This window comes from Pseudomonas sp. Gutcm_11s, from assembly GCF_028649395.1.
GTDB lineage: Bacteria > Pseudomonadota > Gammaproteobacteria > Pseudomonadales > Pseudomonadaceae > Aquipseudomonas.
On the sequence record NZ_JAQSUW010000009.1, the window covers coordinates 184,139 to 239,207 of the forward strand.

A 55,069-nucleotide genomic window follows, 5' to 3' on the forward strand; every position below is an offset into this window, starting at 1 on the left:
GCCCAGGCGCTGAGCAACGCCGCCAGCAGCGTGGCGGGCATGCCGCCGATCTTCAGCGGCACGCGTAGCAGGACGTTGAGCAGGAACGCCGCCGCCGTCGCACCGAGTACGTAGCGGTAGAGCGGGAAGCGGCGTGACATGGCGCTGCCTCAGAGCTGGGTATCGAGGCCGAAGCGCTTGCTCATCATGCGATCCATGAACTTGCGTGGCAGCAGGCGCACCATCAGCGGCAGCTTGCGGCTGCCGTTGCCGATGCGCAGCAGGGCGGGGCGTTCGGCCTGGCGTACGGCGGCCAGCAGCGTGGCGGCGAATTCGCTGGCCGGGGTCGGGTCTTCCTGGGAGGCATTGGCGCGGGCGCGGATGCCCTCGCGCACCGGCCACCAAGGCGACTGCTCGCTGACCAGGGCCTCGGCACTGTGGCTGGCGTTGGCGCCGAAGCTGGAGGCGATGGCGCCCGGTTGCACTTCCATGACCTGGATGCCGAAGGGCGCCAGCTCCATGCGCAGGCTGCCGGACAGCGCGTGCACCGCAGCCTTGGACGCGCAGTAGGCGCCGGCGAACGGGGTGATGAGGACACTGGAGATGCTGCCGATGTTGACCACCAGGCCGCGGCTGGCGCGCAGCAGCGGGAAGCAGGCACGGGTCAGTTCGACCAGGCTGAACACGTTGGTTTCGAACTGCTGGCGCATGCCCTGGGCGCCGCCGTCGAGCAGCGGGCCCATGGCGCCGTACCCGGCGTTGTTGATCAGTACGTCGAGGCGCCCGGCCTCGGCCTTGACCCGCTCGCTGGCGCGGGCGATGTCCCCGGCGTCGTTGACGTCCAGCTTTACGGCGGTGAAGCCGGCAGCTGTCAGCACCTCGAGGTCGGCGCCCTTGCGCGCGGCGGCGAACACCCGGTAGCCGTTGGCCTTGAAGGCATCGGCCAGGGCGCGGCCGATGCCGCTGGAACAACCGGTGATCAGGGCTACGGGCTGGGTCATGGGCACTCCTTGTCTCGCGGGCTTGAATTGGGCCCGATCATAACCACTCGCGCAGGTGCCGTACTGTCCCTGTCGGCCAGATCAGTCTTCTGAATGGTCGCGCAGGAACACCAGGCTGTCCGGCTTGGACTGCTCGGGGCTGTAGCGATAGCCCTGGTAGTCGAAGGCCTTGAGCTGCTCGGGGTCGCTGATGCGTTCCTTGATCACGTAGCGTGCCATCAGGCCGCGGGCCTTCTTGGCGTAGAAGCTGATGATCTTGTACTGGCCGTTCTTCAGGTCCTTGAACTCGGTATCGATGATCCGCGCGTTCAGGGCCTTGCGCTTGACCGCGCCGAAGTACTCGTTGGAGGCCAGGTTGAGCAGGATGTCGTCGCCCTGTTCGGCCAGGGCCTCGTTGAGCCAGCCGCTGATGCGCTCGCCCCAGAAGTCGTAGAGGTTGTTGCCGCGGGCGTTGGCCAGCTTGGTGCCCATCTCCAGGCGATAGGGCTGCATCAGGTCGAGCGGGCGCAGCACGCCGTACAGGCCGGAGAGCATGCGCAGGTGTTGCTGGGCGAAGTCGAAGTCGGCCTCGGCGAAGTCCTCGGCGGCCAGGCCGGTATAGACGTCACCCTTGAACGCCAGCAGCGCCTGCTTGGCGTTGGCGGGGGTGAAGTCCGGGTGCCAGCTGCCATAGCGCGCGACATTGAGCGCGGACAGTTTGTCCGACAGGTGCATCAGCTCGCCGATCTGCTGCGGGCTCATCTCGCGCAGCTGGCCGATCAGCTCCTGAGCGTGGTCGAGGAACTGCGGCTGGGTGAAGCGCGCGGTGGCCGGCGGGGTGTCGTAGTCCAGGGTCTTGGCGGGGGATATCACCAACAGCATCGAATCGTCTCCAGAAAGCGTGGCGCGATTCTAGGCTGATGGGCTCCTCGGCTCCAGCTATCGGCGCCGAGGGGTTTGCCTATCGATGGCTCAGCGGCGCTCGGGCAGCATGGCGCGCAGCACGCCGTCGCGGCGCACATGGTGGTGCCACAGGGCGGCGCCTGCGTGGCCGAGGATCAGCAGGAACAGCAGGTACTGGGCGGTGACGTGGAACAGCTTGGCGGCTTCGCGCACCGCGTCGGACAGCGGCAGCGGGCCGATTTCCACCAGCCAGAACAGGTTCACCGGGCGCTTGCCGAACAGCACGCCGCTCAGCGGCATCAGCACCAGCAGCAGATAGAGCAGGCTGTGCCCGGCCCTGGCGGCGAAACGCTGCAGTGGCGGCTCGCCAGCCATCAGGTCGGGAGCACCGGAGCGGGCGCGCAGTACCAGGCGCAGCACGGTCAGCACCAGCACCAGCAGGCCGAGCGACTTGTGCAGGGTGAACACGCCGGCGCCGCCACCGAGCAGCGGCTCGAACAGGTCACTGCCATAGGGCAGGGCGATGATCAGCAGGATCAGCACGGCACTGAGCCAGTGCAGGGCGATCTGCGGTGGGGTATAGCGTTGGATCATGTCGGGTTCCTCATCGGTTACATGGCGTGCACGGTGCAGGCTTGAGCGTGTTCTTGTGGTTATGCGGACACTTTACCGGCTCGCAGGCGGTGACCGGCGCAGGCGTTTTTGCAAGATGTGTGTCCGCCGCGTCCGCGCTACGGAGAAGAATAGGGCGACAAATGGCTGCGAGCCACGGCGGGCGGGCGCTGCGGGGGAGTGCGAGTGGGGCTTGGCGGGGCGGCGTACTGGGCGTAGCCGGGAGGCAGGACTTCCGACTTTAACGGCGCATATGGGTGTCGCCAAGCGTTATTCGTCGAGCCGATAAAAAAGCTTTGTGAGGCAGAAAAAGTTCTTTTTTCTGTCATCCAGATTGGGGTATTAAAAAAGCAGACCGCCGAACCCTGCAGCACAGGTGGCGGCCCTCGGCCATCACCTTTGCTCGCGTATCCCGCTCCGTTCGGGAGGTGGGCGGTCCTCCGCGGCGGAGCTGTAGAGGCTTCGTCGTCCAGGCCCCTCGATAAGGTGACCGAGTATGGATGATCACGGACGCACCCGCTCCACCCAGCCCACCCTCTACGTCCTCGACACCAACGTCCTGATCCACGATCCCAACGCGCTGCTGAATTTCCAGGAACACCACGTCGCCATCCCCATGACCGTGCTGGAGGAGCTGGACAAGCTCAAGACCGGCAAGCACACGGTCGCCGCCGAATGTCGCCAGGCGATTCGCCTGATCGACCAGACGCTAGGCGAAGCCACTCCCGAGGAGGTGGAACAGGGAGTACCGATTCGCCGCGGCAAGAACGAGCCCAAGGGCACTCTGTCGATCCTCATGAGCAAGCGCGCGGAGCCCATTACCTGGCTGCCCGAGCACCTCAACGACAACAAGATCATCAACCAGCTGGTGGAACTGCAGAGCCGGCGCAGCGGCTCGCCCGTGGTGCTGGTGACCAAGGACATCAACATGCGCCTGAAGGCGCGTGCCTGCGGGATCTCCGCCGAGGACTATCACACCGACCAACTGGTGGACGACGTCAACCTGCTGTCGCGTGGTTACCACAACCTCTCCGGCTCCTTCTGGGACCGCGTGAGCAAGGTCGAGACGCGCCAGGGCCATGGTCGCACCTGGCACCAGGTACAGCTCACCGACAACCTGCCAGCGGTGCACGTCAACGAGTTCATCGTCGACGAGCAGGGCTTCGTCGGCTGGGTCAAGGGCATCGAAGGCAGCACGCTGACCATCCTCGACCTGCATCAGGAACCGCTGATGCATCAGGAGGCCTGGGGGCTGCGGCCGCGTGACATATATCAGGCGCTGGCGCTGTATGCGCTGCTCGATCCGGACATCCACCTGGTCAACCTGTCCGGCGCCGCCGGCTCGGGCAAGACCATCCTGGCGCTCGCCGCGGCCATCGAGCAGACCATGGTCAGCAAGCGCTACCGACGCATCATCGCCACCCGCAGCGTGCAGGGGCTGGACGAGGACATCGGCTTCCTGCCCGGCACCGAGGCGGAGAAGATGGAGCCCTGGCTGGGCGCCATCACCGACAACCTGGAGGCACTGCATTCGGACGACGAGAGCACCCACGGCAGCGTCGACTACATCCTGCAAAAGGTCCCGCTGCAGTTCAAATCGCTCAACTACATCCGCGGTCGCAGTTTCCAGCACAGCCTGATCCTGATCGACGAGTGCCAGAACCTCACCCCGCACCAGATGAAGACCATCATCACCCGCGCCGGTACGGGCTCCAAGGTGATCTGCCTGGGCAACCTGGCGCAGATCGACACGCCTTACCTGTCCGCCACCAGTTCGGGTCTGACCTACCTCACCGAACGCTTCAAGGACTTTGAGCACGGCGTGCACGTTACCCTGCAAGGGGTACCGCGCTCGGTGCTGGCCGAGTACGCCGAAGCGCACATGTGATGCCACTCGGCGGGCGGCTGCGGCCGCCCGCTGACCAACCACCCGATAAGTTGTATACAATCCCTCGACCGGTGCCGCGCGTGCGGCACCACCGAGGAGATTTTGCTGTGCTGACTCATCTCGATTCCCAAGGCCGCGCCAACATGGTGGATGTGACCGACAAGGCGGTGACCTCCCGCGAGGCCGTGGCCGAAGCCCGTGTGCGCATGCTGCCCGCGACCCTGGCGATGATCGCCGACGGCAGCCACCCCAAGGGCGACGTGTTCGCCGTGGCGCGCATCGCCGGCATCCAGGCAGCGAAGAAGACCCACGAGCTGATCCCGCTGTGCCATCCGCTGCTGCTGACCAGCGTCAAGGTCGAGCTGGAGGCCGAGGGCGTCGACTGCGTGCGCATCCAGGCACGCTGCAAGCTGGCCGGGCAGACCGGGGTGGAGATGGAGGCGCTGACCGCCGCCAGCGTTGCCGCGCTGACCATCTACGACATGTGCAAGGCCGTGGACCGGGGCATCGTCATCGAGGCCGTGCGCCTGCTGGAGAAGTCCGGTGGCAAGAGTGGCGACTACCGCCTGGACTCCCACGAGGTAGGGCGTCTGACATGATCCGCGTACAGTATTTCGCCCGTTACCGCGAGGTGCTGGGCATCGACGGCGAGCAGTTGCAGCGCGCCGCGCTGGGCAATCTCGATCAGCTGCGCGAGCACCTGCTCAGCCGCGGCGGCGTGTGGCAGGTGCTGGCCGAGCAGAACCTGATGTGCGCGCGCAATCAGGAGCTGTGCAGCCTGGACACCGAACTGGCCGACGGTGACGAAGTGGCCTTCTTCCCTACAGTCACTGGTGGTTGAGATGAGCGTCCGGGTGCAGGTCGAAGCCTTCGATCCGGGTGTCGAGGTCAATGCGCTGCATGCCGCCAACCTGGGCATCGGCGCAGTGGCCAGCTTCGTCGGCTACGTGCGCGACTACAACGATGGCCAGGACGTGCGTGGCATGTTCCTCGAACACTATCCGGGCATGACCGAGAAGGCTCTGGAGAAGATTGTCGCCGAGGCTGAGCAGCGCTGGCCGCTGCTGCGGGTCGAGGTATTGCATCGGGTCGGCGCGCTACAGCCGGGTGAGCCGATCGTCTTCGTCGGCACCGCCAGTGCCCATCGCCAGGCGGCATTCGACGCCTGCAATTTCATCATGGACTACCTGAAGACCCGCGCGCCGTTCTGGAAAAAGGAAGACACGCCGGACGGCCCGCGCTGGGTCGAAGGGCGGGCCAGCGACCAGGCCGCCGTGGAGCGCTGGCGCAGCTGAGTGTCCTGAGGATTCAGGCCGGCAGCTGCAGCGCCTCGTAAACCCGCAGGACAATCGGCATCAGGGTGACCAGCACGCCGGCGCCCATCAGGCGTATGCCCCATTCGTGTTCGCGGTAGTTGAAGCCGAAGCCCAGCAGCAGGAAGCCGGCAATCAGCAGCACCAGCATGATGTGGAGTGTGTCCATCCAGGCGTTCTCCCCTTGTTTTCCTTCAGCGTAGACGCCTTAGCCGCAGCGCGGACTGATCCAGGGCAAGGCGGAATGCTGTCTGTTCGCCGCCGGCTGGGCGCGGAAATGTCGAGTGTTGCCCTTCGGCTGCAAGCTTCCAGGCGGTCCTGCATCGGCGGGTTCGAGGAGATTGACGATGTGTACATTAAAGTCCGGTATGGATTTATAAGTACAAATCAGTGTCGTCAACCTGCCAGGCGCGCCGAGATCCATCGTCGGTCCGCGCCGGTGCTTCTCGCTTCTGCCGATAACCAGCCCACCAGCATCCAGAGTGGGCGCACCTGGGAGTCACACCATGAAGAAAATCGCACTGCTGGGCGCGCTTGCCCTGAGCCTGATGGCATCCAGCCTGTTCGCCGCCGACAAGCCGCTGCGCCTGGGCATCGAGGCCGCCTATCCGCCGTTCGCCTTCAAGCAGGCCGATGGCTCCATCGCCGGCTTCGACGTGGATATCGGCAATGCCCTGTGCGCCGAGATGAAGGTGCAGTGCCAGTGGGTGGAGCAGGAGTTCGACGGCCTGATTCCCTCGCTCAAGGTGCGCAAGGTGGACGCCGTGCTGTCGTCGATGACCATCACCGACGAGCGCCGCAAGTCGGTGGATTTCACCGGCAAGTACTACTACAGCCCGGCGCGCCTGACGATGAAGGAAGGTGCGCAGGTCAGCGACGACTTCTCCAGCCTCAAGGGCAAGCGCATCGCCGTGCAGCGCGCCACCACCACCGACCGTTTCGCCACCGAGGTGCTGGCGCCCAAGGGTGTGGAAGTGGTGCGCTACAGCTCGCAGAACGAGATCTACCTGGACCTGGTTTCCGGCCGCCTCGACGGTACCCTGGCCGACGCCATCCCGGTCGATGAGGGCTTCCTCAAGACCGAGCAGGGTAAGGGCTTCGCCTTCGTCGGCCCGGCGTTCACCGACCCGGCCTACTTCGGCGAGGGCGCCGGCATCGCCGTGCGCAAGGGCGACCAGGCGCTGCTCGACAAGCTCAACGTCGCCATCCTGGCGCTGCGCGCCAGCGGCGAGTACCAGAAGATCCAGGGCAAGTATTTCAGCTTCGATATCTACGGCGAGTAACCGCTACGCCGTGAAAGAGCCGCGCACCGCGCGGCTTTTTTGTGCCTGACAGGCGGCCCCGAAGAACCTCTCCTAGTATGCAGATACGTTGCCTTGGGGGAGGGATGGGGTATGGCTGAGGCCGGCAAGAAAATGGGTTTGATGGGGCTGACCACCCTGGTGGCGGTGAACATGATGGGCTCGGGCATCATCATGCTGCCGTCGAGCATGGCGCAGCTGGGGGCTGTGTCACTGCTGTCCTGGGTGATCACGGCAGTGGGGTCGATGGCCATCGCCTACTGCTTCGCCCAGTGCGGCATCTACTGCACGCGTCCCGGCGGCATGTCGGCCTATACCGAGGAGGCCCACGGCAAGTCGGCCTTCTTCCTCTGCTCGTACCTGTACTTCCTGTCGCTGGCCATCGGCAACGTGGCCATCGCCATCTCCGCGGTGGGCTACCTGACGCCCTTCTTCCCCTGGCTGGGCAGTGGCGCGATTCCCCTGTTCGTCGGTGCGGTGGGGCTGATCTGGCTGACCTCGCTGGCCAACCTAGGTGGGCCGAAGGTCACCGGGCGCATTGGTGCGGTGACGGTCTGGGGCGTGATCATCCCGGTGGCCGGCCTGTCGCTGATCGGCTGGTTCTGGTTCGACGCCGAGGTCTTCGGCCAGGCCTGGAACCCGCATGAAATCTCGGTCAGCTCGGCCATCGCGCAGAGCATTCCGCTGACCCTCTGGGCTTTTCTCGGCATGGAGTCGGCGGCGCAGAACTCCGAGGCGGTGGAGAACCCGCAGCGCAACGTGCCGTTGGCCTGCCTGCTGGGCACGCTGGGGGCGGCGGTGATCTACGTCCTGTCCACCTCGGTGATCATGGGCATAGTGCCCAACGCCGAGCTGGCCAACTCCAGCGCACCCTTCGCCCTGGTGTACGCGCAGATGTTCAACGGCTGGGTCGGCAACATCATCATGGCTCTGGCGGTGATGGCCTGCGTCGGCTCGCTGCTGGGCTGGCAGTTCACGTTGGCGCAGACCGCCAAGGTGACCGCCGATCAGCATCTGTTCCCGCGCTTCTATGCCCGCGTGACGCTGCTCGGCGCACCCATCGCCGGGTTGATCGCCAACGCCGTGCTGCAGTCCGGCATGGCCCTGTCGACCATCTCGCCGAACGCCTCCGAGCAGTTCGGCAAGCTGGTAAACCTGGCCGCGGTGACCAACGTGATTCCCTACATCACCGCGCTCTCCGGCCTGCTGATCATCATGCAGAAGGCCGGCGTGGCGAAGTCGGTGGAGTACCGCAACATGCTGATCCTGGCGGTGGCCATGGCCTACAGCTTCTACGCCCTGTATGCGTCGGGCACCGAGGCGGTGTTCGGCGGCATGATCGTCACCGCCGTGGGCTACCTGCTGTTCGGCTACATCGCCGACCGGCTGCTGGAGCAGCGAAGCACGCTGAAGGAGGACGCATCATGAGGCGGCTTGCCTGGATGCTGGCGTGGCTGCTGGCCCAGCCGCTGGCGGCGCAGACCCTCGAGCAGATCCGCGCCAGCCAGCGCATCACCCTCGGCTATCTGCCGAACATGGCGCCGTTTTCGGTGAGCAACGGCGAGGAGCCGCAGGGCTACGCGATCGAGCTGTGCCAGCGGGTGACCGAGCGCCTGCGCCGCGAGCCTGGCCTGGCCCAACTGCAGGTGCGCTACCAGGCGCTGAAGGGGCAGGAGATCCTGCCGGCGCTGCAGCGTGGCGAGGTGGACCTGATGTGCAGCGCCCTGGTGGAGACGCTGGAGCGACGCAAGTGGGTGAACTTCTCGCTGCCGATCTACCCGGCCGGTCGCGGTGTGCTGGTGCGTGCCGATGCCTCGCCCAGCCTGCTGGCGGTGCTCAATGGCCAGGCGGTGCATACCGGGCCGCAATGGCGCGCCACCATCAATCGCGGGCTGAGCAAGCAGCGCTTCGCGGTGATCGGCGGCAGCACCGCCGAGGACTGGGTGCGCAACAAGCTGCGCCTGTTTGGCGTGCTGGCCACCGTGGTGCCGGTGCAGGGCATGGACGAGGGTGTGGAACTGGTGGCCAGCGGTGGCGCCGATGCCTTCTTCGCCGACCGGGTAGTGTTGCTCAACCGCGCGGCGCGCAACGCCCATGCACAGGAGCTGCAGGTACTGGACAAGTCGTTCGAGCTGGAGCCGGTGGGCCTGGTCATGCCGCGGGGTGACGATGCGCTGCGCCTGCTGGTGGACAGTGAACTGAGCCTGATCTATCGCAGCGGCGAGATCGAGTGGCTGTATCGCCGCTACTTCGGCGAGCCGAGTGCGCAGGTGCGCCAGCTGTTCCAGGCCTACACGCGCCCGGAAGGGCGGGTCACGCCTCGCCCTTGATCTCCTTGAGGTGCTTGTACACCGTGGCGCGGCCCATGTTCAGCACGTTGGCGATGTAGTTCGCCGCGCTCTTGCCCTTGAACGCGCCCTCGGCATGCAGGGCCTCGACCAGCTCGCGCTTGTGCTCGCGGGTCAGCAGGTTGAGGCCGAGCTGGCGCTGCTGCAGCCAGGCATGCAGGAAGGTGTTGATGCGCTCCTGCCAGTCATCGCGGAACAGCGCATCGGGCTGCGGGATCACCTTGCTCGCCGAGAGCAGCAGGTCGAGCGCCTGCTTGGCACTCTCCAGCATGGAGATGTTGAAGTTCAGGCACAGCACGGCGACGGGCGTGCCGCCGGCGTCGCGCAGTACGGTGCTGACCGAGCGGATCTTCTGTCCATCCCAGTTGAGCTTCTCGTAGGGGCCGATGTTGCGCTCGCCGTTGTCGCCATCGAGCATGTCCTCCAGCGCCGCGTCGTCGCCGACCGCACGCTTGGAGATGTTGTTGGCGATGTGGTCGATCTTCTGTGTGCGCAGGTCGTGCAGCACCACCTCGACGTGGGGGAAGAACAGGGTGGCGACGGCGTCGGCGATGGCGCGGAAGCTGTCGAGGTCGGCGGCGGGCATGCAGTAACTCCGGTTGAGCGCCCCGAGCGGGGCGCTGCGAGTGTGCCGCAAACTCAGGCCAGGCGGGAAGGCGCGAGCATGGCCTCGCTCAGGCCGAAGGCGCGGATGCGCTCCGGCAATGGCAGGCCGCGGATCAGCGCGGTGCAGGCCTCGCCCATCGCGGCGCTGGTCTGGATGCCATAGCCGCCCTGGGCGGCGACCCAGAAGAAGCCCTCGGCATCCACGGCGTAGCCGCCGACCAGGTCGCCGTCGGCGACGAAGCTGCGCAGGCCGGCCCAGGTGTGTTGCGGGCGGCGGATGCTCAGCGTGGTGTGCTCCTCGAGCTGGTAGATGCCCATGGCGATATCCAGCTCCTCCGGCTGCACGTCGTGCGGCGCCACCGGGTCGGCATTGGCTGGCGAGCCGAGCAGCTGGCCGGCATCCGGCTTGAAGTAGAACGCCTCGTGCAGGTCGACCACGCAGGGCCAGGCGTGGCTGTCCACACCCTCCGGCGGCAGGAAGGTGAAGGCGGCGCGGCGCTTGGGGATCAGGCCGATGGGGGCGACCCCGGCCAACTTGGCAATCTCGTCGCACCAGCCGCCGGCGGCGTTGACCAGCACCGGGGCCTGGTAGCTCTCGTCACCACAGTCGACCAGCCACAGGCCGTTCTCGCGGCGAATGGCGAGCGCCTCGCGGCCGCAGCGAATCTCGCCGCCCTGCTGGCGAATGCCGCGCAGGAAGCCCTGGTGCAGAGCGTCGGTGTCGATGTCGGCGGCGCTCGGGTCGAGCATCGCGCGGTGCACCTTGTCGCGGCGCAGCACCGGCACCAGGGCGCAGGCCTCGTCGGCGCTCAGCAGACGCATCTCCGGCACGCTGGCGCGGCCGCTTTCGTACTGGCGCAGCAGCTCGCTGGCGTCGTCGCTGAAGTCCACCACCATCTCGCCGCGCGGGCTGAGCAGGGCGTGGTCGCTGAAGCCGGGCGGCGGGTTGTCGAGGAAGGCGCGGCTGGCGGCCGTCAGCGCGCGCACCTGCGGCGTGCCATAGGCCACGGTGTAGAGCGCCGCCGAGCGGCCGGTGCTGTGGTAGCCGGGCTGCGGCTCGCGCTCCAGCAGGATGGTCTTGCCATGCGCGGCGAGGAAGTAGCCGGTGCTGGCGCCAGCGATGCCGGCACCGATGACGAGGTAGTCGCAGTGCATCAGGCGTCTTGCTCCAGCAGTTGGTGCAGGGCATGGGCCAGGGCCATGTCTTCCAGGCCGAGGCCGATGGAGCGGAAGAATACCGGGCGGCTGTAGTCCGGCTTGCTCGCACGGCCACTGACCAGCTCGGCCAGGTCGCCACGAATCTTCTCCGGGCTCCAGCCCTGTTCGGCGGCCAGGCGCATCTCGCCGGCCGAGCCCGGGGTGGTAGCGCGGTAGTCGCAGTAGACCTCCATGCCTGCCAGCGCTGCCGGCGGCACCTCGTGGGCACGCGGTGCGTTGGTGCTGATCGAGGTGACCAGCACGTTGCGGCTCAGGCTCAGCGGGTCCAGCACCGGACTGGCGGAAGAGGTGCACAGCAGGATCACCTCGGCCTCGCGCAGGGCTTCTTCCTGGCTGGCGCACAGCTGCAGGCGCGCGTCCTCGGCCTGCAGCGCGGCGCGTTCGGCCTCGCCCTTGGTGGCCAGGCTCGGCGAGTACAGGCGGATGCTCTGCCAGTCGCGCAGACCCTTGGCGTAATGCAGGTGGGCGAGGGCCACCGGGCCGCTGCCGATGATCGCCAGGTGGCGTGTGCCGGCCGGAGCCAGTTCCTCCACGGCCACCGCAGTGGTGGCGGCGGTGCGCGCGGTGGTCAGGCTCTTGGCGTCGCACAGCAGCAGCGGCTGGCCGCTGCGCATCGACATCAGCAGGGTCCAGGCGGTGACGGTGGCGCCTTGCGGGCCGGGAATGTACGGCGAGGTCTTGACCCCGTAGACGCCGGCATCGGCCAGCACGCCGAGATAGTTGATGAAGTCGCCGCCGCCGGGAAACTCCACCAGCTGCTGCGCCGGCTGCACCGCACGGCCCTCGGCCAGGCTGGCGAACATGTCGCGCATGGCCTGGTGCACGTCGATGCGGGCGAGCAGGCGTTCGGCTTGGGTCTGGTCGATCACGCGGGTCATGTAGGGCTCCGAATTAAACTATTTTGTCCATGTTGGACTTTAATGTTTATTTCGGCAACCGCGAGCCGGCCGAATGGCGCCTGGCTGAAAGCGCTTGTCGCTCAGGCCGTCTGAGGCTCACGTAATGAGCCGAGCAGCGTGTCCGGCAGCGCATTGGCAAAGCAGCGCATCTCAGATGGTGCCGCTGGCCTTCAGCGCGGCGATGCCTTCGGCGCTGTAGCCCAGCTCGCCCAGTACCTGGACGTTGTGCTCACCCAGTTGCGGGCCGGTCCATTCCACGCTGCCCGGCGTCTCGCTCAGTTTGGGCACGATGCCGGGCATCTTGAATGGCTTGCCATCCGGCAGCTTGGCCGAGAGGAACATCTCGCGGGCGAGGAATTGCGGGTCCTTGAACATGTCTTCGGCGGAATAGATGCGGCTGGCCGGCACTTCGGCGCGCACCAGGGTGGCTTCCACTTCGTTCAGCGGCAGGCTGGCGGTCCAGCGGTCGATCACCCCGTAGAGTTCGTCACGGCGGGTATCGCGTCCGGCGTTGTCGGCCAACGCTGGATCGCTCGCCAAGTCCTCTCTATCTATAGCGCGCATAAAGCGCTGGAAGATCGCATCGCCATTGGCGCCGATCTGGATATGTTTGCCGTCGGCGCAGGTGTGGATGGAGGAGGGCGTGATACCGGGCATGATGTTGCCGGTGCGCTCGCGGATGAAGCCGAACACGTCGAACTCCGGCACCATCGACTCCATCATGGCGAAGATCGCCTCGTACAGCGCCACGTCCACCACCTGACCCTGGCCGCCGTTGACCTCGCGATGACGCAGCGCCATCAGTGCGCCAATCACGCCCCACAGGGCGGCGATGGAGTCGCCGATGCTGATGCCGGTGCGCACCGGCGGGCGGTCTTCGAAGCCGGTGATGTAGCGCAACCCGCCCATCGATTCGCCCACCGCGCCAAAGCCCGGCTGGTCCTTCAACGGCCCGCTCTGGCCGAAGCCGGACAGGCGCACCATCACCAGCTTGGGATTCAGTGCGTGCAGCACGTCCCAGCCCAGGCCGAGCTTCTCCAGCACGCCGGGGCGGAAGTTCTCGATCAGGATGTCCGCCTCGGCCAGCAGCTTCTTCAGCACCTCACGGCCTTCCTCGTGCTTGAGGTTGAGGGTGATCGAGCGCTTGTTGCGTGCCTGCACGAACCACCACAGCGAAGTGCCCTCGTACAGCTTGCGCCACTTGCGCAGCGGATCACCGCCATCCGGCGACTCGACCTTGACCACCTCGGCACCGAACTCCGCGCAGATGCGCGAAGCGAAGGGGCCGGCGATCAGGGTGCCGAGTTCGACCACTTTCAGGCCGGCGAGGGGTTTGCTGGGGATCATCGTGACTCCTGTTGGGCTCGACCTGATTGGTGCGGTCCGTGGGCTTTCGTCGGGGGAGTATCTGCGGTTAAATCGCCGGGCGAAAGGATGCGCGCTCCCTCTCTGGCCTGGAAGGCTTTCCCCTCCTGTTGCCCATACCCGCAAACCCTTTCCCGTGGAGGTCATTCGACCTGCTCCCGGTGCGCCTGCGCGCCTGTCATACGTGCGTTTTAAAATATTACATGTGATTAGTTGATTCATTACATGTGAGTGCCTAATCTCTCGCTCATGGAAAGCAAATCATCAGCCCACTACCAGCGTCTCTTTCGTCAGCGTCTGCGCGAGCAGGGCTTGATCAAGAAAGAGGTGTGGATACTGCCCGAGCATGCGCAAGCGCTCGCGGCATTCGAGCGGAAACTGCGCCAACCCTTGTCGGGGTCGGCCTCTATGGAGAAGGAGGGAGGTGCCATGCCTCAGGTTTGGACTGCACAAGGTTTGTTCGATGCGCTGTCCGCAACGGAGCTGTTTAAGGAAGGCCGTGCGGCCATCGAGCTGATTCAGGGCGCCGACGCCAGCCTGCACGTGACCATGCACGAATACGGCGATCTGCCGCTGTTCGTTGCCGTGTTCGGCGAGCAGATCATCGTCGAGGCGCTGCTCTGGCCGGCTGCCGACGTAAGCGATGGCGTGGCCTTCAACGAAGAAGTATTGCGCAGCCGCAAGCTCTTCCCGCTGTCGTCCATCGGCCTGGAAACCCTGCCGGACGGGCAGGCCTGCTACACCATGTTCGGCGCGCTGAGTGCATCCTCGGTGCTCTCCAACGTGGTGCAGGAAATCGAGATGCTGGCGGACAACGTGATCAAGGCCACCGAAGCCTATGAAGGCTTCCTCAAAGCCTAAGGAGATTGCCATGAACGTGTGGAGCAAACTGCTGACCGCCCTGCGCGGCGGCGCCAACGAAGTGGGTGAGGCCATGGTGGACAGCCAGGCCCTGCGCATCCTCGACCAGGAAATCCGCGACGCCGACCTGGAGCTGCGCAAGTCCAAGGAAGCGCTGGCCGAGATCATGGCCAAGCAGAAGCTGGCCGCCGATCGCGCCGAGAAGAGCGCGGCCAAGGTCGCCGAGTACGAGCAGTACGCGTTGAAGGCCCTGGAGGCCGGCAACGAGTCGCTGGCCCAGGAAGTGGCGGTGAAGATCGCCAACCTGGAAGTCGAGCTGAGCAGCGAGCGCGAGCAGGCCGAGAGCTATGCCGCCAGCGTCGCTCAGCTGCGCAAGGCGGTGGCCCAGGCCGAGGCCAATATCAAACGCCTCAAGCAACAGGTGGATACCGTCAAGGCCACCGAGAGCGTGCAGAAGGCGCAGATGACCGTGGCTCAGCGCTACGGTGGCTCCCAGGCCAAATTGCACACCGCGGTTGAATCGCTGGAGCGGATCAAGCAGCAGCAGGCCGAGCGGGCGGCGAAGATGGAGGCAACGGCCGAGCTGGCCGAGGCGGCCAACGTCGACGATTCGCTGGAAGCCAAGCTGCGTGCGGCGGGCATCAAGGCCGACAACGCCAGTGCCGAAAGCGTGCTGGCGCGCCTGAAGGACAAGGCCAAGTCCTAACCGTTGTGCATTGCGGCGGAGCTCGCTCTGCCGCCTGATTCAGGGATAGGAACTCGATGGAAAATTTCCTGCACAGCACTTTTGCGTTTCCCACCGTCATCTTCAGCTTCCTGCTGTGCCTGGCGGTGCTCTACTGGTGCGTCGCCGCGCTGGGCATTCTCGAGGTCGACGTGCTCGATATCGAGGCCGACTCCACACTGGAGTCGGTGCAGCCCGAGGGGCTCGCCGGCCTGCTGCTCAAGCTGGGCCTCAACGGCGTGCCGGTAACGCTGGTGCTGACCCTGCTGTTCTTCTTCGCCTGGATCGCCAGCTACTTCGTCGAGCTGTTGCTGCTGCGCCACCTGCCGCTGGGCATCCTGCGCTATCCGCTGGGTTTGGTGCTGGTGTTCGGTGCGCTGCTGCTGGCCGTGCCGGTAACGGCAGCCTTGTGCCGCCCGCTGCGCCCGCTGTTTCGCAAGCTGGAAGCCACCAGCAGCAAGTCGGTGCTGGGGCAGACTGCCGTGGTGCGCAGTGGCCGGGTGACCCTGAGCCATGGCGAAGCGGTACTGGAAGACGGTGGCGCGGGCCTGATCCTGCGCGTGCGTGCCGACGAGGTGCGTGGTTTCAAACGTGGCGACCGTGTCGTGTTGCTGGAGTACCTGGAGGGCGAGCACGCCTACCGGGTCATTACCGAGGACGAATTCAACGGCCGTTGAGCCCGCGAATTCACCCCAGAATCAAAGGAGATTGATTGCAATGAGCCTCGAATTGGTGATGCCCTTCCTGATCGGCGTCGGTGTCGTATTCCTGCTGATCTTCGGCTTCTTCGTGCTGTTCAAGGCCTTCTATATCAAGGTCCCGCAGGGCACGGCGCTGATCGTCAACGACATGTCCTCCACGCCCAAGGTGCACTTCACCGGTGCCCTGGTGTACCCGGTGATTTACCTCAAGGAGTTCATGCGCATTTCGCTGATCACCCTGGAAGTGGATCGTCGCGGCAAGGACGGCCTGATCTGCAAGGACAACATGCGTGCCGACATCACCGTGGCCTTCTACCTGCGCGTCAACGAGACCCAGGAAGACGTGCTCAAGGTGGCCAAGGCCATCGGCGTGGATCGCGCCTCCGATCGCGCCGCAGTCAACGAGCTGTTCAACGCCAAGTTCTCCGAGGCGCTGAAGACCGTCGGCAAGCAGTTCGACTTCGTCCAGCTGTTCGAGAACCGCCAGGACTTCCGCGACCGTATTATCGAGACCATCGGCAACGACCTCAACGGCTATGTGCTGGAAGACGTCGCCATCGACTACCTGGAGCAGACCGCCAAGAGCTCGCTGGACCCGAGCAACATCCTCGACGCCGCCGGTATCCGCAAGATCACCGAGTTGACCGCTGCGCAGAACGTCATCACCAACGACCTCGAGCGTAACGAAGAGCTGGCGATCAAGAAGAAGAACGTCGAAACCCGCGAAGCGACCCTGGCCCTGGAACGCCAGCAGGCCGATGCCGAAGCACGCCAGAAGCGTGAGGTCGAGACCATCCGTGCCCGTGAGGAAGCCGAGACCATCAAGGTCAAGGAAGAGGAGCGTCTCAAGGCCGAGCAGGCGCGCATCCAGTCGCAGCAGGAAATCGACGTGCGCACCGAGAACCACCAGCGCGAAGTCGAGGTTGCCCAGCAGAATCGCCAGCGTGCCGTGGTCATCGAGGTGGAGAAAGTCACCCGCGCCAAGGACCTGGAAGTGGTGGCCCGCGAGCGCGAGGTCGAGCTGCAGCGCATCGAGGCCGAGAAGGCCCTGGAAGAGCAGCGCAAGAACATCGCCAATGTGATTCGCGAGCGCGTCGCGGTCGAGAAGACCGTGGCCCAGGAAGAAGAGCGCATCAAGGAAGTGCGTGAGGTGTCCGAGGCCGAGCGTGCCAAGCAGGTCATCGTGCTGCAGGCCCAGGCCCAGGCCGAACAGGAGCTGGTACGCCAGGTCAAGCAGGCCGAGGCCGACGAGACCCGTTCCAAACACAAGGCCGTGGAAATCAACAACCTGGCCCAGGCCGAGCTGGAAGCGGCGGCCAAGCAGGCCGAGGCCAAGAAGCGCATGGCCGAAGGTATCGAGGCCGAGCGCGCTGCGCCTGGCCTGGCTGATGCCCGTGTGTTGGAAGTCACTGCCGCGGCCAAGGAGAAGGACGGTCTGGCCGAGGCTCGCGTGCGTGCCGAGCAGCTGATCGCCGAAGCCAAGGGCGAGCAGGAAAAAGGCCTGGCCGAGGCCCGCGTACTGGAAGCCCAGGCCGCAGCCAAGGAGAAAGATGGTCTGGCCGAAGCCAAGGTGCTGGAAGAGAAACTGGGCGCCCAGGCCCGCGGCGAGCAGCAGCTCGGTGCGGCCAAGGCCCAGGCGACCAAGGACCTGGGTACGTCGGAAGCCGATGTGCTGCTGCAGCGCCTGAACGCCGAAGCGGAAGGTCTGGGCAAGAAGTTCGGTGCCCTCGACGCCCTCAGCGACAGCGCGCGCCAGCACGAAGAATTCCGCATGCAGCTGGAGAAGAGCTTCGAGGAGGCCATGGCCGCCATCGCCGCCAACAAGGAGATCGCCAAGGATCAGGCCGAGGTGCTCGCCACCGCGCTGGCCAAGGCGAAGATCGAGATTGTCGGCGGCGAGGGCGACTTCTTCAACTCCTTCGCCAAGTCGCTCTCGGTGGGCAAGGCCATCGAAGGTGTAGTGGGCAAGAGCCCGGTGGTACAGGACGTGCTGGCACGCCTGCTCAACGGTAAAGCGGCCGAGCGCAAGCCCGACCTGGAAGTCGTGACGCCGGCCGCCGAGGCCTGATCCGGTAGCTATCTATACGGGGGCGAGCAGGCTCGCTCCCGATATTTCCATGGGCATGAGCCCACCCCATGCAGAACAAGGAGAGATGTCATGTTGGAACCTCGGGATTATCTGGAAATGTCCTTCCGCTCGATCCAGTGCTTTGCCGATGACGGCCGCCTGGATGTCGAGGAACTGGGGCAGCTGCTCGCTATCGCCGAACGCGATGGCGCTATCGACGACAACGAAATCCGCGTGCTGAAGAAGATCATCGCGCAGATCAAGCCAGAAGAAATCGACCAGGCCATGCGCGACAAGCTGGCCGAAGTCGCCAAGAAAATCGGCGCCTGAGCAGCGCCAAATCCCGAGCACGGCGCATGTCGTGCCAGGGAAGGCGATAGCGAGCGGCTGATGTTCAGTCGCCCGCTCTTGCCGATTCGCTCAACAGATTTCCGCTTAGCCCGTTAGCTTCACTCTCCGCACCATTGCCCGCAGACAGCGCAGATCCAGGAAGGCCACGATGTCGGACGCACCAGCCGCAACCCAAACCCAGGACGTACTGGACAAGGCCGTCGCCGAAGGCGGCGCCTACGAGGTGCTGCACAAGCGCCTGCTGGACCAGGGGCAACGCCTGCGGCAGATCACCGAGAACCTCAATGGCCAGCGCCTGGAGGAGTTCGGCAGTAGCCAGATGGAAGTGGTCGGGCGGGTGCGTATCCGCACCGAGAACAACTGCATCGCCCGTGACATCGTCCAGGTCGGCGACTGCCTGCTGTTCGGCTACAACGTGTTCCTCGGCCTGAAGAAGGAGACCGGCGTCGCCGACGTGTTCTCCCTGTATCGCCTGGTAGGCGAGGGTGATGCCTACGAGGCCGAGCCGGTGCCGCTGGAAGGCACCTTCCTGGGCGCAGCTGGCTTCGTCAACGACTTCAACGAGCTGTACAGCTACTACAAGAACACCCGTCTGCTGCAGCTGGCCATCCGCGATGGCAAGCTGCTGGCGAGCTTCCAGATCGGCGATCGGGTCACCGATATTCGTGTGTTCCGCTGGTCGATCTCCCTCGACGGCAAGGACGTGCGCTACATCGACAACCGCGGCGAGCGCGATATTGCGCTGCCGGCACCGTTCGATTTCGAGTGGATCAAGGCCACTCGCGAGATGGTGGTGGAAGGCCGCCATCCGCACCTGAATATTCTCGACACCTTGTTCGTCGAAACCATCGGTGGCGACCTCACCATCAAGGTCGAGAACAACACCGAGGATGGCCTGGGCATCTACCGCGAGGAGGTGCTGGACAAGACCCAGTCGTTGGACGACGCCCAGGTCGAGTTCGCCCGCCTCGGCAGCCTGGTGCTGCTCAAGGTGCTGCCGTACCGCGAGGAGCAGTGGCGCTACCTGGTGTACAACGGCCTCACCGGCAAGGTGGAGCGCATCGACGCCATCGGCCAGGCCTGTGTGCAGCTGCCGGAAGACCACGGGATCATCTTCCCCGGCGGCTACTACCTGCAGAACGGCGAGTACAAGACCTTCGAGCAATCGATGGCCGGCATGCGCTTCAAGCGCGCCGTGCGCTCGCCCAACGGCGAGGACGTGCAGTACATCTTCTACCATCCCGAGCAGGGGCGGGCGGTGCTGCTGACCTACAACATGATCAACCGCCAGCTGCAGAACCCGCTGTTCGGCCACGGTTATGCGCGCCTGGAAGACGGGCGCACGGTGATCTTCGCCGCCGAAGGCGAGGAGCCGACCCGCATCCACCCGATGCAGATCTGGCAGACACCGTTCTGCAGCGATGAATTCGCCGCCCGCCAGCCAGCGCGCAGCGGCTTCCTCGGCAAGATCGGCAATGCCGAGCTGGTACGCGGCGTCTCCGACCTGTACGACCTGTGCCGCGAGATCGACGCGCCGGCGGTATCGGTACAGCGCTACAGCCTGCTGTGCCAGAACACCCGCCGTCTGTTCGACGCCTACCACTGGCTGAGCGGTGAGCCGCTGGCCGGCCTGGCGCCGCTGCTGCGCGAGATCGCCGCCACCTCCGAGCTGGTGCTGGACGAATACGAGAAGGTCGAGAGCATCCGCAAGCAGTCGGCCCAGGCCATGGTCGATGCCGAGAGCCGCCATAAGACCCTGCTCGACGGCTTGCTGCCGGACAGCTGGGACCAGGCGCAGAGCTTCGTCGACGGCCTCAACGGCATCACCGCCCAGCGCGGCCTGCTGCTGACCATCCGCGAATACCGCTACATCGACCTCGTGCGCCTGGACGCCATGGAGGCCGAGCTGCTGGCCGCCCAGGAGCGTACCTCCGCCGCCACCGCCACCTTCCTCGCTGGCGATGCAGCCCTGCAACCCTTCGTTGTGCGCTTGCAGGGCCTCGACGAACAGGCGCAGAAGGCCGAGACCGTGGCGCAGCTGGCCGAGCCGCTGGCCGCGTTGCAGACCATGGCGGCCGACCTGGACATGCTGTCCGGCCTGATGGCGTCGCTGAAGATCGACGACGCTACCCAGCGCACTCGTATCGTCGAGTCCATCTCCGAGATCTATGCCCGCCTCAACCAGGCCAAGGCCCGCGCCGAGCAACGGCGCAAGGGCCTGGGCTCGAGCGAGACGGTGGCGCAGTTCGGCGCCCAGTTCAAACTGTTCAGCCAGGGCATCACCAACGCCCTCGGTCAGGCCCAGGATCCGGAGCGCTGCGACGAGCAGCTGGCGCGCCTGCTGGTGCAGCTGGAGGAACTGGAGAGCCAGTTCGGTGACCAGGAGCAGTTCATCGGCGACATCCTGGCCAAGCGCGAGGAGTTGCTGGAGACCTTCGAGGCGCACAAGCAGGCGCTGCTCGACGAGCGCCAGCGCAAGGCGCAGAGCGTGCTGGATGCGGCCAAGCGCATCCTCGACAGCCTGGCCCGGCGCACTGCCAAGTTCACCCAGGCCGAGGAGCTCAACGCCTTCTTCGCCGCCGACCCGCTGATTCTCAAGCTGCGCGAAATGACTGGTCGTTTGCGCGAGCTGAAGGACAGCGTCAAGGCCGACGACATCGAGGCGCGCCTCAAGGGCGCCCGCGACCAGGCCGTGCGCGCGCTGCGTGACAAGAGCGAGCTGTTCGAGGAAGGCGGCAACGTCATCAAGCTCGGCCCGCGCCACCGCTTCAGCGTCAACACCCAGGAGCTGGACCTGACCCTGCTGCCGCGCGGCGACCAGCTGTATCTGCACCTGACCGGCACCGACTTCCTCGAGCCATTGGCCAATGCCGAGCTGGAGGCGCTCAAGCCGTTCTGGCAGGTGGCGCTGGAGTCTGAATCCGAACACCTGTACCGCGCCGAATACCTGGCCGGCGAGGTGCTGACTGCCGCCGACGAGGGCCGCGAAGGCCTCGATCTGGAGCGCCTGAAATCCCTGCTGGCGCAACCGGGCGAGCTGGCCCGGCTGATCCGCGATTTCGCCGCGCCGCGTTACAAGGAAGGCTACGAGAAGGGCATCCACGACCACGACGCCGCCGCCATCCTCATCCAGCTGCTGCCGTTGCGCGACAGTGCCGGGCTGCTGCGCTACGGAGCCGAGGCGCGCGCCCTGGCCTGTCTGTTCTGGGATCTGCAGTGCGATACCGACAGCGCCACCCAGTGGCCGGAGCGGGCGCGCACCAGCCGCCACATCCAGCAGCTGTTCGGCCGCCGCGAAGGCCTGCAACAGTTGCAGGGCGAGATCGCCGAGGCGCTGCAGGCTTTCCTCGCCGAGCAGCCCCTGGGCCTGGCCGCCGCTGTAGTGGAGGAGGCCGCCGAGTACCTGGTGCAGGAACTGGCCGCCGAGCGCATCGAGTTCGTTTTCAGCAAGTACGCAAAGCAGTTGCAGGAAGGTCTCAAGCTGCGTCTGCAGGGCGCGCGCATGTGGGACGACTACCAGCAGGCCCTGGCGCGCCTGCAAGGTCGCCCGGCGGCACAATGGACATTGGCCGACAACTGGCTGCGCGGCCTCTGCGCCCAGGGCGAGTTCGCCCCGCTGGCCGGCTATGTCGCCGAGGCGGTGGCACTGTCGCTGCTGGGCGAAGGCTTCCCCGGCCGCGTCACCGAAGTGGACCTGCGCTTCACCGTCGCCAATCTGATGGGCGAGCATTCGCGCATCCAGGAGCGCCAACTGGTGCTGGCGGTGGACGACCTGTTCGCCCGTCTGCGCAGCCACCGCCAAGCCTTCCTGCCTGGTCTGCAGCGCTATCAGGCCCTGCGCCAGGAGGTGATCGGCCGCGAGCGTGCGGCGCTGCGCCTGGCCGAGTTCAAGGCCAAGCCGCTCAGCTCCTTCGTGCGCAACAAGCTGATCAACGATGTGTATTTGGGTTTCATCGGCGACAACCTGGCCAAGCAGATGGGCACCGCCGGCGAGAACAAACGCACCGACCTGATGGGCCTGCTGATGCTCATCTCGCCGCCCGGCTACGGCAAGACCACGCTGATGGAGTACGTGGCTCATCGCCTAGGCCTGATCTTCATGAAGATCAACGGCCCGGCCCTCGGCCACGAAGTGCGCTCCATCGACCCGGCCCAGGCGCCGGACGCCACCTCGCGTCAGGAGCTGGAGAAGCTCAACCTGGCGCTGGAGATGGGCAATAACGTGATGCTGTATGTCGACGACATCCAGCACACCCACCCGGAATTCCTGCAGAAGTTCATCTCGCTGTGCGACGGCACCCGGCGCATCGAGGGCGTGTGGAAGGGCCAGACCCGGACCTACGACATGCGCGGCAAGAAGTTCTGCGTGATCATGTCCGGCAACCCGTACACCGAGTCCGGCGACGTCTTCAAAATCCCCGACATGCTGGCCAATCGCGCCGACATCTATAACCTGGGTGACACCCTGGGCGGCATGCAGGAAGCCTTCTCCCTCAGCTATATCGAGAACGGCCTGACCTCCAACCCGGTGCTGGCGCCGTTGGCCACCCGCGACATGGCCGACGTCTACCGTTTCGTCGCCAAGGCCGAGGGCAAGCCGTTCTCCGCCAACGAGCTGAGCCACGGCTACAGCGGTGCTGAGATCAACGAGATCGTCAGCACCCTGCAGCGCCTGATGCAGGTGCGCGACGTGGTGGGCCGGGTCAACCAGCAGTACATCGCCAGCGCCGCCCAGGCCGACCAGTACCGCAGCGAGCCGCCGTTCAAGCTGCAGGGCAGCTACCGCAACATGAACAAGATGACCGAGAAGATCAGCGCGGTGATGAACGACGCCGAGTTGCTACAGCTGATCGCCGACCACTACCAGGGCGAGTCGCAGCTGCTTACCACCGGTGCCGAGGAGAACCTGCTCAAGCTGGCCGAGCTGCGCGGCAACATGACGGCGGAGCAGGGCGAGCGCTGGGCGCAGATCAAGCGCGACTTCCTGCGCAACAAGGCCATGGGCGGCAGCGACAGCGATGTTGGCGCTCGCGTGGTGGCCCAGCTCAACGACCTGGTGGAAGGCATCCGCGCCCTTGGCGGCAACCTGCAGCGCGAGCCGCAGAAGCAGCAGGACATTCCCTGGAACGAGCTGCTGGCCGGCCTGGAACGCCTCGGCACCCTGCAGCCGCAGGTCGAGGTGGAAGTGGTGGCACCGCCGCAGCCGGGCATGCAGACCCTGTTGGAGAGCGTGGCCGGCACCCTGCAGAACAGCTTCCTGCCGCTGATGAACGCGATGGACAAGAAGATCGAGATCGACCTGCGCACGCACAATCGCATGGGCGATATGGCCCAGCGCCTGCGCGAGCTGGGCCAGCTCCTCGGTGCGCCGCAAGCGCCCGCCGAAGCGGGGCCGGAGCAGAAGTGACGGCCTGGCTGGCACCGCGCCTGCGGCTGCTCGCCGGCATCGCCGCGCTGATGCTGGTGCTGCAGGTCGGCAATAACCTGAGTGGCAACGCCCTCAATGTATGGGGCGTACTGCCACGGCATGTCGACAGCCTGCCCGGCATTCTCTTCGCGCCCTGGCTGCACGCCGGCTGGTGGCACCTGCTCAACAACCTGCCGGGGCTGATGCTGCTGGGCTGGCTGGCGCTGCTCGGTTCGCTGCGCCAGTTCCTCGCCGCCAGCGCCTTCATCATCATCGGCAGCGGCCTGCTGGTCTGGCTGTTCGCCCGGTCGGGCATGCACCTGGGCGCCAGTGGCTGGGTGTTCGGCCTGTGGGGGCTGCTGCTGGCGCGCGCCTGGTTCGAGCGCAGCCTGGGCAGCCTGCTGATCGCTCTGCTGGTGCTGTTCTACTACGGCGGCTGGTGGCTCGGGCTGTTGCCGAGCCAGGGCATCTCCTTCGAATACCACCTGTTCGGTGCCCTGTGCGGCGTGTTGTTCGCCGCGTTGAGTCGGCGCCGACGTTCGACCTGAGGATGCGGAAATGGACTTTGCCCGTCTCGACCAGCAACTGCGCGACAGCCTGGTCGATCTCAAACTGAGCAATGAGGAACGCGACGAGCTGCGCCAGCTGGGCAGCGACCTGGGCCCGGACCAGGTGCGTTACCTGCGCAACCGCGCCTTCGACCTGGTGCGTGACCTGGCACTGACCGACACGGCCAATCTGCTGCCGGCGCTGAAATGGCTGGAACAGGTGATCAAGACCCTCGACGCCGCCAGTGCGCCGCCGCGCCCGGCCGTGGCCAGCGCCCACTTCAGCCCCGGCGAAGACTGCCTGCGCAAGATCCGCGAGCTGTGCCGCCAGGCGCGCAGCAGCGTGGATATCTGCGTCTACACCATCTCCGACGATCGCCTCAGCGAAGAGATCGTCGCCTGCCACCGCCGTGGCGTGGCGGTGCGGGTGATCAGCGACAACGAGAAACAGTTCGACGAGGGCAGCGACATCCAGCAACTGCTCGCCCAGGGCGTGCCGCTGCGCATCGACGACAGTCCCTTCCACATGCACCACAAGTTCGCCCTGTTCGATGGCCGCGTGCTGCTTAATGGCAGCTTCAACTGGACCCGCAGCGCCAGCACCAGCAACGAGGAGAACCTGCTGGTGATCGACCACCCGCAGCTGGTGGCCGCCTACGCGGCGGAGTTCGAGCAGCTCTGGGCGCGTTATGCGCGCTCCCGGGGCCTATAGCGGAGAGCGGTGATCGCCAATGATGGCAATTTGACTTCTTTTGCTGGTGTCACCGGGATGGGCCACGTAAAGTGGCCGCCGTTCCTGACCACTCGTTTAGATATCGTTTCATGCCCTTCGTCTCAGAGCCCCGAGTGGGCGTGCCATGCAACTGAACCTCGCCACCCTGGTGATGCTGGATATCTACATCCTGACCCTGGTCGGTGTGCTCATGCTGCATGCCTGGAGTCGCGGGCGTGACACCACGCTTGGTTACCTATCCGGTGGCCTGCTGGTGGGGGCGCTGGGTACGCTAATCGGCAGCCTGCGTGAGATGAACATCGACTGGTTGCCGATTGTGTTCGGCAACGTGCTGATCCTGCTCAGTGCGGCGCTGGCCTGGACCTCGCTGCGGGTGTTTGCAGGGCGGCGGCCGAGTCTCATGGCCATACTGGCCGGGCCGGCGCTCTGGGCGCTGTTGTGCATTGTGCCGGCGTTCTATGCGTCGCTGCCGGCACGGATAGCCGTCGGTTCGCTGCTGATGGCCATCTATGCCGGGCTCGGTGCTTGGGAGTTGTGGCGCCGGCGTCGGGTGCTTGAGGTGGATGTGCGGCCGGCCTTGCTGCTGGCCTCGATTCACATGAGCTTCTACGTCCTGCGCGCCTTCTTCGATTCCAACCTGCCGTTCGCCTCGAACGGCCAGAGCACGCCGTTCTTCACACTGGTGGTGCTGGAGACCCTGCTCTACGTGATCGGCCTGGCGTTCGTGACCCTGGCGATGGTCAAGGAGCGCGCGGAGTTGCGCTACAAGAGCGCGGCCCTGCGCGACCCGCTGACCGGTATCGGCAACCGCCGCGCCTTCGTCGACGCGGCCGAGTTGCAGCTGGCCGAGTGTGCGCGCCGGCACCTGCCGGCGGTGCTGCTGCTCTGCGACCTCGACCATTTCAAGCGGCTCAACGACAACTTCGGCCACGCCGCGGGCGACCAGGCCCTGGCCGAGTTCGGCCGCATCCTCGCTGGCCGCTCGCGCCAGCAGGACCTCTGCGCGCGCATCGGTGGCGAGGAGTTCGTCTGCCTGCTGACCGAGGCCGATGCCCAGGCCGGCCTGGCGCTGGCCGAACGCATCCGCCGCGAGTTCGCCGAGCTGCCGTTCGTCGCCGAAGGCCAGCTCAGCGTGAGCATCGGTGTCGCGCTGGCGCAGGGGGCCGGCCACGAGCTGACCCGCCTGTTGTCGCAGGCCGACCAGGCGCTGTACGCGGCCAAGGCGGCCGGGCGCAATCGCGTGGAGTTGTATCGGGCGGAGCCGCGCCTGGGCTGATTCGGGTAGACTTGCCGCCTCCCCGAATCAGCCAAGAAGCCCGCCATGGCCCTGCAAGCCACGCCCTACAAAGTCGAACTGAACCTCACCGACCTCGATCGCAACGTCTACGAGAACCTGCGGTTCACCGTGGCCAAGCACCCCTCGGAGACCGAGGAGCGCCTGTGCGTGCGCCTGATCGCCTACGCCCTGTGGTACCACGAGCAGCTGGCCTTCGGTCGCGGCCTGTCCGACGTCGATGAGCCGGCGCTGTGGGAGAAGAGCCTGGATGACCGCGTGCTGCACTGGATCGAGGTCGGCCAGCCGGATGCCGAGCGCATCACCTGGTGCTCGCGCCGCACCGAGCGCTTCAGCCTGGTGGCCTACGGCAACCTGCGCGTGTGGCAGAGCAAGGTGCTCGATGGCGTGCGCACCCTGAAGAACATCAACGTGGTCGGCGTCGACCAGGAAGCCCTAGAGAACCTGGCCCGCGACCTGCCGCGCTCGGTGAGCTGGAGCGTGATGATCAGCGACGGTCTGCTCTACGTCACCGACGAGCGCGGCCAGCACGAAGTTCCGCTGGAGTGGCTGCACGGCGAGCGTTGATCGCCTGCGCCACTCTCCGCTGTTACGCCGATTCACCCGGGTTCGCCCGCCCTACATGGTTGCTCCATGCGCATCGATCTTCGCCCTCTGCCCGCCACGCTGCCTGACCTGGGCGAGCTGCCGCCCCTGCTGACCCGCCTGTACGCCGCCCGCGGCGTGCAGTCCGCCGCCGAGCTGGACAAGGGCCTGGCGCGGTTGATTCCGTACCAGCAGCTGAAGGGCATCGACGGCGCGGTGGAGCTGCTGGTGCAGGCCCTGGAGCAGCGTCAGCGCATCCTCTATGTCGGCGACTTCGATGCCGACGGCGCCACCGCCAGCTCGGTTGGCGTGCTCGGCCTGCGCATGCTCGGCGCGGCGCATGTCGACTACCTGGTGCCCAATCGCTTCGAGTACGGCTACGGCCTGACCCCGGAAATCGTCGCCGTGGCCCTGGAGCGCAAGCCCGATCTGCTGGTGACGGTGGATAACGGCATCTCCAGCGTCGAGGGCGTGGCCGCGGCCAAGGCCGCCGGCCTCAAGGTGCTGGTCACCGACCACCACCTCCCGGGCCCGGAGCTGCCTGCGGCGGACGCCATCGTCAATCCCAACCAGCCGGGCTGCGACTTCCCCAGCAAGTCGCTGGCCGGGGTCGGGGTGATCTTCTATGTGCTGCTGGCCCTGCGCGCCCGGCTGCGCGAGGTCGACTGGTTCGCCCGCGCCGGCATTGCCGAGCCGAACCTGGGCGAGCTGCTCGACCTGGTGGCGCTCGGCAGCGTCGCCGACGTGGTGCCGCTGGACGCCAACAATCGCATCCTGGTGCACCAGGGCCTGGCACGCATCCGTGCCGGCCGGGCGCGCCCGGGGCTCAAGGCCATTCTCGACGTGGCCGGGCGCCAGGCGGCGCGCATCAGCTCCACCGACCTCGGCTTCATCCTCGGCCCGCGCCTGAATGCGGCCGGCCGCCTGGACGACATGAGCCTGGGCATCGAGTGCCTGCTGTGCGACGACGAGGCGCTGGTGGCGGACATGGCCCAGCAGCTCGACGATCTGAACAAGGACCGCAAGGCCATCGAGCAGGGCATGCAGCGCGAGGCGCTGGCCCAGCTCAAGGACCTCAGCCTGGAGGACATGCCGTTCGGCCTGTGCCTGTTCGAGGGGGACTGGCACCAGGGTGTGATCGGTATCCTCGCCTCGCGTCTCAAGGAGCGTTATCACCGCCCGGCCATCGCCTTCGCCGATGCCGGTGACGGCCTGCTCAAGGGCTCGGCGCGCTCGGTGCCCGGTCTGCATATCCGCGATGCGCTGGACGCCGTGGCCGCGCGCCATCCGGGGCTGATCAGCAAGTTCGGTGGCCACGCCATGGCCGCCGGCCTGTCGCTGCCGCAGGAGAACTACGGCGCCTTCGCTGCTGCCTTCGATGCCGAGGTGCGTCGCCAGCTGAGCGAGGACGATCTCACCGGGCGCCTGCTGTCCGACGGCCAGCTGGGCGTCGAGGAGTTCCACCTGGAGCTGGCCAAGTCGCTGCGCCATGCCGGGCCCTGGGGCCAGCACTTCCCCGAGCCGCTGTTCCATGGCGTGTTCCAGATCGTTACCCAGCGCGTGGTGGGCGAGAAGCACCTGAAGCTGGTGCTGAAGACCGAGTGCGGGGGGCAGACCCTGGACGGCATCGCCTTCAACGTCGACCGCGAGGTCTGGCCCAACGCCAGCGTGCGCTGGGTGGAGCTGGCCTACAAACTGGACGTCAACGAGTACCAGGGCCGCGAGAGCGTGCAGCTGCTGGTGGCGCACCTCGCACCGCGCTGAGCCTGCGCCGGCGCATCTGCGCTAAGGTTGGGTGGCGGCCGAGCCCGGCCGCGGACCCAGCGAGGAGCGCATATGGACCCCTTCATGCAAGCCGCCATCGAGGAAGCCCGCCAGGGCCTGGCCGAGGGTGGCATCCCCATCGGCTCGGTGATCGTGCATGACGGCCGCATCATCGGTCGCGGCCACAATCGCCGGGTACAGCAGGGCAGCGCCATTCGCCATGGCGAGATGGATGCCTTCGAAAATGCCGGCCGCCAGCCGGTGCGGGTCTACCGCGAGGCGGTGCTCTACACCACGCTGTCGCCGTGCGCCATGTGCAGCGGGACGATCCTGCTCTACGGCATTCCACGGGTGGTGATCGGCGAGAACCGCACCTTCCTCGGCGAGGAGGCGCTGCTGCGGGAGCGCGGCGTGCAACTCGAAGTACTGCAGGATGCCGAGTGCGTGCGCCTGATGGAGGAGTTCATCGCCGCCAAGCCGGAGCTGTGGAACGAGGATATTGGCGAGTAGCGTGGCGTCCGCAGGGCGCCACGCTTTGTGGTCCGATCTCGCGAGCTAGAGCCAGGCTAGGCGGAACAGGGCCGAGGGCGCGGAGTTTACAAACGGTAAATGAGCACCCGAGGCCCTTTTCCAACAACGCATGGCCGACGCGCAGCAGATCGGATTTACCAGCCGAGTTGCTTGTTGAAGCCCAGGGCATCGTAGTAATCGCCCTGGTAGGCGATCTTGCCGTCCTTGATGCGGATGAAGCTGACCCCTTCGAACACCAGCGGTTTGCCGGTGGCCGGGGTTTCTGCGCTCCAGGCGCCGCTGTTGGTGCCGCTGAATTTCCACTGGAAGGCGATGCCGTCGGCGCTGACGATCGGCGCGCTGGTCATTTCCCACTTCAGGTCCGGCACGGCGCCGACGAACACCTTGATCACGTTGTCGCGGGCGGCGGCCTTGCCGTTCTGCGGGGTGCCGACGGTGGCGTCGAAGTACACCGCGTCCTCGGCCAGGAAGGTCGCGGCCTGGTCGGCGTCGTGGGCGTTCCAGGCGGCCATGTAGCCGTCGACTATGGCCTTGGCATCGGCCGCCTGGGCCAGGTGGGCGAAACAGAACAGCGACAGCAGGGATAACGCTCTGACGAGATGACGCATGCTTGCCTCCGTGCGGGCGTACCCGCGGGTTGTGGGCCGGCTGGCCCGAAATCGGCGTAGCGTTGCCCGCGAGCGGTGCCGAGCACCGCCCGTGGAGCAGGGAAACAGTGGAGCGATCTGGACGTTGCGCGCGCCTGGTCCAGCCAGGTGCGCGCCGCTCAGATCAGTGCTTGAACATCACATGGCGGATGGCGGTGTAGTCCTCCAGGCCGTACATGGACATGTCCTTGCCGTAGCCGGAGTGCTTGAGGCCGCCGTGCGGCATCTCGCTGACCAGCATGAAGTGCGTGTTGACCCAGGTGCAGCCGTACTGCAGGCGTGCGGACAGACGATGGGCGCGGCCGACGTCGCGGGTCCACACCGAGCTGGCCAGGCCGTAGTCGGAGGCGTTGGCCCAGGCCAGGGCCTGCGCCTCGTCATTGAACGGGGTGACCGAGACCACCGGGCCGAACACCTCGCGCTGCACGATCTCGTCGTTCTGCCTGGCGCCGGCCAGCACCGTGGGCAGGAAGAAGAAGCCGTTGCCGGTCGGCGCCTTGCCGCCGGTGACCACCTCGATGTGCGACACCGCGCTGGCGCGCTCGACGAAGCCGGCCACGCGCTGGCGGTGTACCTCGGTGATCAGCGGGCCGAGCTCGGTGCCGGCGTCGTCCTGCAGGCCGTGCTTGATCGAGCCGACCGCCTCGCCGAGCTTGGCCACGAACTTCTCGTAGATGCCCTTCTGCGCGTAGATGCGGCAGGCGGCGGTGCAGTCCTGGCCGGCGTTGTAGAAACCGAAGGTACGGATGCCCTCGACGGCGGCGTCGATGTCGGCGTCGTCGAAGATGATCACCGGGGCTTTGCCGCCCAGCTCCATGTGCATGCGCTTCACCGAAGCGGCGGTGCTGGAGATGATCTTCGAGCCGGTGGGGATCGAGCCGGTCAGCGACACCATGCGCACCTTGGCATGGTTGACCAGCGGCTCGCCGACGGCGGCGCCACGGCCGAACACGATGTTGACCACGCCGGCGGGGAAGATAGCGGCGATCAGTTGGCCCAGGCGCAGGGCGGTCAGCGGAGTCTGCTCGGAGGGCTTGAGCACCACGCAGTTGCCGGCAGCCAGGGCCGGGGCCAGCTTCCAGGCGGCCATCATCAGCGGGTAGTTCCACGGAGCGATGGAGGCGACCACGCCGATCGGGTCGCGACGGATCATCGAGGTGTGGCCGGGCAGGTACTCGCCGGCGGCGGAACCCTGCAGGCAGCGCACGGCGCCGGCGAAGAAGCGGAACACGTCGGCGATGGCCGGCAGCTCGTCGTTGCGTGCGGCGGCGTAGGGCTTGCCGCAGTTCTGCGACTCCAGGCGGGCCAGTTCGTCGGCGTTGGCGTCGATGGCGTCGGCCAGGGCCAGCAGCAGGGCGGAGCGTTGGCCCGGCGTAGTCTGCGACCAGTCGTCGAAGGCGGCATCGGCGGCGCGCACGGCGGCGTCGATCTGCTCGGCGTTGGCCTCGGGAATCTGCACCAGGGTGCTGCCCAGGGAGGGGTTGAGCACCGGCTGCGCGGCGCCCAGGCCATCGACCAGCTCGCCGTTGATCAGCAGTTTGGTTTGCATCGCATAAGCCTCGCTATCGGGTTTGCATGAATGGGGCCCCTCGCCATGGGAGGCGAGGGTTGGAGAATCACTTGCCGCTACCGGCCACGCCTTCGCCGCCCTTGGTCAGGTAGTAGGCGCCGAGGATCGGCAGCATGGTCACCAGCATCACCGCCATCGCCACCACGTTGGTCACCGGCACATCGCGCGGGCGCGCCAACTGGTTGAGCAGCCACAGCGGCAGGGTGCGCTCGTGGCCGGCGGTGAAGGTGGTGACGATGATCTCGTCGAACGACAGGGCGAAGGCCAGCATGCTGCCGGCCAGCAGCGCCGAGCCGAGGTTGGGCAGGACGATGTAGCGGAAGGTCTGCCAGCCGTCGGCGCCGAGGTCCATGCTGGCCTCGATCAGGCTGTGGCTGGTGCGGCGGAAGCGCGCGATGACGTTGTTGTAGACGATCACCACGCAGAAGGTGGCGTGGCCGATGACGATGGTCAGCAGGCCCGGCTCGATGCCGAAGGTCTTGAACGCCGAGAGCAGGGCGATGCCGGTGATGATGCCGGGCAGGGCGATCGGCAGGATCAGCATCATCGAGATGCTCTCCTTGCCGAAGAAGTCGCGGCGGTACAGCGCCGCCGCAGCCAGGGTGCCGAGCAGCATGGCGATCAGCGTGGCGATGGCGGCCACCTGCAGCGACAGCTTGATCGCTTCGAGCACGTCGGCACGGGCGAAGGCCACGGCGAACCAGTCCAGGGTCAGGCCCTTGGGTGGGAAGCTGAAGCCGGCGCTCTCGCTGCTGAAGGCGTAGAGGAAGATGATCAGGATCGGGAAGTGCAGGAACACCAGCCCGCCCCAGGCGGCCAGTTTCAGACCCCAGGACGCTTTCTCAGAGTGCATCGAAGGCCCCCAGGCGTTTGACGACGGACAGGTACACGGCGATCAGCACGATCGGCACCAGGGTGAAGGCGGCAGCCATCGGCATGTTGCCGATCGAGCCCTGCTGCGAATACACCATGTTGCCGATGAAGAAGCCGGGTGGCCCCACCAGCTGCGGCACGATGAAGTCGCCCAGGGTCAGGCTGAAGGTGAAGATCGAACCGGCGGCGATGCCCGGGATCGACAGCGGCAGGATCACCTGCATGAAGGTCTGCGCCGGGTGTGCGCCGAGGTCGGCAGAGGCCTGCAGCAGCGACGGCGGCAGGCGCTCCAGCGAGGCCTGGATCGGCAGGATCATGAACGGCAGCCAGATGTAGACGAATACCATGAAGCGCCCCAGGTGCGAGGTCGACAGGGTGTTGCCGCCGACGCCGGGAATGCCCAGGACGAACTCCAGCACCGGTTGCAGGTGCAGCGCCTGGATGAACCACATGGCTACGCCACCCTTGGCCAGCAGCAGGGTCCAGGCGTAGGCCTTGACGATGTAGCTGGCCCACATCGGCAGCATCACCGCGATGTAGAAGAACGCCTTGGTTTTGCCGGTGGTGTAGCGCGCCATGTAGTAGGCGATGGGGAAGGCCACCAGGCCACTGGCGATGGACACGGCGATGGCCATGCTCACGGTGCGCAGGATGATGTCGAAGTTGGCCGGCTGGAACAGCGCCTTGAAGTTGGCCAGGGTCAGGTCCGGGGTGACCGTCATGCTGAAGTCGTCGAAGGTGTAGAAGCCCTGCCACAGCAGGGTCAGCAGCGAACCCAGGTAGATCGCACCGAACCACAGCAGCGGCGGCACCAGCAACAGCGACAGGTATAGGGTCGGCTTGCGGTAGAGCAGGTCGCAGAGGCGCCGCAGCACGCCGCCTCCACCTTGCAGGGCGATGGCCTGGCTGCTCATGTCACACCTCCTCGCGCAGCGCGACCATGGCACTGCGAGCCCAGCGCGCAGTGACGCGTTGCCCCGGCTGGCTGGGCGCGTCGCCCGAGCCGCCGTGGAGGTTGGCCTGGCTGACGGCGAAGTTCTGCCCGTTGTCCAGCTGCAGCTCGTAGCGGGTGGCGGCGCCCAGGTACTGGATGTCGTGCAGCAGGCCGCTGATCTCCACCTCGTCGCTGGCCGGCAGGCTGGCGCCGTTCTGCACCAGGCGCACATGCTCGGGTCGGATCGACAGCGGCTGCGTCGAGCCGGCGATGCGCACGGCCAGCTCGCCCTTGAGCACGTTGCTGGTGCCGACGAACTCGGCGACGAAGGCACTGGCCGGCTGCATGTACAGGTTGCGCGGGGTGTCGACCTGCTCGATGCGGCCCTTGTTGAACACCGCCACGCGGTCGGACATGGACAGTGCTTCGCCCTGGTCATGGGTGACGAAGATGAAGGTGATGCCGAGTTGGCGTTGCAGCTTCTTCAGCTCGCTCTGCATCTGCTCGCGCAGCTTGAGGTCCAGCGCGCCGAGCGGCTCGTCGAGCAGCAGTACGCGCGGGCGATTGACCAGCGCGCGGGCCAGTGCCACGCGCTGGCGCTGGCCGCCGGACATGGCCGCCGGCTTGCGCGAGCCGAAGCCGCTCAGCGCCACCATGCCCAGCGCCTCCTCGGCGCGGGCCAGGCGCTCGGACTTGCCGACGCCCTTGACCTTGAGGCCGTAGGCGACGTTCTCCAGCACGTTCATGTGCGGGAACAGCGCGTAGTCCTGGAACACCGTGTTGACGTCACGGCGGTAGGGCGGCAGGCCAGCGGCCTCCTCGCCGTGGATGCGGATGGAGCCGGAACTGGGCTGCTCGAAGCCGGCGATCAGGCGCAGGCAGGTGGTCTTGCCCGAGCCGGAGGGGCCGAGCATGGAGAAGAATTCGCCATCCTGGATGTCGATGGACACCCGGTCTACGGCCTTGACGTCGCCGAACACGCGGGACACATCGGTGAATTGCACTGCAAGGGTCATCTCGAACACTCCAGGAAAAAGCCACCCACCACCGTTCCTGCCAGGGGTTTGCCGACACGAGACAGGAGAGTCGGTGGTAGGTGTACAACGGGAAAGCGGTGGAAGGGATCGCTAACTAAGCCATCAAGGTTCGAAAGTCGCTCTGGCAGCGTCGCGAGCGGGCATCAGCCGTGTCCGGCCAGCGCGGAGGAACCGCAACGTACTGGAGTACGTGAGGATTGCTCGCGCTGCTCGCCCTTCGGGCCGCCTGGGCAGGCGTCCAGTGACCTTTCGGCCACTGTCCGATACTGCCCGGGCACGGATCAGGCCTGCGCAGCAGCCGCCAGGACGGCTTTCAGCGGCCGCCCATGATGGCGATGTAGTCCTGGGTCCAGCGGCTGTAGGGCACGTACTTGCCACCCTCGGCCTGCGGGGTCTTCCAGAAGGCGATCTTGTCGAAGTTGTCGAAGCCGTTGGTCTTGCAGCCTTCGGCGCCGAGCAGGGCGTTGTCCTTGCACGCGGCAGGCACGGCAGGCAGCGAGCCGAACCAGGCGGCGACGTCGCCCTGGACCTTGTTGGTCAGCGACCAGTCCATCCACTTGTAGGCGCACACCGGGTGCTTGGCTTCGGCATGCAGCATGGTGGTGTCAGCCCAGCCGGTGGCGCCTTCGCTCGGCACGGTGGAGGCAATCGGCTGCTTCTCCAGCTGCAGGGCGTTGACCTGGTACGGCCAGGCACTGGAGGCGACCACGCCCTCGTTCTTGAAGTCGTTCATCTGCACGGTGACGTCGTGCCAGTAACGGTGGATCAGCGGCTGTTGCTGGCGCAGCAACTCGAGCACGGCGGCGTACTGTTCCTCGCTGAGCAGGTAGGGGTCCTGGATGCCCAGTTCCGGCTTGTGCGCCTTCAGGTAGAGAGCGGCGTCGGCGATGTAGATCGGGCCGTCGTAGGCCTGCACGCGGCCCTTGTTGCTCTTGCCGTCGGCCAGGGTCTGTTCTTCGAACAGCACCTTCCAGCTGGTCGGCGCTTCCTTGAAGGTGTTGCTGTTGTACATCAGCACGTTCGGGCCCCACTGGTAGGGCGTGCCGTAGTGCTGGCCGGCGACGGTGTGCCAGGGCGCGGTCTTCAGACGCTCGTCGACGTTCTTCCAGTTGGGGATCAGGTCGACGTTGACCGGTTGCACGCGCTTGCCGGCGACCAGGCGCAGGGAGGCGTCGCCCGAGGCGGTGACCAGGTCGTAGCCGCCCTTGGCCATCAGGCTGACCATCTCGTCGGAGGTGGCGGCGGTCTTGACGTTGACCTTGCAGCCGCTGTCCTGCTCGAACTGGGTGACCCAGTCGTAGCCCTTGTCGGTCTCGCCGCGCTCGATGTAGCCGGGCCAGGCGATGATGTCGAGCTGGCCTTCGGCCTTGCCCAGGGACTTGAGCGGTTCGGCGGCGTGGATGGCGGTGCTGGCCAGCAGGGCGGTGGTCAGTGCGCTGAGCACTGCGGTCTTGTGCGCGGACATCGGTATTCCCTCTTTTTTGGACGTGTTGTTAGGGCAGTGAAATGTCGTCGGCGCAGCCCGCCGAGCTCGAGTCAGTCTAGTTGTTGTCCATGGCGCGCCATGATGTGGCGCACCACGCTGTAGTCCTGCAGTGAATCGCTGGAAAGGTCCTTGCCGTAGCCGGAGCGCTTGAGGCCGCCGTGGGGCATCTCGCTGGCCAGCATGAAGTGGGTGTTGATCCAGGTGCAGCCGTATTGCAGGCGCCCGGCCAGTTGCATGGCCTTGTCCAGGTTCTGCGTCCACACCGAACTGGCCAGGCCGTATTCGGAGTCGTTGGCCCAGTCCAGCGCCTGGCTCAGCTGGTCGAAGCGGGTGACCGTGACCACCGGGCCGAACACCTCTCGCTGGACGATCTCGTCGCTCTGCCGGCAGCCGGCCAGCAGCGTTGGCTGGTAATAGAAGCCGGGGCCGGAATGCACGGCGGCGCCGGTGACTCGCTCGATATGCGGCTGGCCCAGGGCGCGCTCGACGAAGCTGGCCACACGATCACGCTGACGCGCGCTGATCAGCGGGCCGATCTCGTTGTCGGCGTCCTTCTTGCGGGCGAAGCGGATGCTCGACACGGCATCGCCCAGCTCCGCCACCAGGCGGTCGTGGATGCCCTTCTCGGCGTAGATGCGGCAGGCGGCGGTACAGTCCTGGCCGGCGTTGTAGTAGCCGTGGGTGCGGATGCCCTGGACCACGGCGTCGATGTCGGCGTCGTTGCAGACGATCACCGGCGCCTTGCCGCCCAGCTCCAGGTGCGTGCGCTTCAAAGTGCGCGCGGCGTTCTGCAGGATCTTCTGCCCGGTGACGATATCGCCAGTCAGCGACACCATGCGCACCCGCGGGTGGCTGACCAGCTGGCTGCCGACGCTCTCGCCGCCGCCGCAGACGATGTTCAGCACGCCGGGCGGGAGGATGTCGCGCAGCGCCGGGGCCAGCGCCAGGATCGACAGCGGCGTGTGCTCCGAGGGCTTGAAGATCATGGTGTTGCCGGCAGCCAGCGCCGGGGCGATCTTCCACGCCGCCATCATCAGCGGGTAGTTCCACGGCGCGATGGAGGCGACCACGCCGACCGGGTCGCGGCGCACCATGCTGGTGTGGCCGGGAACATACTCGCCGGCGAGCTGGCCCTGCTGGCAGCGCACCGCGCCGGCGAAGAAGCGGAAGACATCGGAGCTGGCCGGGACGTCGTCCTGGCGTGCCAGGTGCAGCGGCTTGCCGCAGTTCAGCGACTCCAGTGCGGCCAGTTGTTCGGTCAGACTGTCGATGGCATCGGCGATGGCGAGGAGGGCAGTGGAGCGTTGCGCCGGGGTGGTGCGCGACCAGCTGGGGAAGGCGCGATGGGCCGCCTGCACGGCGACTTCCAGTTGCTCCAGCGAGGCCTCGGCGACGCTGCACAGTACCTCGCCGCTGGCTGGATTGAGGATGGCCTCGGCGATGCCTTCCCCGCCGACCAGTTGGCCGTCGATCAGCAATGCGCTGTGCAGGGTGGGCGTGCTCATCTTCGCGTTTCTTCTGTTATTGGGTGCGACTGGCATGGCGACTCCAGAGCGGTTCGGAGTGCCTGCGTCCATAAGGAAGCGAGACTAGATTCCGACACCTAGGCTTACAAATTCTAAATACTGAAAGCTGCATTCGATTAAATCGAAACCTTGCGGCTGGCCGGCTGTTCACGGGCCAGGGTCAGGAACGGATCGACCAGCAATGGCCGTGCCGTGCCCCGGCGCCAGGCCAGGCCGACATCAAGCGGCTCGCCGAGGTCGACCAGCGGGCGCGCCTCGATGATGTCGCCCTCCAGCGACCAGGGGCGGTAGGTCATGTCCGGCTGGATCGACAGGCCAAGGCCCGCCGCCACCAGGCTACGCACGGCCTCCACCGAGGCGGTGCGCAGGCTCACCTGCGGCGTCAGCCCGGCTCGGCTCCAGATGCGTTGGGTGTGCAGGCCCATCTCGTCGGCGTTGAGCTGGATCAGCGGCTCGCTGGCGACATCGGCCAGGCTGATGCTGTCGCGCTCCAGCAGAGGATGCCGCGCCGGCAGCCACAATCGATGCGGCGAGTGGGTCAGTACCTCGGTCTGCAGAGCGTGGCGGTCTTCCAGGTTGGACAGGATCAGCACGCCGACGTCGATCTCGCCGGCCACCAGCAGGTGCTCGATATAGGGGCGCTCGTCCTCGACCACGCGGGTCTGCACATTGGGGTAGGCGCGCTGGAAACGGGTGATCAGGTCGGCCAGGTAGTAGCCGGCCACCAGGCTGGTCACGCCGATGGTCAGGCTGCCGGCGACCTGGTCGGTGCTCTGCTGCAGGCTGCGCTTGGCGTTCTCCACCGTGGCCAGGATCAGGTGTGCCTGGCGGAGGAACTGGTGGCCCTGGTGGGTCAGGTTCATGCCCTTGGCGTGGCGGTTGAACAGGCTGACGCCGATCTCCTCTTCCAGCTGTTGGATGGCCAGGGTCAGGGTCGACTGGGAGATGAATACCGCCTGGGCGGCGGCTGAGATCGAACCGGTCTCGGCGACGGCGATGAAGTGGCGGATCTGGCGCAGGGTCATCATGGCGAAGCGGTCCGTGCTGGGGTTCTGGATTATGGTTTATCGAAAATAGATAAAGCCGTTCTTTTTATTCGAAAGGAAAGGGCTTTTCCCTGCCGCCTGCAATATCCAGAAGCACAGGCCCGGCGGCGCCGGGCAACCGCCGGGCTAGAATCGGGTCTCTTCCATGGATCGGTTAACCCTGAAGGAGGGCTCAGATGAACACCCGTGGACTGCTCGACCAGTTGCTCAAATCCGGCCAGGACCTGCTGCAGCAGAAGTCCGGCTCTTCCTCGTCGGCCGGTGGCCTGGGCGGCCTGCTCGGCAGCGTGACCGGCGGCGGCAAGGGCGGCAGCGGTGATCTCGGTACCCTATTGAAAGGCGCTGGCGGTGGTGCACTGGCGGCGGGGGCCCTGGGCCTGCTGCTGGGCAACAAGAGTGCACGCAAGGTCGGCAGCAAGGTCATCACCTACGGCGGCCTGGCCGCGCTCGGCGTGATTGCCTACAAGGCCTACGGCAACTGGCAGGCGCAGCAGCAGGGCACTGCCCAGCCACGCGTCGAGCCGCAGACGGTCGACCGCCTGCCGGCGCCGCAGGCGGAAGTGCACAGCCAGGCCATCCTCAAGGCGCTGGTGGCCGCGGCCAAGGCCGATGGTCACGTGGACGCCAAGGAGCGCCAGCTGATCGAGGAGCAGATCGGCGCGCTGGCCAACGACCCGGAGCTGCTGCGCTGGCTGGAGGCCGAGCTGAACAAGCCGCTCGACCCGGCCGAGGTGGCGCGCGCCGCCAGTACCCCGGAGATGGCGGCGGAGATGTACATCGCCAGCGTGTTGATGGTCGACGAGGAGCACTTCATGGAGCGCGCCTACCTCGAAGAACTGGCGCGCCAGCTCAAGCTCGAACCCGCGCTCAAGGCCGAACTGGAGGCGCAGGTGCGCCAGGAACTGGTCGGCTGACCCTTCAGGCGGGGTTCTGGGGTGCTTCCTGGAACTCCGCCCGATTACGCCCGGCGTGCTTGGCGCGATACAGCGCCTGGTCGGCCAGCTCCAGCGCGCCTTCCAGCTCGGGGTGATCCAGCGGCCATAGGGCGCCGCCGATGCTGCATCCCACGCGCACCTCGTGACCGTCGATCCGCACCGGTTGCTGCAGGCCATGCAGCACTCGCTCGGCGACATGACGGATGCGTTCCTGAGCCTCGTCTTCCTGTACCCGCAACACCATGACGAACTCGTCGCCACCCAGGCGCGCGACCAGGTCGCCGTCGCGCAGGCAGCCGCGCAGGCGCACGGCCACGTGCTTGAGCAACTGGTCGCCGGCGGCGTGGCCGAGGCTGTCGTTGACCGGCTTGAAGCCGTCGAGGTCCAGGTAGAGCAGGGCCAGGCAGTGCTCGCGGGTCTTCGCCAGCAGCAGGAAGCGCTCCAGCGCCGCGCGGTTGGCCAGGCCGGTCAGGATGTCGCTGTGGGCCTTGTTGTCGAGCAGGCCGAGGGCGCTCTGCTGCAGGGTCAGGCTGTCCACCAGGAGGCGGATCGACTTGCTCAGCATGGCGATCTCGCGCGGGCTGTCGAGGTCGGGGATCTCGCCGATCCGGCCGGCGCTGAGGCTGTCGGCGGCCTCGGCGATGCTGCGCAGCGGGCGGGTGATGTAGCCCGTCACCAGCCAGCCGACGATGGCGAACAGCAGGGCCAGGCCGACACCCCAGAGCACGATGTTGGTGCTCAGGGCGCGGGCCGGTGCGTAGGCCTCGTCGAGCGGCTGGCGGGCCACGACTATCCAGCCGAGGCCGGCGTAGTTGTCGTAGCCGCGGCTGCTGGCAAAGCCGGTGACGTACTCGCTGCCGTCCGGCCAGGTCTGCACGGCCCAGCTGCCACCCTCGGCGATGGGGCGCTGCAGGGTCTGCAATTCGAGCTTCTGGCCGATCAGTGCCTTGGGGCCGAGCAGGATGGTGTGGTCGCGGCCGAGGATGAAGAACTCGACGTTGCGGCGTTTCTGGATCGGCTCCAGTAGGTCGCGGCGTACCTCGTCCGCCCAGGCCCAGGTCAGGTGGCAGGCCAGCACGCCGGCCAGCTTGCCGTTGGCGCCGTACACCGGCAGGCTGATGTCGACGAATTTCATCGGCTCGCCGCTGGGGTTGGGTAGCAGCTTGGCCAGCAGCACCGCCTCGTGCACGTCGCCGATGAACAGGCCGCGATAGCCCTGGATATAGACCGGGCGCTGGGACAGGCTGACACCGTCGAGGATGCCGCCGCTGGCGGCCAGCACCTTGCCCTGCGGGTCGGTGAAACCGATCCAGGCGATGCTGGGAATCTCCTGCTTGAGGCGGTCGAGCAGGCTGCGGATCTGTGCCGGGTCGTCCGGCTCGCGCAGCGCCTGCAGGCTGCCGAGCACCTGCAGATAGGCGGCGCGGCTGGCCATGTCGCGATCCAGGCGGTCGATCATCTGCAGCGAGACTTCGGTGAGGTCGCGGCCGACCTCCTCGCGGATACGCTGGCTGGAGTCGTTGCCGATCAGAGTGCCGAGCAGCCAGCTGAGTAGCGTCACCAGCAGGGCGATGAGCAGGGCGAAGTGGCTGCGTAGACTGAAAGCAGGGGGCATCGTACTGCGGCTCCCGAGGTTGCGAGCGATCATGCGGCGCGCGAAGCGCTAGGGTTCAGCATAGTGAAGGGCTGGCGCGGTATTCCACACAAGATGCCGGCGCGGTGCAATTCTGCTCGGGCAGATAGGAAATTGGAGGCAAGGATCGATGCATTTGCGCTCATGGGTGGCGCTCCTGTTGGGTGGCCTGGCGGCGCCGGCGGCTGTCGGGCAGGTGCTGCTGGAGCAGCGCGCGCTGCTGCTGGACGACAGCCGCCTGCCGCGCGAGGCGGCGCTGGATCGCCTGCAGCAGGTGCGCTTCGCCTTCCGCGAGGCGCAGGCCGACGCGGGCGAGTGGCCTGTCTGGACGCGTGCCTATGGCCAGCGTGGCTCCTGGGACGGCGGCCTGGAACGGCATGGCGAGGGCGTGGTGCTAGGCCTGGACCGGCCATTGGGCGGGCAGTGGATAGGTGGCGGGCTGCTGTCGTTGTCACGCTCGCGCCTGGATGCCGACGATGGCGCGGCGAGCAGCGACGACGCTCATGTCGGCCTGTATGCCGCCACCCGCATCTATAACCAGCTCGGCTTCAAGCTCGGCGCCCTGTACGGCCAGCACCGCCTGGACGGCGGCAGCGATCACGCCCGGGCGCGCAGCTGGCAGCTGTTCGGCGAGAGCAGCTTCGCCCTGGACTTTCGCGACTTCACCCTGGAGCCCTTCGCCGGCCTGGCCCTGGTTCACCTGGACAGCGGCGCGCTGCGCCATGCGGGACTGCGCCTGGCTGCTGCGGATGAGGAGGCCGGCTACCTGACCCTCGGCTGGCGCCTGGCCGCGCCCTGGTATTGGCAGCAGCGCAAGTGGGTCGGCCGCGCCAGCCTGGCTCTGCGCCAGGACCTGGGCAGTGACCGGCTGGACGGCGAGGCGACCAGCTCCGGCGGCGCAACACTGCAGCTGCAGGGCCGCGAATTCGAGCGCAGCAGCCTGCGCCTGGACCTGGGGTTGGATCACGAATTGCGCGATGACCTGTATCTCGGCATCACCTACGCTGGCCAGTACGCCGACGATGCCCGCGACAACGCCCTGGCGGCGCGACTCAGCCTGAAATTCTGACGCGGCCCGCCGGTCAGTGGGCGGGCTGCCAGGGCGCGTGCACTCGGGTATACTCGCGGGCTTTTCCGAACCTTTGCGGTCGCGGCCAGTGCCGTGCCCGGTCGAGCCCCTGTCCTGTACGGCTCGATCGGCGCTTGTCGTCGCCCCGCAGCTTGCCCGAGAGTGCTGCCTACCATGGAAATCAATCCGATCCTCAACAGCATCAAGGACCTGTCCGAGCGCACCCTGTCTATTCGGGGGTATCTTTGACTACGATCAGAAGCATGATCGTCTGGTCGAAGTAAACCGCGAGCTCGAAGACGCCAGTGTCTGGAACAAGCCCGAGTACGCGCAAAGCCTGGGCCGTGAGCGCGCCATGCTGGCGCAGATCGTCGGCACCATCGACGACCTCACCGGCAGCCTGGCCGATTCCAAGGATCTGCTGGAAATGGCAGCCGAGGAGAACGACGAAGGCGCGGTGAACGACGTCGCTGCCGAAGTCGAGCGCCTGCGCGAGATCCTCGAGAAGCTGGAATTCCGCCGCATGTTCAGCGGCGAGATGGACGCGAACAACTGCTACCTGGACATCCAGGCCGGTTCCGGCGGCACCGAAGCCCAGGACTGGGCCAACATCCTGCTGCGCATGTACCTGCGCTGGGCCGACAAGCGCGGCTTCGATGCCACCATCATCGAGCTGTCCGAGGGTGAAGTCGCCGGCATCAAGGGCGCCACCGTGCACATCAAGGGCGAGTACGCCTTCGGCTGGCTGCGCACCGAGATCGGCGTGCACCGCCTGGTGCGCAAGAGCCCGTTCGACTCCGGTGCCCGTCGTCACACCTCGTTCTCGGCGGTGTTCGCCTCCCCCGAGATCGACGACAAGGTCGAGATCGAGATCAACCCGTCCGACCTGCGCATCGACACCTACCGTTCCTCCGGTGCCGGCGGTCAGCACGTGAACACCACCGACTCGGCGGTGCGTATCACCCACGTGCCGACCAACACCGTGGTGGCGTGCCAGAACGAACGCTCCCAGCACGCCAACAAGGACACCGCCATGAAGATGCTGCGGGCCAAGTTGTACGAGCTGGAGATGATGAAGCGCAACGCCGCGTCCCAGGCTCTGGAAGACTCCAAGTCGGATATCGGCTGGGGCCACCAGATCCGCTCCTACGTGCTCGATGACTCGCGCATCAAGGATCTGCGGACCGGCGTCGAGCGTAGTGACTGCCAGAAGGTCCTCGATGGCGACCTCGACCAGTACCTCGAGGCCAGCCTGAAACAGGGCCTTTGATTCGCACCCGCCGGAGCGAGCGGGGCTCGCTCCGGCCAGTAACCCCTTTGATTTAGATGCCAGGCAGATAGACGACCATGAGCGACCAACAACTCGACCAGCACGAACTGCAACAGGAAGAAAACAAGCTGATTGCCCAGCGCAAGGAAAAGCTTGCTGCCGTCCGTGAGCAGGGCAATGCCTTCCCCAACGATTTCCGCCGCGACAGCCTGTGCGCCGACCTGCAGAAACAGTACGCGGAGAAGACCAAGGAAGAGCTGGAAGCCGCTGCCATCCCGGTCAAGGTTGCCGGTCGCATCATGCTCAACCGTGGCTCGTTCATGGTCATCCAGGACACCTCCGGGCGCCTGCAGGTCTACGTCAACCGCAAGACCCTGCCCGAAGAGACCCTGGCCGCGGTGAAGACCTGGGACATGGGCGACATCATCGCCGCCGAAGGCACCCTGGCCCGCTCCGGCAAGGGCGACCTGTACGTGGAAATGACCAACGTGCGCCTGCTGACCAAGTCCCTGCGCCCGCTGCCGGACAAGCACCACGGCCTGACCGACACCGAGCAGCGCTATCGCCAGCGCTACGTCGATCTGATCGTCAACGAGGAAGTGCGCGACACCTTCCGCGTGCGTTCCCAGGTGATCGCCCACATCCGCCGCTTCCTCAACGAGCGTGGTTTCCTCGAAGTGGAAACCCCGATGCTGCAGACCATCCCCGGCGGCGCGGCGGCCAAGCCTTTCGAGACCCACCACAACGCCCTGGACATGCAGATGTTCCTGCGTATCGCGCCGGAGCTGTACCTCAAGCGCCTGGTGGTCGGTGGCTTCGAGAAGGTCTTCGAGATCAACCGCAACTTCCGTAACGAAGGCGTTTCGACCCGGCACAACCCCGAGTTCACCATGCTCGAGTTCTACCAGGCCTACGCCGACTACGAAGACAACATGGACCTGACCGAGGAACTGTTCCGCGAGCTGGCCCTGGCGGTGCTCGGTACCACCGACGTGCCTTACGGCGAGAAGGTGTTCCACTTCGGCGAGCCGTTCGTGCGCCTGTCGGTGTTCGACTCGATCCTCAAGTACAACCCGGAAATCACCGCGGCCGACCTCAACGACATCGATCGCGCCCGCGAGATCGCCAAGAAGGCCGGTGCCAAAGTCCTCGGCTTCGAAGGCCTGGGCAAGCTGCAGGTGATGATTTTCGAGGAGCTGGTCGAGCACAAGCTGGAGCAGCCGCACTTCATCACCCGCTACCCGTTCGAAGTCTCGCCGCTGGCCCGTCGCAGCGACGACGATCCGAGCGTCACCGACCGCTTCGAGCTGTTCATCGGTGGCCGCGAGATCGCCAACGCCTACTCCGAGCTGAACGATGCCGAAGATCAGGCCGCACGCTTCCTGCAGCAGGTGGCCGACAAGGACGCTGGTGACGACGAGGCCATGCACTACGACGCCGACTTCGTCCGCGCCCTGGAGTACGGCATGCCGCCGACCGCTGGTGAAGGCATCGGTATCGACCGCCTGGTGATGCTGCTGACCAACTCGCCGTCGATCCGCGATGTGATCCTCTTCCCGCACATGCGCCCGCAGGCTTGATCGCCGGCGCCGAAACGGGCAACGTTGCAGCAGGAGTGGCGTCTGGCCATCCCGCTGTCTGAAACACAGGGGGGCTGCCGTAATGGCAGCCCCCCTGTTTTTTGTCTGCAGTTCGTGAGGAATACCGGTAGTGAACCTCAGCTCCGTTGCGCCATGCCCGGCCACATTGGCCAGCGAGCTGGCCGAGTCCGTGCAGTATCGCGGCCGCCAGGCCAGTCGCCAGGGTAGCGAGCAGCGCCGCCTGAGCATCCTCGAAGCAACGCTGCGCATCATCGTGCGCGAGGGGCTGCGCGGGGTTCGTCACCGCGCGGTAGCGGCCGAGGCGCAGGTGCCGTTGTCGGCTACCACCTATTACTTCAGCGATATCCAGGATCTGGTCGCCGACAGCTTCACGCTGTTCGTCAAGCGCAGCTCGACCAGCCTGGCCGCGCTCTGGGCCGGGGTGGACGAGGACTTCTACCGGATCGCCGCGGCCATCGAGCAGGACCCCAACGCGCGCCGCGAGATGGTCACCCACTTCATCGACCTGGCCGTGGCCCACGTCCAGGCCAAGATGCGCGAGCACGATGACGAGCTGCTGGTGGAGCTGGCGTTCCGCCAGGAGGCGCTGACCAACACCCAGCTGCGCCCGCTGTTCCTGGCCCACCAGAGCCTGCGGCTGCGCTTCGCCGAGCGTGCCCTGCGCATCATGGGTTCCACGGCGCCGTTGGAGGATGCGCAAGTGTTGACTACGCTGGTTTTGCGGATGGAATATCATGCCATCGTCGACGGGGCGCAAGACTTCGATCTAGAGGCCCAGCGCGCGGTGTTGCAGCGCTTTCTGGATCTGGTCATAGGGGCTTAACAATCATCCCTTAGCCTGAGGCCAGGCCCCGCATCGTCGGGGCCTTTCTTTTGTCTTCGGTCGACCCTTACAAGGAGCACGTAATGAAAGCCTGGCGCATGGTCATCACCGCCCTCAGCTGCCTGCTGTTGAGCGGTTGCCTGGTGACCTTCAAGGACCCCATCCCGGCCAACGAGGCCGCGCCGATGCCGCTGCTCGGCGACTGGGAGCGCAAGGACGAGTGGGGCGACCAGCAATACCTGTCCATCGCCCGTGCCGGCTCCAACGTCTATCGCGCCAAGGCCTGGGGCGAGAGTGCCGAGGCCGCCGAGGACAGCGCCGAGGAGTACGGTTTCACCGTGGCCCATCATGGCCGCCGCTGGTACATGTCCGCCGGCCTGCCCAAGCGCCTGGGCGCCAACTTCGCCATCGCCGGTTTCGAACTGACCGCCAAGAACGAGCTGGTGATCTACAACCTGGACGTCGAGCGCATCCTCCAGGAAATGGACGGCGGCACCCTGCAGGGCCAGCCGGTGGAAACGCCGGAGGGCGAGGCAGTACTGATCACCAGCTCGCTGGACAAGGTCTTCAGCTACCTCGACGACCAGGCCAACGCCGACGTCTTCGTCGAAGTGGCGCGCTACCAGCGTAGCGTCGAGTAAGGGGCAGGCATGAGCCGGCGCAAGTCGCAGAACGAATATCACGACACGATCCGCTCCCTGTCCGGGCGCATCGTTGAGGCGCAGACGCCGATCCGCGTGCTCGACGCGATCAAGTGGGATGAAAACGTTCGCCAGGGCTTCATCAAGGCCAAGGGCCGCGAGCTGCCGGCCGTCGACCGCGCCTACTACGACAGCCGCCCGTTGGCCTTCGATGCCACGGCGAAGAAGCTGGAATTCCAGAACATCGAGCGCGACATCACCCGCCACTTGGGGCAGTTCAACCCGGTCGGGCAGATCATGCGGCGCATGTGCAAGGAATACCGCATGGTCATCCGCATGCTCGAGGCGCGTGGCACGCCCGACTTCGGCCTGATCTCTCAGGAGCTCTACGGCGCTGCTTCGGACGCCTTCCACGCCGGCGACCCGACCCTGGCCGACCTCGGCCTGATGCTCTCCGACTACCTGAACAACATCGCCGAGCGCGGCGACCTGCGGGACGAGGCCAAGACGCTGACCGCCAAGGACGCCGTGGCCATCCTCCAGGAGCGCCTGGCCAAGGTGTTCGGCGACGACACCATCCGCGTCTTCGAGTCTGACGGCATCGTCGCCGACGCCGCGGCCGGCGCCGACTACATCAAGGTGCGCGCCGACGCCATGTTCAACGAGCGCGACGTGCGCGCGCTGGAAGTGCACGAGGGTCTGGTGCATGTCGGCACCACGCTCAACGGCCTGAGCCAGCCGGTATGTACCTTCCTGGCCAAGGGCCCGCCCTCGTCGACCGTGACCCAGGAGGGTCTGGCCATCCTCATGGAAGTGATTGCCTTCGCCTCCTACCCCTATCGCCTGCGCAAGCTGACCAACCGCACCCGCGCCATCCACATGGCGGAGGAGGGCGCCGACTTCCTGCAGGTGTTCGAGTTCTACAAGGAGCAGGGCTACGGCCTGGAGGAGAGCTACGGCAACGCCAGTCGGGTGTTCCGCGGCTCGACGCCGAATGGCCTGCCGTTCACCAAGGATCTGTCGTACCTGAAGGGCTTCATCCTCATCTACAACTACATCCAGCTCGCCGTGCGCAAGGGCAAGCTGGAGCAGATCCCGCTGCTGTTCTGCGGCAAGACCACCCTGGAAGACATGCGCACCCTGCGCCAGCTGGTCGACGAGGGCCTGGTGGCCCCGCCCAAGTACCTGCCGCCGCAGTTCCGCGACCTCAATGCCCTGGCCGCGTGGATGTGCTTCTCCAACTTCCTGAACCATCTGAGCCTGGACCGCATCGAAGCGGACTACGCCAACATCCTCTGATGTCGCGCGGGCCCGACCACTGCCGGGCCGTGCCACCGTGCTACTTCCTGTCCGGAGCCCGCCATGCCCAGCCACAAGCTCGACTACGAAATCCTCGGCGCCTCGGCGCAGACCGTGGAGATCATTCTCGATCCGGGCGAGACGGTGATCGCCGAGGCCGGGGTGATGAACTACATGACCGAGGGCATCCGCTTCGAGACGCGCATGGGCGATGGCTCGTCCAGCGGTGTGCTGGGCAAGCTGTGGGGCGCCGGCAAGCGCCTGCTCACCGGCGAATCGCTGTTCATGACCCACTTCAGCAACGAAGGTAAGGGCCAGCAGCGCGTCGGCTTCGCCGCGCCCTATCCGGGCACCGTGGTGCCCATCGACCTGAGCCAGGTCGGCGGCAAGCTGATCTGCCAGAAGGACGCCTTCCTCTGCGCCGCCCATGGCACCGAGATCGGTATCAGCTTCAACAAGCGCATCGGTGCCGGCTTCTTCGGTGGCGAGGGCTTCATCCTGCAGAAGCTGGAGGGTGATGGCCTGGCCTTCGTGCACGCCGGCGGCACGGTGATCCGCAAGGAGCTGAACAACGAGACCCTGCGCCTGGACACCGGCTGCCTGGTGGCCTTCACCAGCGGCATCGACTACGACATCGGCCTCGCCGGCGGCCTGAAGAGCATGCTGTTCGGTGGCGAGGGCATCCTGCTCGCCACGCTCAAGGGCACCGGGACCGTGTGGGTACAGAGCCTGCCGTTCTCACGCCTGGCCGAGCGCATCTACGACGCTACCTTCCGTGCCCGTGAAGAGGTCCGCGCCGGCGGTAAATAGCCTGCGACATCCCGGGCGCGCCAGGCGGCCGGCCAGCGGGTAAACTGCGCTCCTTTCGTACAACGAGCCTTTCCCATGAGCGAAGAACGCAACGCCATCCCCCTGATTCTCACCGGCATCGCCAGCGTCATCGGCACCGTCTCCGTGCTCTGGTTCTACGGCTACGTGCACTTCGCCAAGGAAGAAGACGCCCTGCTGCTGGCCGACTTCACCATGCTCAAGACCATCGCCGGCGAGGACTACAAGGTCTCGCTGAAGCCCGCCGACCAGGTGGCGCAGTGCATCGATGGCGTGCTGGTGCTGTTCGATACCCAGCAGAAGGGCCTGACCGGTGTGCTGGTGGATAGCAAGAAGCAGGCGGTGCGCTGCCTGGGCCAGGAAACGCCGCAGGCACCGCAACAGCAGTAAGCGCGAGCGCCGAGGAGGAGAGCGATGCAGATCGAAGTCTTCCACGGCGACATCACCACCCTGGCGGTGGACGCCATCGTCAATGCCGCCAACTCCTCGCTGCTCGGCGGTGGCGGCGTGGACGGCGCCATTCACCGCGCCGCCGGTCCCGAACTATTGGCGCATTGCCGCCATCTCGGTGGCTGCCCTACGGGCGAGGCGCGTATCACCCCTGGTTTCCGGCTGCCCGCGCAGCATGTGATCCACACTGTCGGCCCGGTCTGGCACGGCGGTGAGCAGGGCGAGCCGGCATTGTTGGCGGCCTGCTACCGCAACAGCCTGAGCCTCGCCGAAGCCAGTGGCTGCGCCAGCATCGCCTTTCCCGCCATCAGCTGTGGCGTCTATGGCTACCCGCTGCAGGCGGCGCTGATCGCCGTGGCCGAGCTGCGCCGTGCGCGCCCTGTCGGCAGCAGTTTGCGGAGGGCGCTGCTGGTGGCTTTCTCGGTGGAGATGGCCGAGCGTTATCGACAATTGCTCGACGCATGAAAAAGCCCCGCCGAAGCGGGGCTTTTTTGTCAGCCGCAGATTACAGCTGTGCGCGCGGTGCTACCGGTTGCGCGCCGTGGGCGATGGTCACCTCGACCCGGCGATTGAGCGTGCGCGAGTCGGCCGTGGCATTGCTCGCCACAGGGTAGTCCTGGCCGAAGCCATGGGTGGTGATGCGGCGCGGGTCGACACCGCGGGCCACCAGGGCGCTGCGTACCGAGTCGGCACGGGCCTGGGACAGGCGCAGGTTGTGGTCACGGGTACCGGTGCTGTCGGTGAAGCCTTCCACCACGATCTGCCGATCCGGGTTCTGCAGCAGGTAGTTGCCCAGCTCCTGGACGTTCTGCATGCCCGAGGCGGTCAGCTCGGCGCGGTCCACCTCGAACAGCACGTCACCCAGGGTCACCACCGAGCCGCGCTCGGTCTCGCGGGCCTGCAGGTGCTGCAGCAGCGTATCGACCTGCTGGTTGCGCGCGTCGAGCTGCGCCTGGGTGCGCTGGGCCGGGGCCTGCTTCATCGAGTCCTCGGCGTTCTTCTGCAGGATGGTTTCCTTGGCCACATCGATGCGGCGGTTGGCCAGGTAGGACAGGTGATCGACCTCCACGCTGCCGTGGCCGGCCTCATAGGCCTGGTTGGCGCGGCTCAGCATGTCGCCGGCTTCCTTGGTCTCCACCCCCGCCAGGCTTTGTGCCTGCGGGTTGGCCTGCAGCTCGGCGTAGCCGGCGCGGGCCTCCTCCAGGTTGGGGTTAGGCTCGTGGGCGCAACCGGCCAGGACGAGGGCCAGGGCGGAGAGGGTGAACAGGTTGGTCATGCGGTTCATGAGTGTCGTTCCTCCATGGTCACTGCACGATGATCGGCGTGCGCGAGCCTTCCTCGCGGATCTGCTGGACGCCCTGCTGGGCGTCTTCCACGCCGCGCTGGGCCTTGCTCGCCAGGGCGCGGCGCTCGGCTACCCGGGCATCGGCCTCGGCCTGTTCGATCAGGCGGCGGGCCTGGTCGTACTGCTGGTCCTGGATCAGCAGCTGGGCCTGGCTCATCTTGTCCTGGGCGGACTTCATGTCGGCCGGGGCGAATTCCGGGCCGCCAGCGGCCTCGGCGCTCTTCATCACCGCATTGGCGGAGGCGAGCTGTTCGGTAGGGGGATTTCCCGCGCAGCCGGCCAGTACCAGGCCTGAACCGAGGGCAAGTGTGAGCATCAGCGTTCTTGGGCTCGTCTTCATGGTTATGGGCTCCATGCATTCCATCTGAACAAGTTGTCCGCCGGATGTCCGCCGATGGGCGAAATTCGCCACAGGGTCATGCCGGTCTAGAGTTGGGACTTCGGCCAGGAAACGAACGTTCAAGCTTTTTCACAGGCATGAAAAAGGCCCCGGGCGGGGCCTTGTGGCGCGAGCAGGCTCAGTGCTGAGTGTTGTCGCGCTGATCGCTCAACTGCTGCAGGTACTTGCGGGCCAGGGCGAGGAAGCGCGGCGTGGGGCCGATGTCCTCGTACAGTGGGTCGCCCTGCTCGTCGGTGGCCACCACCTTGCTGCCCTTGACGTAGGGCAGGCTGGCCTCCAGTTCCTCCAGCGCGGCGCCTATCAGTTCGCCGAGCAGTTCCTCGGCACTGCGTTTCGGGTACATCTCCGAGAGCGCCGCCAGGCGCGCCGCGGATTCCAGGTCGAGATGAATGTGGTACTGGCTCTGGGTCAGGCGACCCTTGGCGTTCTGCTCCCAATGGCGGGCGAGTTCTCTGATCTTCATAGACACCTCTGTTGCCCATGCGGACGTTTGCCTGGGCGCGGGCGCTCGTGACACCCGTAGGAATGAGACTAGCTCGCCGGTTTCGGCGTTGGGTCCGCTCGTCGTGTGCTTGTAAGAGTAAGTCGCTCTGTGCAATCTGAAGTTCTATCCCGAGACGGCCCGAAACGGAGAGAACGGTAATGGCGGAGATCGATGCGCGCCTGCGCGAAGAGGTTCACCTGCTGGGCGAACTGCTCGGCGAGACCATTCGTAACCAACTCGGCGATGAGTTTCTCGACAAGGTCGAGCTGATCCGCCAGGGCTCAAAGGCCGGGCGCAAGGGCTCCCAGGCCGGCGAGCAGCAACTGCGCGAGACCCTGGCCGCGCTCAGCGATGACGAGTTGCTGCCGGTGGCGCGGGCCTTCAACCAGTTCCTCAACCTGGCCAATATCGCCGAGCAGCACCACCGCATCCGCCGGCGCCGGCCGGACGAGGCCGAACCCTTCGACGACCGCGTGCTGGCCGAGTTGCTGCAGCGCCTGGTGCATGACGGGCACAAGCCCGAGCAGCTGGCCCGCCAACTCGGGCGGCTCGATATCGAGCTGGTGCTCACTGCCCACCCCACCGAAGTGGCGCGGCGCACCCTGATCCAGAAATACGACGCCATCGCCGCGCAACTGGCTGCGCTGGATCACACCGATCTGCTGCCCGCCGAGCGTGAGCGCGCCACCGGCCAACTGCGCCGGCTGATCGCCGAGGCCTGGCACACCGAGGAGATTCGTCGGCAACGCCCGAGCCCGGTGGACGAAGCCAAGTGGGGCTTCGCGGTGATCGAGCATTCGCTGTGGCAGGCCCTGCCGAGCTTCCTGCGCAAGGCCGACCTCGCCCTGCAGGAGGCCTGCGGCCTGCGCCTGCCGCTGGGCGCTGCGCCGGTACGCTTCGCCTCCTGGATGGGCGGCGACCGCGACGGCAACCCCAATGTCACTGCCGAGGTCAGCCGCAAGGTGCTGCTGCTGGCACGCTGGATGGCGGCCGACCTCTATCTGCGCGATATCGACCATCTGGCCGCCGAGCTGTCCATGCAGCAGGCCAGTGATGAGTTGCGCCTGCGGGTTGGCGTGCACCCGGAACCGTATCGGGCGCTGCTCAAGCAGCTGCGCGAGCGCTTGCGTGCCACCCGCGCCTGGGCCGAAGTCGCACTCGAACACGACGTGCCGCCCGGTAGCGAGGTGCTGCACGACAACCGCGAGCTGCTCGAACTGCTGGAACTCTGTTACCAGTCGTTGCACGCCTGCGGCATGGGAGTGATCGCCGAGGGCGAGCTGCTCGACTGCCTGCGCCGCGCTGCCTGCTTCGGCCTGTTCCTGGTGCGCCTGGACATCCGCCAGGACGCGGTCCGCCACGCAGCGGCCATGGCCGAGATCACCGACTATCTGGGCCTGGGCAACTACCAGGAGTGGGACGAGGATCGGCGCGTCGAATTCCTCCTGCGCGAGCTGGACAACCGCCGCCCGCTGCTGCCGGCGCAGCACCGGCCCTCGGCCGAGACCGCCGAGGTGCTGGCCACCTGCCGGGTGATCGCCGCCGCGCCGGCCGCGTCACTCGGTACCTACGTCATCTCCATGGCCGGTGCACCCTCCGACGTGCTGGCGGTGCAACTGCTGCTTAAAGAAGCCGGCCTGCAGCGGCCGATGCGGGTTGCACCGTTGTTCGAGACCCTGGCCGACCTGGATGCTGCCGGCCCGGCCATCGACCGCTTGCTCGGCCTGCACGGCTACCGCGCGCGCCTGCATGGTCCGCAGGAAGTGATGATCGGCTATTCCGATTCGGCCAAGGACGCTGGCACCACGGCGGCCGCCTGGGCCCAGTACCGCGCTCAGGAAGCGCTGGTGGAAATCTGCCGCCGGCATGAGGTGGAGTTGCTCCTGTTCCATGGCCGCGGTGGCACCGTTGGCCGTGGCGGTGGCCCGGCGCATGCGGCGATCCTGTCGCAACCGCCGGGCTCGGTGAACGGGCGCTTCCGCACCACCGAGCAGGGCGAGATGATCCGCTTCAAGTTCGGCCTGCCGGCGCTGGCCGAGCAGAACCTCAACCTCTACCTGGCCGCCGTGCTGGAGGCCACCCTGCAGCCGCCGCCCGCGCCCGAACCGGCCTGGCGGGCGGCCATGGACCGGCTGGCTGCCGATGGCGTGGCGGCCTACCGCGCGGTGGTGCGCGAGCATCCGCAGTTCGTCGAGTACTTCCGCCAGGCTACGCCGGAGCAGGAGCTCGGCCGCCTGCCGCTGGGCAGCCGGCCGACCAAGCGCCGCGCCGGCGGAGTGGAGAGCCTGCGGGCGATTCCATGGATCTTCGCCTGGACCCAGACGCGCCTGATGCTGCCGGCCTGGCTCGGCTGGGAGCGGGCCCTGGACAAGGCCCTGCAGGGCGGCGGCAAGGGGCTGCTGGAGGACATGCGCGAGCGCTGGCCATTCTTCCGCACGCGCATCGACATGCTGGAGATGGTACTGGCCAAATCCGACCTGGCCATCGCCTCTCTATACGATGAGCGACTGGTTCCGAACGAGTTACGACCACTGGGTGCGCAGTTGCGCGACCTATTGTCGCAGTGTCGCGATCTGGTGCTCGCTCTGACTCATCAGTCCGAGTTGCTCACCCACAGTCCGGAGACCCGCGAGGCCATCACCGTGCGCAACATCTATCTGGACCCGCTACACCTGCTCCAGGCCGAGCTGCTGGCCCGTTCGCGCCTGCGCGAGAGCCCAGTAGACAGCCCCCTCGAACAGGCTTTACTGGTCAGTGTGGCGGGCATCGCGGCAGGTTTGCGCAATACCGGCTGAAGCCCCGCCGCCTCCGACTTTCGGTGGCTTGTGCAGCCATGGCGTGCTGTGTATCGTGGCCATCCTTTCGCCGTTCAACGACGCGGAAACCCAATTAACGAGATTGGCCCCACGAGGCGAGTCCGACGACTTTCTGTCTTATTTTGAGGAACTCTTCGATGCGCGTGATTCTGCTGGGGGCGCCCGGTGCCGGCAAAGGTACCCAAGCTGGTTTCATCACCAAGAAGTTCGGTATTCCGCAGATCTCCACCGGCGACATGCTGCGTGCCGCGGTCAAGGCCGGCACCGAGCTTGGCCTGCAGGCCAAGAGCGTGATGGATTCCGGCGGTCTGGTCTCCGATGACCTGATCATCAATCTGGTCAAGGAGCGTATCGCTCAGCCGGATTGCGCCAACGGCTTCCTGTTCGACGGTTTCCCGCGCACCATTCCTCAGGCCGAAGCCATGAAGGAAGCCGGCGTGACCATCGACAATGTGGTCGAGATCGCCGTCGACGACGAAGAGATCGTCCAGCGCATCGCCGGCCGCCGTGTACACGAGGCCAGCGGCCGCGTCTACCACGTGGTCTTCAATCCGCCGAAAGTGGAAGGCAAGGACGACGAGACCGGCGATGAACTGATTCAGCGCAAGGACGACACCGAAGAGACCGTGCGTCACCGCCTGTCCGTCTACCACTCGCAGACCAAGCCGCTGGTGGACTTCTACCAGAAGCTGTCCGCTGCCGAAGGCACCCCGAAGTACAGCGCCATCGCCGGCGTTGGCTCGGTGGATGAGATCACCGCCAAGGTGTTCGCCGCCCTGAGCTAAGCACTTCGTGCTGCTTGTCCAACGGCCCGCAATTGCGGGCCGTTGGCGTTTATAATGCCGCCCTTTTTCTGCCTGACCGGATACCCCGATGACCACTCTGCTGGCCCTGGATACCGCCACCGAAGCCTGCTCCGTCGCCCTGCTGCACGACGGCAAGGTGCTTAGCCACTACGAAGTGGCGCCGCGCCTGCATGCCCAGCTGCTACTGCCGATGGTGCAGCGCATCCTCGACGAGGCTGGTGTGGCGCTGTCCGCGGTGGACGCCATTGCCTTCGGCCGCGGCCCCGGGGCCTTCACCGGCGTGCGCATCGCCATCGGCGTGGTCCAGGGTCTGGCGTTCGCCCTGGACAAGCCGGTGCTGCCGGTCTCCAGCCTGGCCGTGTTGGCCCAGCGCGCCCTGCGTGAGCATGGCGCCCAGCAGGTGGCCTCGGCCATCGATGCGCGCATGGACGAGGTGTACTGGGGTTGTTACACGGCAGAGCAGGGCGAGATGCGCCTGCAGGGCGTTGAGGCCGTGCTGGCACCCGAGCTGGCGCAGCTGCCGCGCGGTGTCAGTGGCGACTGGTTCGCTGCCGGTACGGGCTGGGGCACC

General features: G+C 66.3%; 53 protein-coding genes and 1 other RNA gene (2 of these 54 cut by a window edge). 32 read left to right on the plus strand and 22 right to left on the minus strand.

Going from position 1 to position 55,069, the window contains the following annotated elements; genetic code table 11:
• From PTT45_RS03470 to PTT45_RS03485, 4 genes are all read right to left on the minus strand, one after another.
• Positions 1-140, minus strand: the start of a protein-coding gene (locus tag PTT45_RS03470) for a hypothetical protein (protein WP_273811546.1). It extends 229 nt beyond the left edge of the window; the window shows 140 of its 369 coding nt (coding positions 1-140); the start codon lies at positions 138-140; its stop codon lies beyond the left edge, outside the window.
• Between the two features lie 9 nt (positions 141-149).
• Entirely contained in the window at positions 150-980 is an 831-nt protein-coding gene (locus PTT45_RS03475) for an SDR family oxidoreductase (RefSeq protein WP_273811547.1), read from the minus strand.
• Between the two features lie 81 nt (positions 981-1,061).
• Complete coding sequence (yaaA, locus tag PTT45_RS03480) at positions 1,062-1,841, minus strand: peroxide stress protein YaaA (protein WP_273811548.1); 780 nt, start codon at positions 1,839-1,841, stop codon at positions 1,062-1,064.
• A gap of 90 nt (positions 1,842-1,931) precedes the next feature.
• Positions 1,932-2,456 carry a cytochrome b gene (locus tag PTT45_RS03485; protein ID WP_273811549.1) on the minus strand — a complete coding sequence of 175 codons (525 nt, stop codon included), beginning with the start codon at positions 2,454-2,456 and terminating at the stop codon, positions 1,932-1,934.
• A 514-nt stretch (positions 2,457-2,970) separates the two neighbouring features.
• On the opposite strand from PTT45_RS03485, the gene PTT45_RS03490 reads away from it, so the two are divergent.
• From PTT45_RS03490 to moaE, 4 genes are all read left to right on the plus strand, one after another.
• Positions 2,971-4,362, plus strand: a complete 1,392-nt coding sequence (locus tag PTT45_RS03490; protein ID WP_273811550.1) for a PhoH family protein — start codon at positions 2,971-2,973, stop codon at positions 4,360-4,362.
• Positions 4,363-4,469: 107 nt separating this feature from the next.
• Positions 4,470-4,961 (plus strand): cyclic pyranopterin monophosphate synthase MoaC, encoded by a 492-nt coding sequence (gene moaC / locus PTT45_RS03495; RefSeq protein WP_273811551.1) that lies wholly within the window; start codon positions 4,470-4,472, stop codon positions 4,959-4,961.
• Positions 4,958-5,203: a MoaD/ThiS family protein gene (locus PTT45_RS03500; RefSeq protein WP_273811552.1), complete on the plus strand. Its 246-nt coding sequence runs from the start codon at positions 4,958-4,960 to the stop codon at positions 5,201-5,203. The genes moaC and PTT45_RS03500 overlap by 4 nt, the downstream gene beginning before the upstream one ends.
• 1 nt (position 5,204) lies before the next feature.
• Positions 5,205-5,657: a molybdopterin synthase catalytic subunit MoaE gene (gene moaE, locus PTT45_RS03505; RefSeq protein WP_273811553.1), complete on the plus strand. Its 453-nt coding sequence runs from the start codon at positions 5,205-5,207 to the stop codon at positions 5,655-5,657.
• 13 nt (positions 5,658-5,670) lie between these two features.
• On the opposite strand, the gene PTT45_RS03510 is transcribed toward moaE, so the two are convergent.
• The gene (locus tag PTT45_RS03510; protein WP_273811554.1) at positions 5,671-5,844 is read right to left on the minus strand and encodes a hypothetical protein; all 174 of its coding nucleotides are present in this window, start codon (positions 5,842-5,844) and stop codon (positions 5,671-5,673) included.
• A 337-nt stretch (positions 5,845-6,181) separates the two neighbouring features.
• On the opposite strand from PTT45_RS03510, the gene PTT45_RS03515 reads away from it, so the two are divergent.
• The 3 genes from PTT45_RS03515 (at position 6,182) to PTT45_RS03525 (ending at position 9,306) form a co-directional block, all read left to right on the plus strand.
• Complete coding sequence (locus PTT45_RS03515) at positions 6,182-6,958, plus strand: ABC transporter substrate-binding protein (protein ID WP_273811555.1); 777 nt, start codon at positions 6,182-6,184, stop codon at positions 6,956-6,958.
• Positions 6,959-7,069: 111 nt separating this feature from the next.
• Complete coding sequence (gene potE / locus PTT45_RS03520) at positions 7,070-8,404, plus strand: putrescine-ornithine antiporter (protein ID WP_273811556.1); 1,335 nt, start codon at positions 7,070-7,072, stop codon at positions 8,402-8,404.
• Positions 8,401-9,306: an amino acid ABC transporter substrate-binding protein gene (locus PTT45_RS03525; RefSeq protein WP_273811557.1), complete on the plus strand. Its 906-nt coding sequence runs from the start codon at positions 8,401-8,403 to the stop codon at positions 9,304-9,306. Before potE ends, PTT45_RS03525 begins: the two co-directional genes overlap by 4 nt.
• On the opposite strand, the gene PTT45_RS03530 is transcribed toward PTT45_RS03525, so the two are convergent.
• The 4 genes from PTT45_RS03530 to PTT45_RS03545 form a co-directional block, all read right to left on the minus strand.
• Positions 9,290-9,910, minus strand: a complete 621-nt coding sequence (locus PTT45_RS03530) for a helix-turn-helix transcriptional regulator (protein WP_273811558.1) — start codon at positions 9,908-9,910, stop codon at positions 9,290-9,292. The two genes, PTT45_RS03525 and PTT45_RS03530, sit on opposite strands and share 17 nt — an antisense overlap.
• 53 nt (positions 9,911-9,963) lie before the next feature.
• Positions 9,964-11,088: an NAD(P)/FAD-dependent oxidoreductase gene (locus tag PTT45_RS03535; RefSeq protein WP_273811778.1), complete on the minus strand. Its 1,125-nt coding sequence runs from the start codon at positions 11,086-11,088 to the stop codon at positions 9,964-9,966.
• Entirely contained in the window at positions 11,085-12,026 is a 942-nt protein-coding gene (locus tag PTT45_RS03540) for an ornithine cyclodeaminase family protein (protein WP_273811559.1), read from the minus strand. Before PTT45_RS03540 ends, PTT45_RS03535 begins: the two co-directional genes overlap by 4 nt.
• A 171-nt stretch (positions 12,027-12,197) precedes the next feature.
• Positions 12,198-13,394 (minus strand): CaiB/BaiF CoA transferase family protein, encoded by a 1,197-nt coding sequence (locus PTT45_RS03545; RefSeq protein ID WP_273811560.1) that lies wholly within the window; start codon positions 13,392-13,394, stop codon positions 12,198-12,200.
• Between the two features lie 267 nt (positions 13,395-13,661).
• Here PTT45_RS03545 and bacA point away from each other — a divergent pair, with 267 nt between their 5' ends.
• The 12 genes from bacA (at position 13,662) to PTT45_RS03605 (ending at position 28,958) form a co-directional block, all read left to right on the plus strand.
• Positions 13,662-14,273 carry a biofilm formation regulator BacA gene (gene bacA / locus PTT45_RS03550; protein ID WP_273811779.1) on the plus strand — a complete coding sequence of 204 codons (612 nt, stop codon included), beginning with the start codon at positions 13,662-13,664 and terminating at the stop codon, positions 14,271-14,273.
• A 10-nt stretch (positions 14,274-14,283) separates the two neighbouring features.
• Complete coding sequence (locus PTT45_RS03555; protein WP_273811561.1) at positions 14,284-14,979, plus strand: PspA/IM30 family protein; 696 nt, start codon at positions 14,284-14,286, stop codon at positions 14,977-14,979.
• A 56-nt stretch (positions 14,980-15,035) separates the two neighbouring features.
• Positions 15,036-15,674: an OB-fold-containig protein gene (locus PTT45_RS03560; RefSeq protein WP_273811562.1), complete on the plus strand. Its 639-nt coding sequence runs from the start codon at positions 15,036-15,038 to the stop codon at positions 15,672-15,674.
• A 40-nt stretch (positions 15,675-15,714) separates the two neighbouring features.
• Positions 15,715-17,766 carry a flotillin family protein gene (locus PTT45_RS03565; RefSeq protein WP_273811563.1) on the plus strand — a complete coding sequence of 684 codons (2,052 nt, stop codon included), beginning with the start codon at positions 15,715-15,717 and terminating at the stop codon, positions 17,764-17,766.
• Between the two features lie 90 nt (positions 17,767-17,856).
• Entirely contained in the window at positions 17,857-18,096 is a 240-nt protein-coding gene (locus PTT45_RS03570) for a hypothetical protein (protein WP_273811564.1), read from the plus strand.
• Between the two features lie 169 nt (positions 18,097-18,265).
• Entirely contained in the window at positions 18,266-23,524 is a 5,259-nt protein-coding gene (locus PTT45_RS03575; protein WP_273811565.1) for a DNA repair ATPase, read from the plus strand.
• 50 nt (positions 23,525-23,574) lie between these two features.
• Positions 23,575-24,072: a rhomboid family intramembrane serine protease gene (locus tag PTT45_RS03580; RefSeq protein WP_273811780.1), complete on the plus strand. Its 498-nt coding sequence runs from the start codon at positions 23,575-23,577 to the stop codon at positions 24,070-24,072.
• A 10-nt stretch (positions 24,073-24,082) separates the two neighbouring features.
• On the plus strand, positions 24,083-24,784 hold the full coding sequence (locus PTT45_RS03585; protein ID WP_273811566.1) for a phospholipase D-like domain-containing protein: 702 nt from the start codon (positions 24,083-24,085) through the stop codon (positions 24,782-24,784).
• A 145-nt stretch (positions 24,785-24,929) separates the two neighbouring features.
• On the plus strand, positions 24,930-26,081 hold the full coding sequence (locus PTT45_RS03590) for a GGDEF domain-containing protein (RefSeq protein WP_273811567.1): 1,152 nt from the start codon (positions 24,930-24,932) through the stop codon (positions 26,079-26,081).
• A 45-nt stretch (positions 26,082-26,126) separates the two neighbouring features.
• Positions 26,127-26,666 carry a YaeQ family protein gene (locus tag PTT45_RS03595; RefSeq protein ID WP_273811568.1) on the plus strand — a complete coding sequence of 180 codons (540 nt, stop codon included), beginning with the start codon at positions 26,127-26,129 and terminating at the stop codon, positions 26,664-26,666.
• A 66-nt stretch (positions 26,667-26,732) separates the two neighbouring features.
• Positions 26,733-28,448 carry a single-stranded-DNA-specific exonuclease RecJ gene (gene recJ, locus PTT45_RS03600; protein WP_273811569.1) on the plus strand — a complete coding sequence of 572 codons (1,716 nt, stop codon included), beginning with the start codon at positions 26,733-26,735 and terminating at the stop codon, positions 28,446-28,448.
• Between the two features lie 72 nt (positions 28,449-28,520).
• On the plus strand, positions 28,521-28,958 hold the full coding sequence (locus PTT45_RS03605) for a nucleoside deaminase (protein WP_273811570.1): 438 nt from the start codon (positions 28,521-28,523) through the stop codon (positions 28,956-28,958).
• A gap of 155 nt (positions 28,959-29,113) precedes the next feature.
• Here PTT45_RS03605 and PTT45_RS03610 read toward each other — a convergent pair whose 3' ends face one another.
• From PTT45_RS03610 to PTT45_RS03650, 9 genes are all read right to left on the minus strand, one after another.
• Complete coding sequence (locus tag PTT45_RS03610; protein ID WP_273811571.1) at positions 29,114-29,587, minus strand: ester cyclase; 474 nt, start codon at positions 29,585-29,587, stop codon at positions 29,114-29,116.
• A gap of 163 nt (positions 29,588-29,750) precedes the next feature.
• Positions 29,751-31,175, minus strand: coding sequence for a gamma-aminobutyraldehyde dehydrogenase (locus PTT45_RS03615; protein WP_273811572.1), 1,425 nt, complete (start codon positions 31,173-31,175; stop codon positions 29,751-29,753).
• 67 nt (positions 31,176-31,242) lie between these two features.
• Entirely contained in the window at positions 31,243-32,049 is an 807-nt protein-coding gene (locus PTT45_RS03620) for an ABC transporter permease (protein WP_273811573.1), read from the minus strand.
• Positions 32,039-32,983: an ABC transporter permease gene (locus tag PTT45_RS03625; protein WP_273811574.1), complete on the minus strand. Its 945-nt coding sequence runs from the start codon at positions 32,981-32,983 to the stop codon at positions 32,039-32,041. Before PTT45_RS03625 ends, PTT45_RS03620 begins: the two co-directional genes overlap by 11 nt.
• Position 32,984: 1 nt before the next feature.
• The gene (locus PTT45_RS03630) at positions 32,985-34,019 is read right to left on the minus strand and encodes an ABC transporter ATP-binding protein (RefSeq protein WP_273811575.1); all 1,035 of its coding nucleotides are present in this window, start codon (positions 34,017-34,019) and stop codon (positions 32,985-32,987) included.
• Positions 34,020-34,157: 138 nt separating this feature from the next.
• A non-coding RNA gene (locus PTT45_RS03635) (sX9 sRNA) lies at positions 34,158-34,232 on the minus strand.
• Positions 34,233-34,353: 121 nt separating this feature from the next.
• The gene (gene ydcS / locus PTT45_RS03640) at positions 34,354-35,505 is read right to left on the minus strand and encodes a putative ABC transporter substrate-binding protein YdcS (RefSeq protein WP_273811576.1); all 1,152 of its coding nucleotides are present in this window, start codon (positions 35,503-35,505) and stop codon (positions 34,354-34,356) included.
• 71 nt (positions 35,506-35,576) lie between these two features.
• Entirely contained in the window at positions 35,577-37,031 is a 1,455-nt protein-coding gene (locus PTT45_RS03645; protein WP_273811577.1) for a gamma-aminobutyraldehyde dehydrogenase, read from the minus strand.
• Positions 37,032-37,168: 137 nt separating this feature from the next.
• Positions 37,169-38,080 (minus strand): LysR family transcriptional regulator, encoded by a 912-nt coding sequence (locus PTT45_RS03650; protein ID WP_043307002.1) that lies wholly within the window; start codon positions 38,078-38,080, stop codon positions 37,169-37,171.
• 194 nt (positions 38,081-38,274) lie between these two features.
• On the opposite strand from PTT45_RS03650, the gene PTT45_RS03655 reads away from it, so the two are divergent.
• The gene (locus PTT45_RS03655) at positions 38,275-39,012 is read left to right on the plus strand and encodes a tellurite resistance TerB family protein (protein WP_273811578.1); all 738 of its coding nucleotides are present in this window, start codon (positions 38,275-38,277) and stop codon (positions 39,010-39,012) included.
• A 4-nt stretch (positions 39,013-39,016) separates the two neighbouring features.
• Here the strand turns inward: PTT45_RS03655 and PTT45_RS03660 are convergent, their stop codons facing one another.
• Positions 39,017-40,648: a GGDEF domain-containing protein gene (locus PTT45_RS03660; protein WP_273811579.1), complete on the minus strand. Its 1,632-nt coding sequence runs from the start codon at positions 40,646-40,648 to the stop codon at positions 39,017-39,019.
• A 148-nt stretch (positions 40,649-40,796) separates the two neighbouring features.
• Between PTT45_RS03660 and PTT45_RS03665 the strand changes: the two genes are divergently transcribed.
• The 9 genes from PTT45_RS03665 (at position 40,797) to PTT45_RS03705 (ending at position 49,112) form a co-directional block, all read left to right on the plus strand.
• Entirely contained in the window at positions 40,797-41,735 is a 939-nt protein-coding gene (locus tag PTT45_RS03665; RefSeq protein WP_273811580.1) for an autotransporter outer membrane beta-barrel domain-containing protein, read from the plus strand.
• A 174-nt stretch (positions 41,736-41,909) separates the two neighbouring features.
• Positions 41,910-43,005 (plus strand): peptide chain release factor 2 gene (prfB, locus tag PTT45_RS03670; protein ID WP_273811581.1). Its coding sequence is split into 2 segments (ribosomal slippage): positions 41,910-41,981 and positions 41,983-43,005, totalling 1,095 coding nucleotides; the frame shifts between segments, so codons are not numbered across the junction.
• Between the two features lie 77 nt (positions 43,006-43,082).
• Positions 43,083-44,585 carry a lysine--tRNA ligase gene (gene lysS, locus PTT45_RS03675; RefSeq protein ID WP_273811582.1) on the plus strand — a complete coding sequence of 501 codons (1,503 nt, stop codon included), beginning with the start codon at positions 43,083-43,085 and terminating at the stop codon, positions 44,583-44,585.
• Positions 44,586-44,715: 130 nt separating this feature from the next.
• Complete coding sequence (locus PTT45_RS03680; protein ID WP_273811583.1) at positions 44,716-45,429, plus strand: TetR/AcrR family transcriptional regulator; 714 nt, start codon at positions 44,716-44,718, stop codon at positions 45,427-45,429.
• 83 nt (positions 45,430-45,512) lie between these two features.
• Positions 45,513-46,070, plus strand: a complete 558-nt coding sequence (locus PTT45_RS03685) for a hypothetical protein (protein ID WP_273811584.1) — start codon at positions 45,513-45,515, stop codon at positions 46,068-46,070.
• Positions 46,071-46,079: 9 nt separating this feature from the next.
• On the plus strand, positions 46,080-47,369 hold the full coding sequence (locus tag PTT45_RS03690; protein WP_273811585.1) for a flavohemoglobin expression-modulating QEGLA motif protein: 1,290 nt from the start codon (positions 46,080-46,082) through the stop codon (positions 47,367-47,369).
• A gap of 63 nt (positions 47,370-47,432) precedes the next feature.
• Positions 47,433-48,179, plus strand: coding sequence for a TIGR00266 family protein (locus PTT45_RS03695; RefSeq protein WP_273811586.1), 747 nt, complete (start codon positions 47,433-47,435; stop codon positions 48,177-48,179).
• Between the two features lie 75 nt (positions 48,180-48,254).
• Positions 48,255-48,587 carry a hypothetical protein gene (locus tag PTT45_RS03700; RefSeq protein ID WP_273811587.1) on the plus strand — a complete coding sequence of 111 codons (333 nt, stop codon included), beginning with the start codon at positions 48,255-48,257 and terminating at the stop codon, positions 48,585-48,587.
• A gap of 24 nt (positions 48,588-48,611) precedes the next feature.
• Positions 48,612-49,112, plus strand: a complete 501-nt coding sequence (locus PTT45_RS03705) for an O-acetyl-ADP-ribose deacetylase (RefSeq protein WP_273811588.1) — start codon at positions 48,612-48,614, stop codon at positions 49,110-49,112.
• A gap of 40 nt (positions 49,113-49,152) precedes the next feature.
• On the opposite strand, the gene PTT45_RS03710 is transcribed toward PTT45_RS03705, so the two are convergent.
• The 3 genes from PTT45_RS03710 to PTT45_RS03720 all read right to left on the minus strand — a co-directional run bounded on the left by PTT45_RS03710 (position 49,153) and on the right by PTT45_RS03720 (position 50,855).
• Positions 49,153-49,932, minus strand: a complete 780-nt coding sequence (locus tag PTT45_RS03710; RefSeq protein WP_273811589.1) for an OmpA family protein — start codon at positions 49,930-49,932, stop codon at positions 49,153-49,155.
• A gap of 19 nt (positions 49,933-49,951) precedes the next feature.
• Positions 49,952-50,308, minus strand: a complete 357-nt coding sequence (locus tag PTT45_RS03715) for a DUF4398 domain-containing protein (RefSeq protein ID WP_337961730.1) — start codon at positions 50,306-50,308, stop codon at positions 49,952-49,954.
• Positions 50,309-50,510: 202 nt separating this feature from the next.
• Positions 50,511-50,855 (minus strand): pilin assembly protein, encoded by a 345-nt coding sequence (locus PTT45_RS03720; RefSeq protein ID WP_273811591.1) that lies wholly within the window; start codon positions 50,853-50,855, stop codon positions 50,511-50,513.
• A gap of 179 nt (positions 50,856-51,034) precedes the next feature.
• Here PTT45_RS03720 and ppc point away from each other — a divergent pair, with 179 nt between their 5' ends.
• The 3 genes from ppc to tsaB form a co-directional block, all read left to right on the plus strand.
• Entirely contained in the window at positions 51,035-53,671 is a 2,637-nt protein-coding gene (gene ppc, locus PTT45_RS03725; protein WP_273811592.1) for a phosphoenolpyruvate carboxylase, read from the plus strand.
• Positions 53,672-53,829: 158 nt separating this feature from the next.
• Positions 53,830-54,477: an adenylate kinase gene (adk, locus tag PTT45_RS03730; RefSeq protein WP_273811593.1), complete on the plus strand. Its 648-nt coding sequence runs from the start codon at positions 53,830-53,832 to the stop codon at positions 54,475-54,477.
• 88 nt (positions 54,478-54,565) lie between these two features.
• Positions 54,566-55,069: the 5' portion of a tRNA (adenosine(37)-N6)-threonylcarbamoyltransferase complex dimerization subunit type 1 TsaB gene (gene tsaB / locus PTT45_RS03735; RefSeq protein ID WP_273811594.1), read on the plus strand. It continues 177 nt past the right edge of the window; 504 of the gene's 681 nt are visible here — the first part of the coding sequence; its start codon is at positions 54,566-54,568; its stop codon lies off the right edge, out of view.

Bases quoted from the DNA above. Each gene is read 5' to 3' on its own strand.
- PTT45_RS03545 (WP_273811560.1), bottom strand. From the start codon at position 13,394: ATGATCCCCAGCAAACCCCTCGCCGGCCTGAAAGTGGTCGAACTCGGC.
- PTT45_RS03525 (WP_273811557.1), top strand. From the start codon at position 8,401: ATGAGGCGGCTTGCCTGGATGCTGGCGTGGCTGCTGGCCCAGCCGCTG.
- PTT45_RS03515 (WP_273811555.1), top strand. From the start codon at position 6,182: ATGAAGAAAATCGCACTGCTGGGCGCGCTTGCCCTGAGCCTGATGGCA.
- PTT45_RS03595 (WP_273811568.1), top strand. From the start codon at position 26,127: ATGGCCCTGCAAGCCACGCCCTACAAAGTCGAACTGAACCTCACCGAC.
- potE (WP_273811556.1), top strand. From the start codon at position 7,070: ATGGCTGAGGCCGGCAAGAAAATGGGTTTGATGGGGCTGACCACCCTG.
- PTT45_RS03500 (WP_273811552.1), top strand. From the start codon at position 4,958: ATGATCCGCGTACAGTATTTCGCCCGTTACCGCGAGGTGCTGGGCATC.
- bacA (WP_273811779.1), top strand. From the start codon at position 13,662: ATGGAAAGCAAATCATCAGCCCACTACCAGCGTCTCTTTCGTCAGCGT.
- PTT45_RS03485 (WP_273811549.1), bottom strand. From the start codon at position 2,456: ATGATCCAACGCTATACCCCACCGCAGATCGCCCTGCACTGGCTCAGT.
- yaaA (WP_273811548.1), bottom strand. From the start codon at position 1,841: ATGCTGTTGGTGATATCCCCCGCCAAGACCCTGGACTACGACACCCCG.
- PTT45_RS03615 (WP_273811572.1), bottom strand. From the start codon at position 31,175: ATGCAAACCAAACTGCTGATCAACGGCGAGCTGGTCGATGGCCTGGGC.
- PTT45_RS03630 (WP_273811575.1), bottom strand. From the start codon at position 34,019: ATGACCCTTGCAGTGCAATTCACCGATGTGTCCCGCGTGTTCGGCGAC.
- PTT45_RS03690 (WP_273811585.1), top strand. From the start codon at position 46,080: ATGAGCCGGCGCAAGTCGCAGAACGAATATCACGACACGATCCGCTCC.
- ppc (WP_273811592.1), top strand. From the start codon at position 51,035: ATGGCGGAGATCGATGCGCGCCTGCGCGAAGAGGTTCACCTGCTGGGC.
- PTT45_RS03715 (WP_337961730.1), bottom strand. From the start codon at position 50,308: ATGCTCACACTTGCCCTCGGTTCAGGCCTGGTACTGGCCGGCTGCGCG.
- PTT45_RS03665 (WP_273811580.1), top strand. From the start codon at position 40,797: ATGCATTTGCGCTCATGGGTGGCGCTCCTGTTGGGTGGCCTGGCGGCG.
- PTT45_RS03720 (WP_273811591.1), bottom strand. From the start codon at position 50,855: ATGAAGATCAGAGAACTCGCCCGCCATTGGGAGCAGAACGCCAAGGGT.
- moaE (WP_273811553.1), top strand. From the start codon at position 5,205: ATGAGCGTCCGGGTGCAGGTCGAAGCCTTCGATCCGGGTGTCGAGGTC.
- PTT45_RS03645 (WP_273811577.1), bottom strand. From the start codon at position 37,031: ATGAGCACGCCCACCCTGCACAGCGCATTGCTGATCGACGGCCAACTG.
- PTT45_RS03695 (WP_273811586.1), top strand. From the start codon at position 47,433: ATGCCCAGCCACAAGCTCGACTACGAAATCCTCGGCGCCTCGGCGCAG.
- PTT45_RS03585 (WP_273811566.1), top strand. From the start codon at position 24,083: ATGGACTTTGCCCGTCTCGACCAGCAACTGCGCGACAGCCTGGTCGAT.
- PTT45_RS03625 (WP_273811574.1), bottom strand. From the start codon at position 32,983: ATGAGCAGCCAGGCCATCGCCCTGCAAGGTGGAGGCGGCGTGCTGCGG.
- PTT45_RS03700 (WP_273811587.1), top strand. From the start codon at position 48,255: ATGAGCGAAGAACGCAACGCCATCCCCCTGATTCTCACCGGCATCGCC.
- PTT45_RS03530 (WP_273811558.1), bottom strand. From the start codon at position 9,910: ATGCCCGCCGCCGACCTCGACAGCTTCCGCGCCATCGCCGACGCCGTC.
- PTT45_RS03510 (WP_273811554.1), bottom strand. From the start codon at position 5,844: ATGGACACACTCCACATCATGCTGGTGCTGCTGATTGCCGGCTTCCTG.
- PTT45_RS03565 (WP_273811563.1), top strand. From the start codon at position 15,715: ATGAGCCTCGAATTGGTGATGCCCTTCCTGATCGGCGTCGGTGTCGTA.
- PTT45_RS03560 (WP_273811562.1), top strand. From the start codon at position 15,036: ATGGAAAATTTCCTGCACAGCACTTTTGCGTTTCCCACCGTCATCTTC.
- PTT45_RS03570 (WP_273811564.1), top strand. From the start codon at position 17,857: ATGTTGGAACCTCGGGATTATCTGGAAATGTCCTTCCGCTCGATCCAG.
- PTT45_RS03540 (WP_273811559.1), bottom strand. From the start codon at position 12,026: ATGACCCGCGTGATCGACCAGACCCAAGCCGAACGCCTGCTCGCCCGC.
- PTT45_RS03620 (WP_273811573.1), bottom strand. From the start codon at position 32,049: ATGCACTCTGAGAAAGCGTCCTGGGGTCTGAAACTGGCCGCCTGGGGC.
- PTT45_RS03575 (WP_273811565.1), top strand. From the start codon at position 18,266: ATGTCGGACGCACCAGCCGCAACCCAAACCCAGGACGTACTGGACAAG.
- PTT45_RS03660 (WP_273811579.1), bottom strand. From the start codon at position 40,648: ATGCCCCCTGCTTTCAGTCTACGCAGCCACTTCGCCCTGCTCATCGCC.
- PTT45_RS03650 (WP_043307002.1), bottom strand. From the start codon at position 38,080: ATGATGACCCTGCGCCAGATCCGCCACTTCATCGCCGTCGCCGAGACC.
- PTT45_RS03555 (WP_273811561.1), top strand. From the start codon at position 14,284: ATGAACGTGTGGAGCAAACTGCTGACCGCCCTGCGCGGCGGCGCCAAC.
- adk (WP_273811593.1), top strand. From the start codon at position 53,830: ATGCGCGTGATTCTGCTGGGGGCGCCCGGTGCCGGCAAAGGTACCCAA.
- PTT45_RS03590 (WP_273811567.1), top strand. From the start codon at position 24,930: ATGCAACTGAACCTCGCCACCCTGGTGATGCTGGATATCTACATCCTG.
- PTT45_RS03580 (WP_273811780.1), top strand. From the start codon at position 23,575: ATGCTGGTGCTGCAGGTCGGCAATAACCTGAGTGGCAACGCCCTCAAT.
- PTT45_RS03490 (WP_273811550.1), top strand. From the start codon at position 2,971: ATGGATGATCACGGACGCACCCGCTCCACCCAGCCCACCCTCTACGTC.
- PTT45_RS03710 (WP_273811589.1), bottom strand. From the start codon at position 49,932: ATGAACCGCATGACCAACCTGTTCACCCTCTCCGCCCTGGCCCTCGTC.
- PTT45_RS03705 (WP_273811588.1), top strand. From the start codon at position 48,612: ATGCAGATCGAAGTCTTCCACGGCGACATCACCACCCTGGCGGTGGAC.
- PTT45_RS03685 (WP_273811584.1), top strand. From the start codon at position 45,513: ATGAAAGCCTGGCGCATGGTCATCACCGCCCTCAGCTGCCTGCTGTTG.
- PTT45_RS03610 (WP_273811571.1), bottom strand. From the start codon at position 29,587: ATGCGTCATCTCGTCAGAGCGTTATCCCTGCTGTCGCTGTTCTGTTTC.
- PTT45_RS03605 (WP_273811570.1), top strand. From the start codon at position 28,521: ATGGACCCCTTCATGCAAGCCGCCATCGAGGAAGCCCGCCAGGGCCTG.
- recJ (WP_273811569.1), top strand. From the start codon at position 26,733: ATGCGCATCGATCTTCGCCCTCTGCCCGCCACGCTGCCTGACCTGGGC.
- lysS (WP_273811582.1), top strand. From the start codon at position 43,083: ATGAGCGACCAACAACTCGACCAGCACGAACTGCAACAGGAAGAAAAC.
- PTT45_RS03475 (WP_273811547.1), bottom strand. From the start codon at position 980: ATGACCCAGCCCGTAGCCCTGATCACCGGTTGTTCCAGCGGCATCGGC.
- PTT45_RS03655 (WP_273811578.1), top strand. From the start codon at position 38,275: ATGAACACCCGTGGACTGCTCGACCAGTTGCTCAAATCCGGCCAGGAC.
- ydcS (WP_273811576.1), bottom strand. From the start codon at position 35,505: ATGTCCGCGCACAAGACCGCAGTGCTCAGCGCACTGACCACCGCCCTG.